Origin of the sequence: Glaciecola sp. HTCC2999 (genome assembly GCF_000155775.1) — a bacterium.
Lineage (GTDB): Bacteria > Pseudomonadota > Gammaproteobacteria > Enterobacterales > Alteromonadaceae > Opacimonas.
Window position 1 is genome coordinate 36,289 of record NZ_DS989816.1, and the last position, 50,445, is coordinate 86,733.

General features: G+C 41.9%; 51 protein-coding genes and 3 tRNA genes. 31 read left to right on the forward strand and 23 right to left on the reverse strand.

Translation table 11 applies throughout. The annotated features are described in order from the left end of the window. The 5 genes from lepB to G2999_RS11085 form a co-directional block, all read left to right on the forward strand. Positions 1 to 763, forward strand: a 763-nt coding sequence (lepB, locus tag G2999_RS12485) for a signal peptidase I (protein WP_010181637.1), incomplete at its 5' end; no start/stop codon positions are given. Next, positions 760 to 1,485, forward strand: coding sequence for a ribonuclease III (rnc, locus tag G2999_RS11070; RefSeq protein ID WP_010181638.1), 726 nt, complete (start codon positions 760 to 762; stop codon positions 1,483 to 1,485). The genes lepB and rnc, both read left to right, overlap by 4 nt. Further along, complete coding sequence (gene era, locus G2999_RS11075) at positions 1,478 to 2,389, forward strand: GTPase Era (RefSeq protein ID WP_010181639.1); 912 nt, start codon at positions 1,478 to 1,480, stop codon at positions 2,387 to 2,389. The genes rnc and era overlap by 8 nt, the downstream gene beginning before the upstream one ends. Before the next feature lie 26 nt (positions 2,390 to 2,415). Beyond that, positions 2,416 to 3,057 carry a pyridoxamine 5'-phosphate oxidase gene (gene pdxH, locus G2999_RS11080; RefSeq protein WP_010181640.1) on the forward strand — a complete coding sequence of 214 codons (642 nt, stop codon included), beginning with the start codon at positions 2,416 to 2,418 and terminating at the stop codon, positions 3,055 to 3,057. A 21-nt stretch (positions 3,058 to 3,078) separates the two neighbouring features. After that, positions 3,079 to 3,870: a TatD family hydrolase gene (locus tag G2999_RS11085; protein ID WP_010181641.1), complete on the forward strand. Its 792-nt coding sequence runs from the start codon at positions 3,079 to 3,081 to the stop codon at positions 3,868 to 3,870. Positions 3,871 to 3,901: 31 nt separating this feature from the next. On the opposite strand, the gene G2999_RS11090 is transcribed toward G2999_RS11085, so the two are convergent. Continuing rightward, complete coding sequence (locus G2999_RS11090) at positions 3,902 to 4,465, reverse strand: hypothetical protein (RefSeq protein WP_010181642.1); 564 nt, start codon at positions 4,463 to 4,465, stop codon at positions 3,902 to 3,904. A gap of 100 nt (positions 4,466 to 4,565) precedes the next feature. Here G2999_RS11090 and serB point away from each other — a divergent pair, with 100 nt between their 5' ends. Continuing rightward, a complete protein-coding gene (gene serB / locus G2999_RS12490; protein WP_010181643.1) occupies positions 4,566 to 5,573 on the forward strand; it encodes a phosphoserine phosphatase SerB in 1,008 nt (335 codons plus the stop codon). Positions 5,574 to 5,630: 57 nt separating this feature from the next. Then, the gene (radA, locus tag G2999_RS11100; protein ID WP_010181644.1) at positions 5,631 to 7,013 is read left to right on the forward strand and encodes a DNA repair protein RadA; all 1,383 of its coding nucleotides are present in this window, start codon (positions 5,631 to 5,633) and stop codon (positions 7,011 to 7,013) included. A 77-nt stretch (positions 7,014 to 7,090) separates the two neighbouring features. On the opposite strand, the gene ettA is transcribed toward radA, so the two are convergent. Further along, the gene (ettA, locus tag G2999_RS11105; protein WP_010181645.1) at positions 7,091 to 8,758 is read right to left on the reverse strand and encodes an energy-dependent translational throttle protein EttA; all 1,668 of its coding nucleotides are present in this window, start codon (positions 8,756 to 8,758) and stop codon (positions 7,091 to 7,093) included. Positions 8,759 to 8,875: 117 nt separating this feature from the next. Between ettA and lpxD the strand changes: the two genes are divergently transcribed. From lpxD to G2999_RS11155, 10 genes are all read left to right on the forward strand, one after another. Beyond that, entirely contained in the window at positions 8,876 to 9,943 is a 1,068-nt protein-coding gene (gene lpxD, locus G2999_RS11110; RefSeq protein WP_010181646.1) for a UDP-3-O-(3-hydroxymyristoyl)glucosamine N-acyltransferase, read from the forward strand. Between the two features lie 98 nt (positions 9,944 to 10,041). After that, the gene (glyA, locus tag G2999_RS11115) at positions 10,042 to 11,298 is read left to right on the forward strand and encodes a serine hydroxymethyltransferase (protein ID WP_010181648.1); all 1,257 of its coding nucleotides are present in this window, start codon (positions 10,042 to 10,044) and stop codon (positions 11,296 to 11,298) included. 68 nt (positions 11,299 to 11,366) lie between these two features. Then, a complete protein-coding gene (nrdR, locus tag G2999_RS11120; protein ID WP_010181651.1) occupies positions 11,367 to 11,837 on the forward strand; it encodes a transcriptional regulator NrdR in 471 nt (156 codons plus the stop codon). Between the two features lie 32 nt (positions 11,838 to 11,869). Further along, positions 11,870 to 12,982 (forward strand): bifunctional diaminohydroxyphosphoribosylaminopyrimidine deaminase/5-amino-6-(5-phosphoribosylamino)uracil reductase RibD, encoded by a 1,113-nt coding sequence (gene ribD, locus G2999_RS11125; RefSeq protein ID WP_034955981.1) that lies wholly within the window; start codon positions 11,870 to 11,872, stop codon positions 12,980 to 12,982. A 2-nt stretch (positions 12,983 to 12,984) separates the two neighbouring features. After that, positions 12,985 to 13,656, forward strand: coding sequence for a riboflavin synthase (locus G2999_RS11130; RefSeq protein WP_010181655.1), 672 nt, complete (start codon positions 12,985 to 12,987; stop codon positions 13,654 to 13,656). Between the two features lie 3 nt (positions 13,657 to 13,659). Beyond that, positions 13,660 to 14,757, forward strand: a complete 1,098-nt coding sequence (gene ribBA, locus G2999_RS11135) for a bifunctional 3,4-dihydroxy-2-butanone-4-phosphate synthase/GTP cyclohydrolase II (protein WP_010181657.1) — start codon at positions 13,660 to 13,662, stop codon at positions 14,755 to 14,757. Positions 14,758 to 14,842: 85 nt separating this feature from the next. Next, positions 14,843 to 15,322, forward strand: a complete 480-nt coding sequence (gene ribE / locus G2999_RS11140; protein ID WP_010181659.1) for a 6,7-dimethyl-8-ribityllumazine synthase — start codon at positions 14,843 to 14,845, stop codon at positions 15,320 to 15,322. 11 nt (positions 15,323 to 15,333) lie between these two features. Continuing rightward, positions 15,334 to 15,756, forward strand: a complete 423-nt coding sequence (gene nusB, locus G2999_RS11145) for a transcription antitermination factor NusB (RefSeq protein ID WP_029257544.1) — start codon at positions 15,334 to 15,336, stop codon at positions 15,754 to 15,756. Between the two features lie 29 nt (positions 15,757 to 15,785). Next, entirely contained in the window at positions 15,786 to 16,802 is a 1,017-nt protein-coding gene (gene thiL / locus G2999_RS11150) for a thiamine-phosphate kinase (RefSeq protein WP_010181663.1), read from the forward strand. 25 nt (positions 16,803 to 16,827) lie between these two features. Continuing rightward, a complete protein-coding gene (locus G2999_RS11155; protein WP_010181666.1) occupies positions 16,828 to 17,307 on the forward strand; it encodes a phosphatidylglycerophosphatase A in 480 nt (159 codons plus the stop codon). Between the two features lie 3 nt (positions 17,308 to 17,310). Here G2999_RS11155 and dxs read toward each other — a convergent pair whose 3' ends face one another. From dxs to G2999_RS11195, 8 genes are all read right to left on the reverse strand, one after another. Further along, a complete protein-coding gene (dxs, locus tag G2999_RS11160; protein ID WP_010181668.1) occupies positions 17,311 to 19,191 on the reverse strand; it encodes a 1-deoxy-D-xylulose-5-phosphate synthase in 1,881 nt (626 codons plus the stop codon). A gap of 21 nt (positions 19,192 to 19,212) precedes the next feature. Beyond that, on the reverse strand, positions 19,213 to 20,097 hold the full coding sequence (locus tag G2999_RS11165; protein WP_010181670.1) for a polyprenyl synthetase family protein: 885 nt from the start codon (positions 20,095 to 20,097) through the stop codon (positions 19,213 to 19,215). Then, on the reverse strand, positions 20,087 to 20,350 hold the full coding sequence (locus G2999_RS11170) for an exodeoxyribonuclease VII small subunit (protein ID WP_010181672.1): 264 nt from the start codon (positions 20,348 to 20,350) through the stop codon (positions 20,087 to 20,089). Before G2999_RS11170 ends, G2999_RS11165 begins: the two co-directional genes overlap by 11 nt. 203 nt (positions 20,351 to 20,553) lie before the next feature. Further along, positions 20,554 to 21,810, reverse strand: a complete 1,257-nt coding sequence (locus G2999_RS11175) for a cyclopropane-fatty-acyl-phospholipid synthase family protein (protein WP_010181674.1) — start codon at positions 21,808 to 21,810, stop codon at positions 20,554 to 20,556. Positions 21,811 to 21,812: 2 nt separating this feature from the next. Continuing rightward, the gene (locus G2999_RS11180) at positions 21,813 to 22,610 is read right to left on the reverse strand and encodes a DUF1365 domain-containing protein (protein WP_010181677.1); all 798 of its coding nucleotides are present in this window, start codon (positions 22,608 to 22,610) and stop codon (positions 21,813 to 21,815) included. Next, a complete protein-coding gene (locus G2999_RS11185; RefSeq protein ID WP_010181679.1) occupies positions 22,607 to 23,887 on the reverse strand; it encodes an NAD(P)/FAD-dependent oxidoreductase in 1,281 nt (426 codons plus the stop codon). The genes G2999_RS11180 and G2999_RS11185 overlap by 4 nt, the downstream gene beginning before the upstream one ends. Next, complete coding sequence (locus G2999_RS11190) at positions 23,884 to 24,636, reverse strand: SDR family NAD(P)-dependent oxidoreductase (protein ID WP_010181681.1); 753 nt, start codon at positions 24,634 to 24,636, stop codon at positions 23,884 to 23,886. The genes G2999_RS11185 and G2999_RS11190 overlap by 4 nt, the downstream gene beginning before the upstream one ends. Then, positions 24,633 to 25,076, reverse strand: a complete 444-nt coding sequence (locus G2999_RS11195) for a nuclear transport factor 2 family protein (RefSeq protein ID WP_010181683.1) — start codon at positions 25,074 to 25,076, stop codon at positions 24,633 to 24,635. Before G2999_RS11195 ends, G2999_RS11190 begins: the two co-directional genes overlap by 4 nt. A 113-nt stretch (positions 25,077 to 25,189) precedes the next feature. Here G2999_RS11195 and G2999_RS11200 point away from each other — a divergent pair, with 113 nt between their 5' ends. From G2999_RS11200 to G2999_RS11210, 3 genes are read left to right on the forward strand one after another with little or no spacing between them, the layout of a single operon-like run. After that, positions 25,190 to 25,789 (forward strand): LON peptidase substrate-binding domain-containing protein, encoded by a 600-nt coding sequence (locus tag G2999_RS11200; protein ID WP_083781722.1) that lies wholly within the window; start codon positions 25,190 to 25,192, stop codon positions 25,787 to 25,789. A gap of 59 nt (positions 25,790 to 25,848) precedes the next feature. Then, positions 25,849 to 26,463, forward strand: a complete 615-nt coding sequence (locus G2999_RS11205; protein WP_010181687.1) for a sigma-70 family RNA polymerase sigma factor — start codon at positions 25,849 to 25,851, stop codon at positions 26,461 to 26,463. After that, positions 26,456 to 27,118: a ChrR family anti-sigma-E factor gene (locus G2999_RS11210; RefSeq protein ID WP_010181689.1), complete on the forward strand. Its 663-nt coding sequence runs from the start codon at positions 26,456 to 26,458 to the stop codon at positions 27,116 to 27,118. The genes G2999_RS11205 and G2999_RS11210 overlap by 8 nt, the downstream gene beginning before the upstream one ends. A 94-nt stretch (positions 27,119 to 27,212) precedes the next feature. On the opposite strand, the gene G2999_RS11215 is transcribed toward G2999_RS11210, so the two are convergent. After that, positions 27,213 to 27,971 (reverse strand): outer membrane protein assembly factor BamD, encoded by a 759-nt coding sequence (locus G2999_RS11215; protein WP_010181690.1) that lies wholly within the window; start codon positions 27,969 to 27,971, stop codon positions 27,213 to 27,215. Between the two features lie 121 nt (positions 27,972 to 28,092). Between G2999_RS11215 and rluD the strand changes: the two genes are divergently transcribed. Further along, positions 28,093 to 29,085, forward strand: a complete 993-nt coding sequence (gene rluD, locus G2999_RS11220) for a 23S rRNA pseudouridine(1911/1915/1917) synthase RluD (RefSeq protein WP_010181693.1) — start codon at positions 28,093 to 28,095, stop codon at positions 29,083 to 29,085. A 131-nt stretch (positions 29,086 to 29,216) separates the two neighbouring features. Beyond that, positions 29,217 to 31,796 (forward strand): ATP-dependent chaperone ClpB, encoded by a 2,580-nt coding sequence (clpB, locus tag G2999_RS11225; RefSeq protein WP_010181695.1) that lies wholly within the window; start codon positions 29,217 to 29,219, stop codon positions 31,794 to 31,796. Here clpB and G2999_RS11230 read toward each other — a convergent pair. Genes G2999_RS11230 through G2999_RS11255 form a run of 6 tightly spaced genes read right to left on the reverse strand, consistent with a single transcriptional unit; the run spans position 31,773 to position 37,610 of the window. Continuing rightward, positions 31,773 to 32,162 carry a Na+/H+ antiporter subunit G gene (locus G2999_RS11230; protein ID WP_010181697.1) on the reverse strand — a complete coding sequence of 130 codons (390 nt, stop codon included), beginning with the start codon at positions 32,160 to 32,162 and terminating at the stop codon, positions 31,773 to 31,775. The two genes, clpB and G2999_RS11230, sit on opposite strands and share 24 nt — an antisense overlap. A gap of 4 nt (positions 32,163 to 32,166) precedes the next feature. Then, entirely contained in the window at positions 32,167 to 32,436 is a 270-nt protein-coding gene (locus G2999_RS11235) for a K+/H+ antiporter subunit F (RefSeq protein WP_010181699.1), read from the reverse strand. Further along, positions 32,430 to 32,921, reverse strand: a complete 492-nt coding sequence (locus tag G2999_RS11240) for a Na+/H+ antiporter subunit E (protein ID WP_010181701.1) — start codon at positions 32,919 to 32,921, stop codon at positions 32,430 to 32,432. Before G2999_RS11240 ends, G2999_RS11235 begins: the two co-directional genes overlap by 7 nt. Next, entirely contained in the window at positions 32,921 to 34,456 is a 1,536-nt protein-coding gene (locus tag G2999_RS11245; RefSeq protein ID WP_010181703.1) for a monovalent cation/H+ antiporter subunit D, read from the reverse strand. The genes G2999_RS11240 and G2999_RS11245 overlap by 1 nt, the downstream gene beginning before the upstream one ends. Then, positions 34,453 to 34,818 (reverse strand): Na+/H+ antiporter subunit C, encoded by a 366-nt coding sequence (locus tag G2999_RS11250; RefSeq protein ID WP_010181705.1) that lies wholly within the window; start codon positions 34,816 to 34,818, stop codon positions 34,453 to 34,455. Before G2999_RS11250 ends, G2999_RS11245 begins: the two co-directional genes overlap by 4 nt. Further along, complete coding sequence (locus tag G2999_RS11255; RefSeq protein WP_010181707.1) at positions 34,818 to 37,610, reverse strand: monovalent cation/H+ antiporter subunit A; 2,793 nt, start codon at positions 37,608 to 37,610, stop codon at positions 34,818 to 34,820. The genes G2999_RS11250 and G2999_RS11255 overlap by 1 nt, the downstream gene beginning before the upstream one ends. Positions 37,611 to 37,891: 281 nt before the next feature. Between G2999_RS11255 and pssA the strand changes: the two genes are divergently transcribed. The 7 genes from pssA (at position 37,892) to G2999_RS11290 (ending at position 42,822) form a co-directional block, all read left to right on the forward strand. After that, on the forward strand, positions 37,892 to 38,680 hold the full coding sequence (pssA, locus tag G2999_RS11260; RefSeq protein WP_010181709.1) for a CDP-diacylglycerol--serine O-phosphatidyltransferase: 789 nt from the start codon (positions 37,892 to 37,894) through the stop codon (positions 38,678 to 38,680). Between the two features lie 142 nt (positions 38,681 to 38,822). Next, positions 38,823 to 38,912 (forward strand) — tRNA-Ser (locus tag G2999_RS11265). 37 nt (positions 38,913 to 38,949) lie between these two features. After that, a tRNA-Arg gene (locus G2999_RS11270) sits at positions 38,950 to 39,026 on the forward strand. Positions 39,027 to 39,117: 91 nt separating this feature from the next. After that, a tRNA-Arg gene (locus G2999_RS11275) sits at positions 39,118 to 39,194 on the forward strand. A 396-nt stretch (positions 39,195 to 39,590) separates the two neighbouring features. Further along, positions 39,591 to 39,890: an OadG family protein gene (locus G2999_RS12495; RefSeq protein ID WP_010181711.1), complete on the forward strand. Its 300-nt coding sequence runs from the start codon at positions 39,591 to 39,593 to the stop codon at positions 39,888 to 39,890. 12 nt (positions 39,891 to 39,902) lie between these two features. Beyond that, complete coding sequence (gene oadA, locus G2999_RS11285; RefSeq protein WP_010181712.1) at positions 39,903 to 41,687, forward strand: sodium-extruding oxaloacetate decarboxylase subunit alpha; 1,785 nt, start codon at positions 39,903 to 39,905, stop codon at positions 41,685 to 41,687. 4 nt (positions 41,688 to 41,691) lie between these two features. After that, the gene (locus tag G2999_RS11290; RefSeq protein ID WP_010181714.1) at positions 41,692 to 42,822 is read left to right on the forward strand and encodes a sodium ion-translocating decarboxylase subunit beta; all 1,131 of its coding nucleotides are present in this window, start codon (positions 41,692 to 41,694) and stop codon (positions 42,820 to 42,822) included. On the opposite strand, the gene G2999_RS11295 is transcribed toward G2999_RS11290, so the two are convergent. The 6 genes from G2999_RS11295 to pspF are packed head-to-tail and all read right to left on the reverse strand — an operon-like array spanning position 42,819 to position 49,308. Next, positions 42,819 to 43,604, reverse strand: a complete 786-nt coding sequence (locus G2999_RS11295) for an ABC transporter ATP-binding protein (protein ID WP_010181716.1) — start codon at positions 43,602 to 43,604, stop codon at positions 42,819 to 42,821. The two genes, G2999_RS11290 and G2999_RS11295, sit on opposite strands and share 4 nt — an antisense overlap. After that, entirely contained in the window at positions 43,605 to 44,600 is a 996-nt protein-coding gene (locus G2999_RS11300; RefSeq protein WP_010181718.1) for an oligopeptide/dipeptide ABC transporter ATP-binding protein, read from the reverse strand. Then, positions 44,600 to 45,493 carry an ABC transporter permease subunit gene (locus G2999_RS11305; RefSeq protein ID WP_010181720.1) on the reverse strand — a complete coding sequence of 298 codons (894 nt, stop codon included), beginning with the start codon at positions 45,491 to 45,493 and terminating at the stop codon, positions 44,600 to 44,602. The genes G2999_RS11300 and G2999_RS11305 overlap by 1 nt, the downstream gene beginning before the upstream one ends. Then, a complete protein-coding gene (locus tag G2999_RS11310; RefSeq protein ID WP_010181722.1) occupies positions 45,480 to 46,502 on the reverse strand; it encodes an ABC transporter permease subunit in 1,023 nt (340 codons plus the stop codon). Before G2999_RS11310 ends, G2999_RS11305 begins: the two co-directional genes overlap by 14 nt. Beyond that, a complete protein-coding gene (locus G2999_RS11315) occupies positions 46,499 to 48,178 on the reverse strand; it encodes an ABC transporter substrate-binding protein (RefSeq protein ID WP_010181724.1) in 1,680 nt (559 codons plus the stop codon). The genes G2999_RS11310 and G2999_RS11315 overlap by 4 nt, the downstream gene beginning before the upstream one ends. Beyond that, positions 48,175 to 49,308: a phage shock protein operon transcriptional activator gene (gene pspF / locus G2999_RS11320; protein ID WP_010181726.1), complete on the reverse strand. Its 1,134-nt coding sequence runs from the start codon at positions 49,306 to 49,308 to the stop codon at positions 48,175 to 48,177. The genes G2999_RS11315 and pspF overlap by 4 nt, the downstream gene beginning before the upstream one ends. 193 nt (positions 49,309 to 49,501) lie before the next feature. Here pspF and pspA point away from each other — a divergent pair, with 193 nt between their 5' ends. Both pspA and pspB read left to right on the forward strand, forming a co-directional pair. Next, positions 49,502 to 50,173 (forward strand): phage shock protein PspA, encoded by a 672-nt coding sequence (gene pspA, locus G2999_RS11325; protein WP_010181729.1) that lies wholly within the window; start codon positions 49,502 to 49,504, stop codon positions 50,171 to 50,173. A gap of 62 nt (positions 50,174 to 50,235) precedes the next feature. After that, positions 50,236 to 50,439 (forward strand): envelope stress response membrane protein PspB, encoded by a 204-nt coding sequence (pspB, locus tag G2999_RS11330; protein WP_010181731.1) that lies wholly within the window; start codon positions 50,236 to 50,238, stop codon positions 50,437 to 50,439. Positions 50,440 to 50,445 lie beyond the last annotated feature (6 nt).

Below are 50,445 nucleotides of genomic sequence, written 5' to 3' on the forward strand. Positions count from 1 at the left end.
CTTTGAACCACCATTACCTTATATAGTCGATACTGCTAAACAAATCTTCCCAGTAATTGCGTTTATTATGGTACTGCGTTCATTCTTATATGAGCCGTTTCAGATCCCATCAGGCTCGATGATGCCGACCTTATTAGTGGGTGATTTTATCTTAGTTGAAAAATATACTTACGGTTTACGAGACCCTATCACAAGAACCAAGTTTTGGGATGTGGGTGAGCCCAATCGCGGAGATATTGTGGTATTTAAATATCCGCCCCAGCCAGAACTCGATTACATTAAACGGGTCGTTGGTTTACCGGGGGACCGCATTTTTTATCGTGCGAAACAAATTACCGTGGTGCCTGCTTGCGACAAGAGTGGCGATTGCGCCAAGCCTTATTTAGTCCCTCTGACTGAAAAACAGACCAGTGAATTTGCCCAAAATATGGTGCCATTAAACCAATACACCGAAGTGTTAGGTGAAGCACAACACGAAATATTACAACATCCGGTATTATCCGCTAGTCCATCACAGTTTTATCGTCAACCCGGTACGGCGATTGATGAATGGCAAGTCCCTGAAGGACAATATTTTGTGTTAGGGGATAACCGAGATAATAGTCGTGATAGTCGTTTTTGGGGGTTTGTGAGCAACGAACACTTAGTGGGTAAAGCGGTTGCGATTTGGATTTCATTTGAATTTGAACGCCCTGCAGACAGTTTCTTGCCACAATGGATCCCGTCAGGTGTGCGTTTTAATCGTGTAGGAGGGTTGCAATGAGCAAGGCTTCTGCCGGTTCATCTTCCCAACAACCCAATACGGCTAGCATAGACCCGTTTGTCAAACTTCAGCGCCTGATTGATTATCAATTCAATGATGTATCACTGCTCAAGCAAGCGCTGACGCATAAATCCGCACATCGTCAACATAATGAGCGCTTAGAATTTCTAGGTGATGCAGTACTTGGCATGATTGTCGGTGAGCATTTATTTAAAGCATTCCCCAATTCACCCGAAGGTAAGTTGACGCGCATGCGTTCGGCCATAGTTAAAGGGGATACATTGGCTGAAATAGCCCTCGAAAAAGGCCTGGGAGAATTTATCCAATTAGGTGCGGGGGAATTGAAAAGTGGTGGTAAACAACGCTACTCAATTTTAGCTGATGTGGTTGAGTCCATCATTGGTGCGATTTATCTAGATGCAGGTATGAACCAATGTTATGACTTTATTCATGCATGGTTTGGTGCTCGGATCGCTAAACTTGACCCAGATGTCCATCCTAAAGATGCGAAAACACGTTTACAGGAATATCTTCAATCACGTGGTATTGAACTACCGGTATATGAAGTCGTTGATATTAAAGGTAAAGATCACAATCAAACATTTACAGTAAGTTGCAACACTGTCACTTTATCTGACCCCATTCAGGCTCAAGGAGCGAGTCGTAAACGCGCCGAGCAAATAGCCGCCCAACTGACCTTAGAGAAATTACAAGATGACTGACGCTGAGTCTCCAAATACATTCTGTGGAATGATTGCAATTGTGGGGCGTCCGAATGTCGGTAAATCCACTATTTTGAATCGCCTAATCGGCCAAAAAGTCAGTATTACCTCGCGTAAACCGCAAACGACTCGACATCGTATTATGGGCATTGATTCTGAGGGAGATAAGCAAGCGATTTATGTTGATACACCGGGTTTACATAGTGAAGAAAAACGCGCTATTAATCGGTATATGAATCGCGCTGCGTCGAGTTCATTAGGTGAAGTATCTTTGGTGCTTTTCGTCGTGGAAGGAACTCGTTTTACCGCCGATGATGCGATGGTACTTGAGAAAATAAAAGCCTCAGGAATTGAGTGTTGGGCCATAGTGAATAAATCCGACAATGTCGAGGATAAACAACAGCTACTTGCACATTTAACCTGGTTAGATGAACAACATGATTTTGCCCATGTGATGCCGGTATCAGCAAAGTTAGGTCGGTATTTACCTGAATTACGTGACATGGTTATGGCGCAGTTACCACAAAGCGAATTCTATTACCCTGAAGAGTATGTGACGGATCGTTCTAGTCGCTTTATGGCGGCAGAAATTATCCGCGAAAAGTTGATGCGTTACACGGGAGATGAATTACCGTATTCGGTGACAGTTGAAATTGAACAATTTAAAATGACCGACAAAGGTATTTACCGGATTAATGGATTAATACTGGTCGAACGCGAAACCCAAAAACGTATGATCATCGGTAAACAAGGCAGTCATCTAAAAACCATTGGTTCTGATGCTCGCAAAGATCTTGAAAATTTATTTGATAATAAAGTGTTTCTAGAGTTATGGGTGAAGGTGAAATCTGGTTGGGCTGATGATGAACGGGCCTTGCGCAGTTTAGGCTATGGCGAACATTAACCCAGTATTTACGAAGGACATATTTTATGAGCGAATTTAATCAGTATCGTCGTGAATATACATTAGGCTCTCTTGAAGAGGGGGATTTGGATCCTAATCCAATGTCGCTATTTAAAACTTGGCTCAATGTTGCAGTAGAATCAAATATCCCGGATCCTAATGCCATGACAGTGGCGACAGTCAATGCAAAAGGTCAACCTTCACAACGTATTGTGTTACTCAAAGATTTAACCGATGAAGGCTTTGTCTTTTATACTAATTTAGGCTCGCGAAAAGCTAAAGAATTGAGCGAAAACCCCAATGTGTCGCTGCATTTTCCTTGGCATATGTTGGAGCGTCAAGTCAGAATTAATGGAGTCGCAACACCGTTAAGTCGTACCGCCGTTGCTAAATACTTTTTTTCACGTCCGAAAGATTCTCAGTTAGGTGCGATTGTTTCCAAACAAAGCCAGCCCATATCATCTCGTCAGATGTTGTTAACCCAGTTTCAACAGCTTAAAGATAAATACGCCCAAGGTGAGATCCCATTGCCTGATTTTTGGGGCGGATTTTTGGTGAAGCCAGAGCAAATAGAGTTTTGGCAAGGCGGTGAACATCGCTTACATGACCGCTTTGAATATACCAAACAAGCTGATGCTACTTGGCATATTCAGCGTTTGAATCCATAATTCTAACTACAAATACCGTGAATGATTGACAGCCATTGTCATTTGGACCTCGCGTGCTTTGATAATGATATCGAACAAGTCATTCAGCGCGCGCTTGATAATGATGTGCATCAGTTTATCATTCCTGGAATTGAGCCTGAACATTGGGTTAAATCGGTGCGCCTTGCAGCACAGTTTCCCCAATGTTATTACACCTTAGGTTATCACCCTTTTTTCTATCCCCGCACACTTAATGCGGCATCTATTGAACCTATGATCACCACGTTAGCAGCAGCGATTGACCAAGCGATTACCCAACGAGGCTTCGTTGGGGTAGGGGAGATTGGCATAGACCGAACATTATCAACTGACTTACCATTACAAATTGACTTATTTGATGCCCAACTCCACGTAGCCAAAACGTATCGTACTCCAGTCATTATTCATCATCGAAAATCACATGATCAAATTATTGGTCGACTCAAAGCAACACAATTTGACCAAGGTGGCATTATTCATGCTTTTTCAGGTAACGCAGAAATAGCGCGGCAATACATTGATTTAGGTTTTTGTCTCGGAGTCGGTGGAACGATAACTTACCCTAGAGGACATAAGACACTCAATGCCATCCAGCATGTGGGGATTGAGCATTGTGTATTAGAAACTGACTCGCCAGATATGCCAATGCTAGGTCGGCAAGGACAACGCAATGAGCCTGCTTATATACGTGATGTATTGGATATTTTAGACGGTGCATTGCCTGATAGTACGGTAAATGAAATCGAGTTAATCACATCGAATAATGTGAGACGGATATTTACTCAGTTGCAATAGGTTGCTTTGAGTGGAAATAGTATGGTCATTATTATTTTGCGAACGCGTAGCGGGCCTTACGGTAATATAATCGGATCGCAAACCCACCAATAAACATACCAATTAACAATATCACGATGAACATCCCTTGTTGTTGCTTTTGGAGCTGAAGTTGTTGAGCTACGATGATATCGTCATCAACCACAAAACGAATATAACCTGCGGTGTCGTCATTAACTGTAATAGGTGAGATAAACACAGAAAAGGGTAAGTGATGTTGTTCAATAAACCCGACAATGGAATCAATCTCACCGACATTGCCTAATTCAACACCATAGCGATTGAATACAGTGATCCCGCGAAAATGTCCTAAGTCCAGATACGTGTTTAATGTGTATTCGAGTTGTTCTCTATAGTTACTTTGCTCAGTCTTCATGATCGTGTCATTCAGCCACGGAGATAGACTGCCTGCTGCGATTTGACTTAAACGTTGACCTAACTGCTGTGTATACACAGCATAATGAGCTTGAGTGGTATGATGTTGGATCTGCCATACCCAAGCAACAGCAAATAAACTGGTCACGATAAAAATTGTTCTGATCAGATACCTTGTCATGGGCAATGCTTTAATTAATTGATACACTATTTACAGTAAAGCAATGTCGGTTTGTTGCCAAGTTATTTTCTCTTAAATTGTCTTAATAAAGGTGCTCTAGATGGCTCATATGTTTTCTCCGCAAACACGTAATTCGCATCGTGCTCTCCTAGAATTTTTATCCATCCATCCTTTTCAACACTTATCAAAAGACACGTTGAGCTGGGGAGTGAGTCAGAATGAATTCACGGACTTAAGCGATGTGCCTGTGCTAACAATTGCTGGCCAGCACCTTAATGCTTATATTCTTGAATCGATTTTGCTTCAGCTACCAGAGCATATCCTTCATGAATCGGTTCGTTTACACCCTCTTTCGGATGCATTTAGTGCAACGGTAGTGCAAGTCATCTTAAATGCTTCTGTCGATAAAGCGTGGCTAGAAACGATCGCTCAAAAATATCATGTTGAAATGTTTTGTTTGATTAATGCACCACGTTTAGAGACGCCAGGTATCATTGTGATGGATATGGATTCTACTGTGATCCAGATTGAGTGTATTGACGAAATTGCTAAGTTATGTGGCAAAGGTGATGAAGTCAGCGAAGTTACTGAATTGGCTATGCAAGGTAAGTTAGATTTTGCACAAAGCCTTCGTCAACGGGTGGGCGTACTTGCGGGTATTGATGTCGCATTATTGCAGGGCATTCGTGACAGTATTCCATTAATGCCTGGTATTCATGCATTATTACAAACCCTTCAAGGCAATGGCTGGAGAACGGTTATTGCCTCTGGTGGCTTTACGTATTTTGCCCATTATTTAAGAGATCGCCTTGCCCTTGATGGGGCACATGCGAATGAATTAGAAGCGATTGATGGTAAGCTCACAGGTCAAGTCCTGGGCGATATCATGGATGCTCAAAAGAAAGCCGATACGGTACTACACTATACGCAGTCACATTTGATTGATCTGTCACAAACCATTGCCTTAGGTGATGGCGCGAACGACTTAGTGATGATGGGCCAAGCTAATTTAGGGATGGCATTTCACGCTAAACCTGTCGTAGAGGCGCAAGCCGATGCCGCGATCCGTTTTGGTGGTGTTGAAAATACCTTGTATGCGTTAATTTAAACAAGTACCAAGTTTACCGTTAATTCACCTTGTTAGTTTTCATTAGGAACTCAATGGATGGCAAAAGCAGACAAAACCGCATTTGTATGTACTGATTGTGGTGATTCATCTCCGCGCTGGCAAGGTCAGTGTAAATGCGGTGCGTGGAATACCATGCAAGAAATCAAAGTCTCTTCGATTAAATCGGCATCACGAAGCCCTGCTAGAGTTGCAGGTTATGCTGGGGTAGGTCAAAGAGGAGCTAAAAAAATCAATGATGTCGCAGCGGCGGAAACAGAAAAGTCGCCGACAGAAATTGGTGAATTAGATCGCGTATTATCTGGCGGGATCACGATAGGTTCAGTGAATATTATTTCCGGTGATCCTGGTGCAGGTAAAACGACCTTGTTATCTGATTTGGTAGCGCGCATGTCAATGCGTATGCAAGCACTGTACTGTACTGCTGAAGAATCCCTATCTCAGTTCAAAAATCGTGTTAATCGTCTTAAACTAACCTACAACGAAGACCAGTTATTTTTATTATCTGAAACTTCGGTTGAAGCAATTATTGAGGAACTCGATACTCATCAAATTAAGTTTGCCGTCATTGATTCTATCCAAGCGGTTGTGACCGATAGTGCTAATGGTAGTCCGGGTTCACCGTCTCAAGTGAAAAGTGCTGCCCAAGCTCTCACCCAATACTGTAAGCAAAATGATGTGACCATGTTCATTATTGCTCATGTGAATAAAAATAATGAGATTGCTGGACCGCAAACCTTAGTGCATATTGTGGATGCACTGCTTCATATCGACACGAATGATGGTCAGGTGCGCACTTTACGTGCCAATAAAAACCGCTTCGGTGATATTGATACCGTGGGAATTTTCAGAATGACTGAACGCGGGATGCTCAGTGTGGATAATCCCAGTGAGATATTCTTATCAGGCTCGAGCACCCAGTCTCCTGGTGCTACCATCACGTGCATTCGAAAAGGGAATCGAAATTTATTGCTCGAGATCCAATGTTTAACCACCGATACTGAAGCTGAGTACCCTCAAAGAGTCTGTGTGGGGCTGAACATGAATCGGATCAAAATGCTGACCGGTGTGCTGCGTAAACATACCAAGACCAAAATCTTCCATGATACGTTTTTTAATATTGTGGGCGGATTGAAAATTGATGAATCAGAGACGTGTATTGACTTAGCCCTTGTGACGGCATTACTCAGTTCATTACATGAATTTGTTGTACCGAGAACCAGTTGCATCATGGGAGAGCTGAGCTTAAATGGTGATGTACGTCCGATAGATAGTGGTGTGCCTCGCGTTAAAGAAGCCGCCCAACACGGTTTCACCGAAATTTACATCCCTTATCGCAACTATCATAAATCCATGGAAAATTTAGGTGCACGTATTATTCCTGTGAAAACGATCCATGAGCTACTTGAGTTAATCAAATAAAAAAGCGAGTCAGTTCCAATGAAATGACTCGCCACTTGTTAATGAACGGCTGATTAACAGCCTAGATATTCATTTAATTACTTACTAATTTTCTTATATTTCAAACGATGAGGCTCAACAATATCAGAGCCAAATGTCGCTTTGAGCCAGGCTTCGTAGTCAGTAAAGTTACCTTCGTAGAAGTTAATTTTGCCGTCATCACGGTAATCTAAAATGTGTGTCGCAACTCTATCTAAGAACCAGCGATCGTGCGAGATCACCATGGCACAGCCAGGGAACTCTAGTAACGCATTTTCTAAAGCACGTAACGTTTCAACGTCTAAATCATTGGTCGGTTCATCGAGTAATAGTAGGTTACCACCGGCTTTAAGTAATTTCGCTAAGTGCACACGATTTCGCTCACCGCCGGATAAATCCTTGATGAATTTTTGCTGGTCGTTGCCTTTGAAGTTAAAACGAGAACAATACGCTCGCGAGTTGATTTCAAAGTTCCCAATGCGAATAAGATCCTGCTCATCAGAGATTTCTTTCCACACGGTGTTGTCTTCATTCATGTGATCACGGAACTGTTCTACCGAAGCAATTTGTACGGTGTCACCCAGCACGATGTCACCCGCGTCAGGTTGTTCTTGACCGGTTAACATTCTAAACAAGGTCGACTTACCGGCACCGTTTGGACCAATGATCCCAACAATCGCCCCTTTAGGAATAGAAAAGCTTAAATCGTCGATCAGTAAACGGTCGCCATAAGATTTTGTCAATCCAGTCACGTCAATGACTTTGTCACCTAGACGTTCACCCGGTGGAATGAATAATTCATTGGTTTCGTTACGACGTTGATAATCGCTGGTATTAAGCTCTTCAAAACGGGCCATACGAGCTTTGGATTTGGTACCGCGCCCTTTGGGGTTAGTCCGAACCCACTCTAGCTCTTGTTGAATCGATTTCTGACGCGCATTTTCCGTGCGCTCTTCTTGTTGCAGTCGTGCATCTTTTTGTTCTAGCCAAGACGAATAGTTACCTTCCCATGGGATCCCCATTCCGCGGTCAAGCTCTAAGATCCAACCGGCGACATTATCCAAGAAATACCGATCGTGGGTAATGGCGACGACGGTACCTTCATAATCATGCAAAAAGCGCTCTAACCATGCGACTGATTCTGCATCCAAGTGGTTAGTCGGTTCGTCGAGTAATAACATGTCTGGTTTTTCTAGCAGTAATTTACACAGCGCGACACGACGACGTTCACCCCCTGATAACTTACTGACATCCGCATCCCACGGTGGGAGGCGCAGTGCATCAGCAGCCCGCTCTAATGCATTATCCAAATTATGGCCATCTTTGGCTTGAATAATCGCTTCTAATTCACCTTGTTCTTTGGCCAGGGCATCAAAATCTGCATCGGCGTCAGCATAAGCAGCGTAAACCTCATCGAGTCGACTAATCGCACCGGCTACATCAGCAACAGCCAGTTCGATATTGCCGCGCACATTCAAAGATTCATCGAGATGCGGTTCTTGAGGCAGATAACCAATCTTGATCCCAGGAAGTGGACGGGCTTCACCTTCAATCTCAGTATCGACACCGGCCATGATCCGTAACAGAGTGGATTTACCTGCACCATTGAGGCCCAGGACACCAATTTTAGCGCCGGGGAAAAAGCTTAATGAAATATCTTTTAAAATAAAACGATTCGGTGGGACGATTTTACCCACACGATGCATTGAATAAACAAACTGTGCCATGAAATTGCCTTGTTTCGTATAATTTAAGCTATTGTAATAGATAATAGCGGGTAACTACTAGATATGTGTGACGGTTTTTAATAGCATATCATTTTTCAGGTATTACAAAGGCCATTTATGACTGCTGTTTCTTTAGAACAACTTGCTCAACATATTGGGGCAACCATTGCTTCCTCTGATGAACGGGCATTAGCAAGTGCATCGGATATCATGATTACGCGAGTGGCACCGCTTGACCGAGCGCTTGCCGGTGAAGTCGGTTTTTTGAATGATAAAAAATACAAATCGAGTTTAGCCGAGACTCAAGCGAGTGCAGTGATCCTGACTGAAAAATTAGCAACGGATTATCAAGGTATTGCCTTAGTGGTCAAAGATGCTTATGTCGGCTTTGCGTTGGCTGCTCAATTATTAAATCCGACACCTAAACCCCATTATGCGATTCATCCAAGTGCTTTTGTCGATGAAACAGCACAACTAGGCCAGAATGTGAGTATTGGTCCAAATGCGGTGATTGAAGCGGGTGTAGTCTTAGGTGATAACGTATCGATTGGGGCTGGCGCGGTGATCCGGGTGAATGCGCAGATTGGTCATGATAGTTATATTCATCCAAATGTAACGGTTTATCACAGTTGTCAATTAGGTCATCACGTTGTGGTCCATAGTAATACATCGGTCGGGTGTGATGGGTATGGCTATGCTCCTCATGGTGGCAAATGGATTACGATTCCACAAACGGGGATTGTGCGCATTGGTAATTACACTGAAATTGGTGCGAGTACGACGATTGACCGTGGGGCATTAGATGATACTGTGATTGGAGAGCATGTCATTATCGATAATCAAGTGCACATTGCACATAATGTCGTTGTGGGTGATGGAGCCTGTTTATGTGGTGGTACGATGATGGCCGGTAGTGTCAACATTGGTAAAAATGTCATCATTGCGGGCACCGTGGCGATTAATGGTCACATTACGATTTGTGATAATGTACAAATAACCGGCAATACAATGGTCACGAGTGATATCACTGAACCGGGTGTTTATTCCTCTGGGATGCCGCATAGTCCATATAGTGAATGGCGTCGCAATTCAGTGCGCATCAAGCAGTTGGACAGTATTTTTAAACGTGTTAAATCATTAGAAGGCCAAGTGCAACGAATTCAATCCACCTCTGACGATGAGTAATCTATCCAAAACACAATATGTAGTAGTTTTTTAGCTGATTTTTGACTAAAATACGCACATTGTAATTTTTGTTTACCCTTTTGCTACAGGTGCCTTAAATGTTAGAACGCAACATGAATATCGCTGATTTTGATCCAGAGTTAGCCAACGCTATTGATCTTGAAAACCAACGTCAAGAACATCACATCGAATTAATCGCGTCAGAGAACTACTGTTCACCTCGCGTATTAGAAGCTCAAGGTTCACAGTTAACGAACAAGTATGCTGAAGGGTATCCTGGTAAGCGTTATTATGGTGGTTGTGAGTATGTTGATGTTGTTGAAAACTTAGCGATTGATCGTGCCAAAGAATTATTCGGGGCTGAGTATGCTAACGTACAACCTCATGCCGGTTCTCAAGCGAACACGGCAGTTTTTGGTGCGTTATTGAATGCTGGTGATACCGTATTAGGCATGAGCCTTGCTCACGGTGGTCACTTAACGCACGGTTCTCACGTGAACTTCTCAGGTAAGATCTACAACGCTGTACAATACGGTATTGATGAATCGACTGGGATCATTGACTACGCACAAATCGAAGCATTAGCGTTAGAGCACAAACCGAAAATGATCATCGGTGGATTTTCAGCCTATTCTGGTATTGTCGATTGGGCTAAATTCCGTGAAATTGCTGACAAAGTCGGTGCGTATCTATTAGTCGATATGGCGCACATTGCCGGTCTAGTTGCTGCAGGCGTTTACCCAAGTCCAATTCCTCATGCTCACGTGGTGACAACAACGACACATAAAACGTTAGCGGGACCTCGCAGTGGTTTGATTTTATCTGCTTGTGGTGATGAAGATATTTATAAAAAGCTGAATAGCTCTGTTTTCCCAGGTAATCAAGGTGGCCCATTATGTCACGTGATTGCTGCTAAAGCGGTTGCTTTCAAAGAAGCGTTACAACCTGAATTTAAAACATACCAAGCGCAAGTCGTGAAAAATGCGAAAGCGATGGTAGCAGTGATGCAAGATCGTGGTTATAAAATCGTATCTAATGGTACTGAAAACCATTTATTCTTACTCGATTTAATCGATAAAGATATTACGGGTAAAGACGCCGATGCAGCACTTGGTTTAGCGAATATTACTGTGAATAAAAACTCAGTACCTAATGACCCTCGCTCACCGTTTGTGACCAGTGGTTTACGTATTGGTACCCCAGCCATTACCCGTCGTGGTTTTGGTGAGAGTGAAGCTCAGCAAGTCGCTACATGGATTTGTGATGTGTTAGATAATATGGGTGATGACAGTGTCATTGAGCGCGTTAAGGCTGAAGTTGTCGCCTTATGTGAACAACACCCTGTATACGGCTAATCACTAGCCATATCGTGATTAATTAGCCGGCTTTTGCCGGTTAATTTGTTTTTAAAAGAGCAAAAACTATGTTTTGTCCATTTTGTAGTGAGCAAGAAACCAAAGTTATCGATTCACGCTTAGTGGCCGAAGGACATCAGATCCGTCGTCGCCGAGAATGTTCAACATGCAAAGAACGTTTTACCACGTTTGAAATCGCCGAGTTGGTTTTACCACGAGTCATTAAACGCGACGGTTCACGTGAACCATTTAATGAAGAAAAATTGCGTTTAGGTTTGCAACGCGCATTAGAAAAGCGTCCGGTGAGTACCGAAAGTGTAGAAAAAGCAATTAATCAAATCAAATCATCACTACGTGCTACTGGTGAACGAGAAGTCGAGAGTGAATTGGTTGGTAACTTGATTATGAATGAATTGAAAGAATTGGATAAGGTGGCCTATGTGCGTTTCGCCTCGGTATATCGTTCCTTTGAAGACATTCGTGAGTTTGGCTTAGAGATCGCAAAACTCGGTCAGGTTCAGGATGGAGAGTCCAAATAGTGCACAACACCTTTAGTGCCTTTGATTATGCCATGATGGCGCGTGCCTTACGTTTAGCAAAACAAGGAATATACACCGCTGCGCCTAATCCTATGGTCGGCTGCGTGATCACCCTAGATGGCGAGATCATTGGTGAAGGGCATCATCAACAAGCCGGCACCGCTCATGCTGAAGTCAACGCGCTGTGGCAAGTCAATGAATTAATAGCTCAAGGTAAATTAGTTGCTACCCAGCTTAAAGAAGCGACTGCGTATGTGACACTGGAGCCGTGCAGTCACACCGGGCGCACAGGCCCCTGCGCAGATGCGTTAATTGACGCATACATTGGTCGAGTCGTTATTGCAATGCAAGATCCTTATAGTCAGGTATCCGGTCGTGGTATAGCGAAACTCCAACGTGCGAATATACAGGTAGAAGTGGGGTTATTAGCGGCTGAAAGTAACGCACTCAATCGTCATTTTTTATCGCTTGTTGAACGACAACGTCCATTTGTAACCGCAAAGCTAGCGACCTCTCTGGATGGCAAAATTGCTTTAGATAATGGCGTGAGTCAATGGATTACAGGCCCTGAAGCTCGTCAAGATGTACAAGCGCATCGTGCCCAGCACATGTGTATTTTGACGGGTTCTCAAACAGTCATTGCTGATGATCCACAGCTGAATGTTCGCTTGGCTGAACTGCCAGAAAATGTTCAGCAAACATTAGCTGCGAACCCATTGGCACAATACACTCAACCGCTGCGTGCGATTATTGATTCGCAAAGGTTGATATCTGAACAATATCAAATTGTCCGAGATGCCAATACCCAAGCACCAACGCATGTTTTTACCCCTGATAATATACCGCTAAACGGCAATGGAAAATGTGATTTATCTGCCGTGCTAGATGCACTTGGTCAGCAAGGCATTAATAGTGTTTGGGTCGAAGCTGGAGCAGGACTTGTAGGTGCTATGCTTAATGCACGTTTGCTTGATGAATTGATTATCTATCAAGCACCATTATTATTAGGCGCTGATGCGAAAGATGCGATTAATATTGCAAAATTGACGCAAATGGACCAGCGTATTGAACTTGATATCATCGATACACGTAAAGTTGGTCAAGATATTAAACACACGTGTCACGTGATTTACCCTAAAGGATAACCATGTTTACTGGAATAATTGAAGCGGTTGGTGAGATCTCACAACTACATAATAACGGCTCTGATATCCGTTTAACGGTACAGTGTCATGATCTAGATATGACAGATGTGGCGTTAGGCGATAGTATTGCGACTAATGGCGTGTGTCTTACTGTTGTAGAATTCGGCGATAATTACTATTGTGCTGATGTATCACAAGAAACGATAAAATACACCGGCTTTAGTGATTACTGCACTGGAGCCAAGGTGAATTTAGAAAAAGCCATGTTACCAACGAGTCGATTTGGTGGCCATATCGTATCAGGTCATGTGGATGGCGTAGGTCATGTCACTAAGATCATCGACCAACAAAAATACATTGAAGTTTGGGTGCATATGCCACCTGAAATTCGCCACTATATTGCCCACAAAGGTTCAATTACAGTAGATGGTGTGAGTTTAACAGTGAATGAAATTACTGAAGATGAGTTTATGTTATGGCTCATTCCTCATACGTTAGAAAAAACAGTGATTAGTACTTATAAAGTAGGTACACGTGTGAATTTAGAAGTAGATGTGATTGCACGCTACTTAGAGCGTTTGATGCAAGGCGGACATGGTGCAAACAACCAAGCACCTCAATCAGATATTAGCATGGCGTTTTTGGCAGAAAACGGCTATTTAAATAGGAAATAAGTTATGACATTTCACTCTCCAGCAGAAATAATCGACGATATTCGCCAAGGAAAAATGGTGGTGTTGATGGACGATGAAGATCGTGAAAACGAAGGCGATTTGATTATGGCTGCAGAGCATGTGACACCAGAAGCCATTAATTTTATGGTGACTCATGCACGCGGTTTAGTGTGTTTGCCAATGACAGCAGAGCGTTGTCGTCTTCTTAAATTGCCGCTTATGGTAGATAAAAATTCAGCTCAATTTTCAACCAATTTCACGGTATCTATTGAGGCGGCAGAAGGTGTCACGACAGGTATTTCTGCTGCAGATCGAGCCCAAACTATATTAGCAGCAGTGAACCCTGATGCTGTGGCCACAGATATCGTCCAACCAGGTCATATTTTTCCGTTAATTGCCAAAGAAGGTGGCGTATTAAATCGTGCTGGACATACTGAAGCAGGTGTCGATTTAGCACGTCTAGCGGATTGTGAACCTGCCGCGGTGATTGTAGAGATATTGAATCCAGATGGCAGTATGGCACGTCGTCCAGAGTTAGAAGTATTTGCACGAGAGCATGGTTTGAAGATTGGTACGATTGCCGATTTAATTGAATATCGTAATCTGAACGAAACTACCATTATTAAGGTAGCCGAGTGTGAACTGCCTACGGAATTTGGTGATTTTCAATTACATACATTCAAAGATGTGATTGATGAACAGATCCACTATGCATTAGTGAAAGGCGACATTGATCCAACTGATCCGGCGTTAGTCCGTGTGCATCTACACAATACATTTTCTGATTTACTCGGTTCTACTCGCGGTGTGAATCGTTCGATGAACCTACCTAAAGCAATGCAACGTATTGGTGAAGAAGGCGGCGTATTAGTATTGTTGGGTGCTAAAGAAAACATTGAGCAACAAGTCCAACAGTTTGCCGCCGAAGATCGCGGTGATGTCGCTGCGGGTAAAACGTGGGAAGGCTCATCACGTACTGTGGGTGTGGGCAGTCAAATACTGGTGTCTTTAGGCGTGAAGAAGATGAAGTTATTATCTAAACCAGTGAAATATTCAGGTCTCTCTGGCTATGGTTTAGAGGTTGTCGAATACATTAGTTAATACTAAGGTATCGCTTGGTTTTTATGATATACTTTGCACCGAAAATTTTATAGTGTTGTAATTTTAGCATTTAAGGAACCCTGATATGCAAATCATCGAAGGTAATATGCGTGCTACTGGCAAAAAATTTGCCATTGTCGTATCTCGTTTTAATAGCTTTGTAGTAGAGAGCTTATTAGAAGGCGCAGTGGATACACTCGATCGCCAAGGTGAAGTAAACGGTGATGATATCACTGTAGTGCGCGTACCAGGTGCTTATGAGTTGCCAATTGCGGCACAAAAGATCGCTCAATCAGGTAAATTTGATGCGATTATTGCATTAGGTGCTGTAATTCGTGGCGGAACACCGCATTTTGACTTCGTTGCTGGTGAATGCAACAAAGGTCTAGCGCAAGTATCACTAGAGCATAACATTCCAGTATCATTTGGCGTCATTACCACAGATTCGATTGAACAGGCTATTGAGCGTTCAGGAACTAAAGCGGGTAATAAAGGCGCAGAAGCTGCAATGGGAGCCCTTGAAATGGTTAACGTTATGGCAGCCATTGATGAGGCTATTGCGTGAGTGAAGCAAAAATGAAACCTGCTGCGCGCCGCAAAGCGCGCGAGTTAGCCTTACAAGGTATTTACTCGTGGCAGATGAATGGCAACACCATTGAAAGTGTTGAGTTACACCTTGCAACAACCAATGATATGTCAAAAATTGACCTTGCATTCTTCCAAGAGTTACTTCGTGATACTGCCAAAAAAGTGGTTGAATTAGATGTGGCTATTAAGCCATATTTAGGTCGCTTACCGGAAGAACTTGATCCTATTGAGAAAGCCATTCTTCGATTGGCAACGTTAGAACTAACACAGCGTATCGATGTGCCTTATAAGGTCGTCATTAATGAAGCGATCGAACTAGCGAAATCATTTGGTGCTGAAGAAAGTCATAAATTTGTCAATGGTGTACTAGATAAAGCGGTTAAAACACTCCGTAGACACGAGCTTTCTTAATCAATTAAACAGGCAGACGTGATCTACCGATGAAAGAGTTCAATATTATTGAGCGGTTTTTTACCGCTCAAACCCAACCGCGACAAGACGTCATGATTGGAGTAGGGGATGATTGTGCTATCACGACTGTTCCCACCAACCAATCTTTAGCGACAACAACTGATACGCTCGTAGCAGGTACCCATTTCTTACATGGGACACACCCAAGTGATATTGCCCATAAAGCACTCGCTGTCAACCTAAGTGACTTAGCAGCCGTTGGCGCTGTTCCTGCCTGGATTAATTTAGCCTTATCATTAGAAGAAATTGATGAAGATTGGCTCGATGATTTTTCTGATACCTTAGCGCGCTTATGCGAATATTATGGGATTAACCTTATTGGTGGCGATACGACAAAAGGTCCGTTGAGTATCACTATTACTGCTCAAGGCTTTGTGCCACCGGAAAGTGTCGCGACACGCTCTGGTGCTAATCGAGGTGATTTAATTTATGTCACAGGGACACTCGGTGATGCCGGCGCTGGATTAGATACGTTATTAGGTAAGTTAGACTGTTATGCGGTTGCTGATTTATCTCATCAAGAGCAAGCGTCTGCTGAAGCGTTTTTGCAATCACGTCATCATCGTCCTACGCCACGATTATTAGCTGGTACAGCTTTAAGAAGAACGATTAGCAGTTGCATAGATATTTCGGATGGATTATTGGGAGATATTCAGCATATTATGAAAGCGTCACAATGTGGTGCAATAATTCATGTTGATAAGTTACCTATATCTGAACATTTAGCGAAAGTTGTCTCGCCCGAACAGGCGATGACGTATGCGTTAAGTAGTGGTGATGACTATGAACTCTGCTTTACGTTGCCAGAACATAATGTCTCCGAGTTGGAAACCTTGTTAAATTCGTCTAATATAAATTTTACCTGTGTTGGGCAAATGGTCGGGGGTAATGAACTCTCGTTAATGCATCATAATATGCCTTACACTGCAGTATCTGAAGCATTTGAACACCAGTTTATTGTTCAAGCTTCATCAACTCAATCTTAACTCTACACCTAAAGGTGCACGCCCTATGGATCCTGAATTACGAGCTCGCCTGCGATTAACTAATCCCATTCATTTTTTGGCGTTGGGTTTCGGTTCAGGTTTAATCCCAAAAGCACCAGGCACCTTTGGTTCAATGGCCGCATTACCGCTGATTTTTGTTTGTAGCCTGTTGAGTTTACCTATTTATTTCACAATGACTGTTATCGCCTGTGTGCTGGGCATTTATATCTGCGGCAAAACCGCTGAAGATATGCAAGTTCATGATCATGGGGCGATTGTGTGGGATGAAATTGCAGGGATGTTGTGTGTGTTTATAGCCATTCCTTTAAGCTGGGATACGGCATTAATCGGGTTTATATTATTTCGCTGGCTGGATATTCAAAAACCATTGTTGATTGGTTGGATAGATAAGCGTTTTACCGATGGGCTAGGGATCATGTTAGATGATATCGTAGCAGGCCTGATTGCCTGTGGCCTGCTTCATTTATACCTCTATTTCATTTAAACGTTAAATCTTAGCTAAACGCGCTTTAACTTGATTAACAATACCGGCAGCGTCAATCTGCAGTTGCGCATACATTTGAGCTTGAGTCGCTTGCATTATAAACTCATCGGGTAAACCACATTGCAGTAATTTGACATCAATGTCATTAGCCAATATAAACTCGGCGACTTCGCTTCCCGCGCCACCTTTGATTGCGCCATCTTCGATAGTCACAAATAAGTCATGCTCTGTCGCAGCTGAAATCAATGCTTGTTGGTCAAGCGGTTTTACAAAACGCATATCAATGAGTGTTGCATTGAGTATTTCAGCAGCTTGTTTAGCTTCAGGTAACAAGGTACCAAAGTTTAAAATGGCAACACGCTGGGTAGTCGCACTTGAAGTATTGAGTGTACGTGAGACGCCAATTGCTAAAGCGGTCATTTGTGGCTCAATAGGGACTCCCTCTCCACCACCTCGAGGATAACGAACCGCGGCAGGCTGGTTTAATTGATGGCCCGTGTAAAGCATTTGTCGACATTCATTTTCATCACCCGGTGTCATAATGACCATATTAGGAATACAGCGTAGATAACTAATATCAAAAGCACCCTGATGTGTAGGACCATCAGCCCCGACGATCCCTGCACGATCAATCGCGAATAATACGGGTAAATTTTGGATAGCAACATCATGAATCAATTGATCATATGCTCGCTGTAGGAAGGTTGAATAAATTGCGACGACAGGTTTTAAGCCACGGATAGCCATCCCTGCAGCTAATGTTACTGCATGTTGTTCGGCAATGGCTACATCAAAATATTGTTCAGGATAGTCTTTGGAAAACTTAACCATTCCCGAGCCTTCACGCATAGCCGGGGTAATGGCATTGAGTAAAGGATCTTGCGCGGCCATATCACATAGCCAATCACCAAAAATATCTGAATAAGAGGGCGAACTTGGTGCTGATTTAGGCAAGGTTGCTTCTTCAGGATTAAATTTAGGTACGGCATGAAATTTAATCGGATCGTTCTCAGCAACGGTGTAGCCTTTCCCTTTTTTAGTCACGACATGCAAAATCTGAGGACCCGATATATTACGCATATTCTTGAGCGTATCCACCATGCCTTTCACATCATGACCATCAATAGGACCGATATAATTAAACCCTAATTCTTCAAAGATGGTACCAGGGACAACCATACCTTTGATATGTTCTTCCGCTTTTGAGGCGAATTCTTTAAGAGGCGGTACCGTGGATAGGACTTTTTTACTGCCATCACGAATAGTGTTGTAAAAATTGCCGGTTAATAAACGTGCTAAATGAGAATTTAACGCACCGACATTTTCCGAAATTGACATTTCATTATCATTTAAGACCACCACGAGATCTTTAGCAATATCACCACCATGATTAAGTGCTTCGAAGGCAAGACCTGCGGTTAAGGCACCATCACCAATCACAGCTACCGTTTTACGCCCTAGTCCTTCTTTATCGGCAGCAATAGCCATACCTACGGCTGCACTAATAGAAGTAGAGGAATGCCCTACTGCAAATGTATCGTACTGACTTTCTGGAGGCCATGGAAAAGGATGTAATCCGCCTTGCTGACGAATGGTCGTCATCCGCTCACGTCGGTCGGTTAGAATTTTATGTGGATAAGCTTGGTGGCCTACATCCCAGATAAGTTGGTCAACAGGGGTATTATAGACATAATGTAATGCTACAGTGAGCTCAACTGTACCTAAACCTGAGGCAAAGTGACCACTGGATTGGCTAACACTAGATAGTAAAAATTGACGAAGTTCATCTGCAACTTGAGGAAGCTTATCTTTGGGTAACGTCCGTAATTCCTCTGGAGTATTTGCCAAAGCCAGAGTCGGGTAATGTGCTAAATCCAATGACATATATTAAAAAGGCTCTGTAGGTTAGTGGTTGCGCTTAACCAAAAAGGCGGCGAACTCGTTTAATTGTGCGGTATTGTAAGGTAATTGGTCCGATGATTGAAGTGCTTGCGTATACAATCTATCTAAATATTCCTGAGACGCTTGTAAACCAAGTAGTGCTGGGAATGTCGATTTGTTTAAATCTTGGTCTGATCCACTCGGTTTTCCTAAGGTATCACTGTCACTGGTGATATCTAGAATATCGTCTTGTACTTGGAATGCTAAACCCAAACTTCGACTAAAGGTGTGCAATAATGCTTGATGCTCTACATCCAGAGACGGCACTAATGCAATGACCATATCCACACAGGCACCTAGTAATGCGCCGGTTTTGAGTCGATGAAGTTGAGTTAACGTCTCCAAATCGATATCTTGGTTGGTAAAGTGTAAATCGATCGCTTGACCGCCACACATGCCCTCATAGCCTGACGCTTTGGCTAAGATCTGAATGACCGCCACCTTTTCGCTCGCGCTCAAAACAGGATGTTGAGCTAAATGCTCAAATGCAAGGCTCTGCAAAGCATCACCCACTAATATAGCGGTACCGGGTGTATATTGAATGTGACATGTCGGCATACCTCTTCGTAGATCATCATCATCCATGTCGGGTAAATCGTCATGTACTAATGAATACGCATGAATACATTCGATTGCCACCATCAGGGGCGCTAATTTTTCTTTGGATACGCCTAATACATCGCCCACTAGACTTATCAATAGTGGGCGCATGCGTTTCCCTTGGCCTAATAGGGCGTATTCCATTGCCGCTAATAAGTCACATGGTAAAGTAGGGTAGTGCCTGATACATTGACTCAATAATATCTGAGTGTCACTTACGACCTGAGCGTGGTATTGCTTAAAATCCATAATCAGCGTCGTCTTCGTCCTTAGTCATGGGTTTTAGCGTCGCATTATCTTTGGTTAATATACTGACTTTTTGTTCAGCATCTTTGAGATAGGTTTGACATGCACGCGCGAGTACAATGCCATCTTGAAATTTCGCTAACGCAACATCGAGGGACAGTTCTCCACGTTCCATTTCTTGGACAAGCTGTTCAAGCTGCTGCATTGATTGTTCAAAATTAGGAAGGTCTTTATCACGTGCTTGGTCTTGTGCCATTGACGACTCACTTTGTTAACGTTTGCTCATCTTAATGCCTAAGATAATATCGTAAATGGTGAAAAAAAGCATAGTAATCTTACTAATCATTGTGACTATTAGTGAGTTTTGCACTCTTTAATTAAAAAGTGCACTTTATCGGATGATAAAATGCACTTCACAATGAACGTTATTATCTAGGATCAAGATGATCGCGACACACATTACCTGAAAGTTAAATCCTCGGTATGTGCCGTTCGGCCTAAAACTAATTGTACCGTTGAGATGGAGCGCTCTCTAAAGCCTCCTTCACAATAATTTAAGTAGTATTGCCACATCCGAGAAAAACGTTCGTCGTAGCCGTTTTCTTGAAGTGCTTCGACATTATCAAAGAAACGATCATGCCAATGAGATAACGTTTGCGCATAATCTAAACCGATATCATGTAAATCACGAATGCTAAGATCAGTGTATTTTTTGATACAACGATTAATGACATATTGCGAGGGTAAAAAACCGCCAGGGAAGATATATTTTTGAATAAAATCCACCCCGTTACTGTAACTGGCATAGCGACGATCATCAATCGTGATCGCTTGCAGTACCATGAGCCCTTCTGGTTTTAATAAAGACGTGCATTTTTCGAAGAAATTACGTAAATACGATTTACCTACTGCCTCTATCATTTCAATAGACACGAGCTTATCGTAAGTCCCTTCTAAGGTACGGTAGTCTTGTTTTAATAAGGTGATTTTATCTTCCAAGCCTTCTTTGGCGACCCATTCTTGCGCCCAAGCATATTGCTCGTCAGATATGGTAGTTGTCGTGACGTGACAACCATAATGCTTAGCTGCATACACGGCTAAGCCACCCCAACCAGTGCCAATCTCCATTAAATGGTCAGTGGGTTTGAGTTGCAGTTTTTCACAAATTTCTTTGAGTTTATTTTGCTGAGCTTCTGCTAAATCGGCTTCTGGGTGCGGATATACTGCTGCAGAATACATCATACTCTCATCTAAGAAATGGGTATAAAGCTGGTTACCTAGATCGTAATGCGCTTGAATATTTTTACGCGCCTGTGCAACAGAATTACGATTAAAGAAATGCTGGATCTTATTAATAGGGAAAGTGAGCCATGCAAAACGTTTTTCCCATTTATCTAAGGTCGGTAAATTACGAGCAAATATGCGAATTACGTTGGTTAAATTTGGTGTGTTCCACATACCGTCCATATAAGTTTCACCGCTGGCGACACTGCCACCGAATAATAAATGACGATACGCTTTTTTATCCAATATATTGACTTCAGCTTGTAATTCGCTATTCATATCACCGAATTGAGCGACCATGCCCCCATTTTCTTTGAGGGTCATACACCCTTGTGGTAATTTTTTGAGGACATTGATAAATGCACGTTTGCACCATTTATCGATGAATGCGCCCTCTTCATGTTTAATTATTGCTTGTTCTGCTTGAGACATACTTATGCTTCCTCAGATTGCGTAATGGGTTTGGAATGGCCATAAAAAGGAGTACGTTTTATAAATAGCTTTAACGCCTCCCAATAAATGCCACCAACCGTTTTTAACGTCATACTTGGTATACGTCGTTTAGCGATAGATAGATTAGCTTGGTTTAATGGCTGACGATATAAATCAATACTCGCGACCATATGTTTAATTTCTTTGTGGCACGTTAATGATAACTTAATGGCATCATTGGGTTGTGGGATATGCCATTGATATTGCATATCCATTGGATTAAAAGGCGAAACATGAAATGCTTTTGGCGTATCTTCCTGAGCACTTAAATCAATCAAATAATAATGTCGTTCATGCCAGGGTGTATTACTGACCTCCGCAAGCATGAAGGTATATTGTTGTGATTGGGGATCTTGGATGTAGTAAAAATTAACAGGGCTAAAGTACAGGTTCAGCATCCTTGTTTGCCCGAGAAAATACACATCACCTATGATTTCTTTGGTAATCGGGGTGGGCAAGGTTAAACGTAACTCGTTAGCTTTATGTAGCACTTCTTCTTCGAGCGATAGGTTCTGTTCGTTAAGGTAATCGGTGCGACGAAATTCTAATAGCCCTTTGGTATTAAGATTAAAACCAGGGATCTCAGATAATGCCCGAAGCTCTTTGAGCTTGAGCCAAAACAAATAAATATCATATTTAAATTCATGACGCGTCGGGGTAAAGCGCTTATGCATCACAGAGCCTTGGTAAATTGCACTTTCTAGCGATGTATTGTGCGGCTGAATGTTGACTTGGTTCAAAGCGTTGCTCCAAAACGTTCACAGACATCTAATGCACTACGAACTCCGTCCTCATGGAATCCGTTATACCAATAAGCCCCACAAAAATGTAGATTATCTTGGCCACAAATACGTTTACGCTCACCTTGCGCTTTGACCATATCTGGGCTGAATTGCGGGTGGGCATAATGAAAGGTATTAATGATTTTAGCAGGATCAATTTCAGCGGTATTATTCAAGGTCACACAAAACGTGTGCTCAGTTTGTAAGCGCTGTAGGATATTCATATTATAGGTGACTGAAGCAGGTTGTAATGCTTCATTAGCATCCCCTTTGATCAAATAATTCCAGCTGGCCCAGGCGAGTTCACGTTCAGGTAATACATTCACATCCGTATGCAGCACGACTTCATTCATTGCATATTCGATATTACCTAATACTTGATGATGTGCTTGAGTGGGTTCATGTAGCATCGCTAAAGCTTGATCAGAATGACAAGCAAAAATAACCTCATCAAAATCAGCCGATTGGGTGTTATCTGCCGCGCCAAATGTAACCGAGTAACCTGTGCTATCAGTCAATTTTAAGACACGTTGCACGGGAGCGTTGAGTTTAATTTGATCAGCAAAGGATTGGGTCAAGGGGGCAATATACTCACGCGAACCACCAATAATGGTATACCACTGGGGGCGGTCAGTGATGTTTAATAATCCATGGTTATTGAAAAACTGTAAGAAAAACGTCAATGGGAATGACTTGGAGTCTTCAACGGACATTGACCATATTGCTGCGCACATTGGCAAAATATAGTTTTGACTAAAATCATCACTCAAGTTGTGATGTTCAATGTAATCAAACAAGGTCATGCCTGCTTTAGCGTGTGTTTGTGCGTCTTCGGATTTACATAATTTATTGAACTTTAAAATGTCTAAGACAATGCGCCAAAATCTTGGACGCAATAAATTTCTGCGTTGCGCGAATAAGGAATTGAGTGTGTTGCCATTATATTCTAATTTGGCGGCACGATTTTTCACACTAAAACTCATTTCGGTAGGCTGAGCATTCACCCCGATCATACTCATGAGCTTATTAAAATTGGGGTAGGTCCAATCATTAAATACAATAAAACCGGTGTCAATCGCATAATGCACGTCGTCGATATACACATCTTTTGTAGCAGTATGGCCGCCGATGTAGTCGTTTGCTTCAAACACGGTAATGTCGTGGTCTTTGTTGAGTAAATATCCGCATGTCAGGCCGGAAATACCGCTTCCAATAATCGCAATACGCTTTTTCATGAATCTCTCTTTTGTTGTTCAACTGGTGCGGCGGGAGGTTGCCGCATCGAAAGGCATAACTTGTGTTGTATAAATTCAGGTAGTGCATCTAAGCAACGCAATAGTAAACTGAAACGAGTTGGGAAATAGACACTAGCTTGGCGGCTGGCTAATCCATTTAAGATATCCTGAGCCGCTTCTTCAACCTCGATACTCATAGGCATAGGGAAATCATTTTTATCCGTCAGTGGCGTCTTAACAAACCCAGGTGATATGGTTTGGACTTGGATACCTTTTGCGGCGAAATCAACAGCAAAACTTTTGGCCATATAATGCAATGCGGCTTTACTCGCACCATAAGCTTGGCTTCTGGCAAAGGGTAATAGGCGCGCAAGGCTATCGACAAATACCAGTTTATTACCTGCGACTAATTTAGGGCTGAGAGCTTCGATAACATTGACGACCCCAAAGACATTCGCATCAAACACACGTTGAAACATCGCCGCGTCGATTGCATCCACATCGACATATTCACAAGTACCAGCATTGAGCAACACGATATCGCACTCAACTTCGGCTAAAGCTGTTTTAGTTGCCTGCAAATCGGTGACATCAAATTGGCAGGTCGATATATTGGGTTGTTGTTCAAGTATTGCTAATTTGTCTTTATTACGGCCACAAGCAATCACAGCATAGCCATTTTTTGCTGCTAATAATGCGACAGCTTCACCAATACCCGAGGTCGCACCGGTCACTAATAAACGCTTCATGCGCGCATACCTGATTTGATTTTGTTCACCACCCATTTTAAGAGTGGGACATGTTCATAAACCATTTGCCCCATGTCGTAATAATCTTGGTGAAAATAGATTTTGTCATCACGAATTTTAAGTAAGGTAATGCCATCGACATGTATGAGATTACCACTATTAAGTTTAGGGGTGGCAAAAGACATCGTCCAGGTGACCGTAAAAGATGTGTCTTGGAGAGGTTCTGGTGTTTTATGAGGTAATATTTGATGAATTACGAAATGAGATGAAGTGGCACCAGTTAATAAGTTATCAAAGTAATTATGCAGTGTATTCAAACCATGATGGGTACCCACAGGATCAATCAAAGTGATATCTTCACTATAAATATCAGGGAGTTGAGAGATATTGTCTGGTGATAGTTCTTGGTAGAATGTTGTAAAACGTTCAATCGCAGTCATACATACTTATATTGAGATAATAATTAATATATTTACATCTATCTATAATAGACGGATCAACAAAAAATTACTCAATTATTTTTAAACTTTAGTCTAGTTCGCATCGTATATTTATGGGTGTGATATTAATTAGGCATTTTATTGTGGTTACCTTACCTCTTTTTCCATTATCTGCGCATGTTCTTCCCGGCGGAAGAATGTCGTTACGCATATTTGAACCTCGCTATACTCGTATGGTGAAAGAAGCATGTGCTTCTGAATCAGGATTCGTCATTTGCATGTTAAATGCAAAAGGCGATAAGACGACAAACGAGCATATCCATTCGATTGGTACCTATGTCAGTGTGGTTGATTTTAATATGCTGGATGATGGTTTGTTAGGGATTACGGTGGAAGGCGTAAAATGTGTCTCAATTAGCAATATTCGAATCGAAAAAGATGAGTTACGCATTGCTGATTGTGAGATTATTTCGCCATGGCAATTTAATCTTGAGAAAGATGCCTTGTTCCCAATGGATATAAAACTCAAAGAGATTTTTGACAAATATCCTGAGGTCAATAGTTTATATCAAGAAACTAGATTCGATGACCCAATTTGGGTAATTAACCGCTGGCTGGAACTCCTTCCCGTTGATGCGGCACAAAAGCAAGCATTTCTAGCTGAAAGTGATTGCTCCAAAATTGTACAATACCTAACAAAACTGGTAGAGTAATTTATGATCTTAATAATATTCACGCCGTATATATAATAAACGTTAATAAGGTAGTGAATATGCTCGTTGGAATTTCTTTGGAAAACAAATTTACGAACACCAGCAAGCCAAAAGACTGCGCAGAAGAGATGTCAGCACTCCTAATGGAAGTTGCTGCAGAGCGTTGTAAACGTTCTTATGCCAAAGTATTTGGATATTTTGCACCTCGTCTACGTTCATATGCCTTGAAACAAATGGGCAATGAAGCGTTAGCGATGGAGTTAGTCCAAGATACCATGACGAATGTGTGGCAAAAAGCACATTTGTTCAATTCAGAAAAGGGTTCCCCGTCAACATGGATATTTACCATCGCCCGTAATATCCGTTTTGATATGTTACGAAAATTGCAGAATCGAAAAGAAGATATTTGTTCTGATGATTTGTGGCCTGTTTTATGTGAACAGACACCTGATCAAAATGAAGTTTCTTTAGATCAGCAAGTAACACTACAACAAGTAGGCCAGCTGTTTAACAAATTACCTGATAAACAAAAGGCCGTGATTGAAGCCATCTATATTGATGGAAAGTCGCAGCAAGAAGTTGCAGATCAACTTACTATTCCGTTAGGAACAGTAAAAAGTAGGACTCGATTAGCACTGCAGCGATTAAAGGATATGTTAGAAGACCATGATTAATTACCACCCAACTGACAAGCAACTACGTCAGTTTGCTGAAGGCAATATTTCTTCAGCGTTAGCGTTAGTTGCAGCTGCTCACTGTGATGTTTGTTCCAAATGCCAAGCTAAAGTCGATGATGTCAATCTAGAATTGGCAAGTGATATCGAGAATATTAAAGCGCATACATTTAGCGACCCAGCATTTGATAAAATGCTAGCGAGCATCACACAATTACCTGTATTAGATGCACCGGTACAAAAATCACCGCGCATTGAGTTGGATGGTCGTTTTTTTGATGTCCCTAGACCATTGCAACGTTTTGTGAAAAAGACTGGAAATTGGTCAAAGCTGTTAGGTAAAGTGTGGCAAGCGCCTGTTGATTTAGGTGAAGCTGGGATGGCCCATTTTATTTATATGGAAAAAGGGGGGCGTGTTCCTGAGCATACGCACCGAGGTACTGAATTTACCCTAGTGGTGAATGGTGAGTTTTCTGATGGTCTAGCTGATTATGATTCAGGGGATTTGATTGTGATGGATGATGAGCATATTCATTCGCCGCATTCAAATGCAGATGATGGTTGTTTAGTGTTTTCGATTGTCGATAAACCATTGCATTTCACATCAGGAATTGCACGATTACTAAATCCATTTAGTCACTTATTTTTTAAATAAGTCCAAATGTAGTCAAAAAAAACGCGTTAAACTAAATTAGTTAACGCGTTTTTTTTGGTCGTTAAGATAGTATATCTGAACTTATATTAACAACTTATAAAATAAACTCACTCTCTGGGTAGTTAAGTTTCAAAATTTTAATCGCATTCGCTTTTAGTTGGTCCAGACCTAACTGGTCATAGCATGACACCATGATTTCTAAAGCTTCTTGAACCATGCCTGTATCGGGATAGTATTCTAATACATACTGACCACGGTTAGCGGCTGCTACGTAAGCTTCTCGACGCATGTAGAAACGCGCAATAGCGATTTCATATTTAGCTAACCGAGTTTTAATATAAACCATGCGTTTTTGTGCATCGGTGGCATATTTACTTTCAGGAAACGTATCTAATAACTGTCTAAAGTCATTAAATGCTTCACGTGATGCAGAAGGATCACGATCTGAGCGATCAATATTAAATAATGATTGGAATAAATTATCATCCATTTCCATATTCGTTAAACCGCGCATGAAATACGCATAATCAATGTCTTTATGATTTGGGTTTAAACGGATGAAACGATCAATAGTCGCTAATGCTTGTGCACTGTCACCGCTTTTATAATAACTATAAATTAAATCCAGTTGAACTTGGTGTGATAGTTCACCAAATGGATAGCGAGAATCTAAATCGCTCAATATTTCAGCAGCCCCACCAAAATTACCATTCTCCATGGCTGTTTTAGCTTTGGCATAGATAGCCTGAGGGCCTTGTAATTCGACCTCTTCGATTGCTTTTTCTGGCGCTGAGCTACAACCGCCTAACGCGATTAAACCAATTAAGCTCAGGGCGTATAATCTTATTTTCATCAACGAAGTAACCTTTATTATTGATTGTCTGGTGTATACAACTCGTATTATTGCACACCTTTGTGTGGAAACTGATATAATTGTATTTTATTTATCACAGTTTTTCTAAATTAATCACTTTATGTCTCAATCTCAATCTCAGCAACAAACTATTTCGCTCACCGGTATTGTCGATCAAACTCAATTTGATAAACGATTAGATCAGGTATTAGCCGATTTGTTCCCCGAATATTCGCGCAGTAAGTTAAAAGAATGGATCTTAGCGGGTTTTGTTAAGGTCGATGATGAAGTGGTCACTGTCGCCCGTCAAAAAATGCAAGGTGATGAACAAATTGATATTCATGCAGTGATAGCCGTACAAGTATTAAATACGCCACAAAATATCGAATTGGATATTGTATTTGAAGATGAACATGTATTGGTGATCAATAAACCGGCAGGCTTAGTCGTTCACCCTGGCGCCGGAAATGCGGATGGTACAGTGTTAAATGCGTTGTTGGCGCATCACCCTGAGATTGAAAATATTCCGCGTGCTGGGATTGTGCATCGCCTTGATAAAGATACAACCGGTTTAATGGTCGTTGCCAAAACCCTCATTGCACAAACATACCTGGTGGAACAATTACAAACCCGAGTCATGAGTCGTGAATATGAAGCATTAGTCATGGGCACTATGGTGGCCGGTGGCTTTGTAGATGAGCCAATTGGTCGTCATCCGACGAAACGCACATCAATGGCTGTTAGAGCAACGGGCAAAGAAGCGACAACGCATTATCGTATTAAAGAAAAATTCCGAGCTCATACTCACCTGCGTCTAAAATTAGAAAGTGGCCGTACCCACCAAATTCGTGTGCATATGGCACATATCCGTCACCCTTTGGTGGGTGATCAGTTATATGGGGGACGCCCACGCATGCCTAAAGCCGCTAGTGAAGCATTTATGCAAGCTTTGCGTAACTTTAAACGTCAAGCGCTACATGCGGCACAGCTTTCTTTTGCACATCCAATTACTGAGGATTGGTTAACGTTTAATGCACCATTACCTGATGATTTTGTGCAATTACTAGAAGATGTGCGTGCCGATACGGATATTCATGGTATCGCTGAAGATTAACCTTGTCATTAGTTTGCGCTAGATCAACTCTCTGTCACATTGTTGGTTTTTTATTCAATTTAGATATTGAATAACATGGTCTCGTACCCACTTAATATTTATCACAAGATGAATAATTGAAGAGACCTGAGATGAGACTTGATAAATGTACAACTAAATTTCAATCTGCAATTTCTGACGCCCAATCACTAGCACTTGGGCGTGACCATCAATATATTGAGCCTGAGCATATTGCTACTGCGTTGTTAAATCAACAAGGTGGCAGTGTCCGCACCATCTTGCAACAGACCGGCATAAATTTAAATACGTTACGCTCCGGATTGGCTCAAGCGTTAGAAAAACTACCACGGGTTAAAGGCGCATCTGGCGATGTTCAGTTTAGTCGTGACACTATCGCATGTTTCAACTTAACCGATAAAATTGCACAACAACACAACGATCAGTTTATTTCTTCAGAGTTGTTTTTATTGGCGGCTTTAGAGACGAAATCGCGTTTTGCTGATTTACTCGTCAGTGTCGGGGTGACTAAAAAAGCCCTGCAAACTGCGATTGATAATGTGCGGGCAGGCCAAAATGTCAATGATCCTAATGCCGAAGACGTTCGTGAAGCCCTTGAAAAATATACCAGTGATTTAACTGAACGTGCTGAACAAGGCAAACTCGATCCTGTCATTGGTCGTGATGATGAAATCCGACGCACTATCCAAGTATTACAGCGTCGCACGAAAAACAATCCCGTATTAATCGGTGAGCCAGGGGTCGGTAAAACAGCCATCGCTGAAGGACTCGCACAGCGTATTATTAATGGAGAGGTGCCAGAAGGGCTTAAACATAAACGTGTACTGTCATTAGATATGGGAGCGTTAATTGCGGGGGCTAAATACCGCGGTGAATTTGAAGAACGTCTTAAAGCTGTGTTAAACGAGTTATCCAAAGAAGAAGGTAATGTCATTTTATTTATCGATGAATTACACACAATGGTGGGCGCTGGCAAAGGTGATGGAGCCATGGATGCCGGCAATATGCTAAAACCTGCGCTAGCACGTGGTGAACTTCATTGTGTTGGTGCTACAACGTTAGATGAATATCGTCAATACATTGAAAAAGATGCGGCGCTTGAAAGACGTTTTCAAAAAGTATTAATCGATCAGCCAACAGTAGAAGATACCATTGCCATACTACGGGGTTTGAAAGAACGTTATGAGCTTCATCATTCCGTGGACATTACTGATCCTGCTATCGTGGCGGCAGCGAGTTTATCTCACCGTTATATAGCGGATCGTCAACTACCTGACAAAGCCATTGATTTGATTGATGAAGCCGCTTCGAGTATCCGTATGCAGATAGATTCAAAGCCAGAAGAAATGGATAAGTTGGATCGTCGCATCATACAATTAAAACTCGAAGAGCAAGCCTTAGCTAAAGAAAGTGATGAAGCAAGTCTGAAACGTTTAGATATTATTCAGGTTGAACGTGAGACAGCAGAATCACGTTATAAAGCCTTAGAAACCATCTGGCTAACAGAAAAAGATGCCATGCAAGGGGCGCAAGGGATCAAAGCTCAACTAGAACAAGCTAAACAAGATATGGATATTGCGCGTCGGGCAGGGGATTTAAACCGTATGTCAGAATTACAATACGGGCGTATTCCAGCACTCGAGCAACAGTTAGAAAATGCTAATACAGCGGATGAAGTGACGCCACAATTAGTGAAAAATAAAGTGACAGATGTTGAAATTGCAGATGTATTATCACGCTGGACAGGGATCCCCGTGGCCAAAATGCTCGAGGGAGAACGTGATAAATTGGTTCGGATGGAAACCGTCTTACATGACCGTGTCATCGGCCAAGATGAAGCGGTGAAATGTGTGTCCAATGCCATTCGTCGCTCACGTGCCGGCTTAGCGGATCCAGCTAAACCAATAGGATCATTTTTATTTCTGGGACCCACAGGTGTGGGTAAAACAGAATTATGTAAATCGTTGGCGGATTTCTTATTCGATTCCCAAGATTCGATGGTGCGCATTGATATGTCGGAGTTTATGGAAAAACATTCAGTGGCTCGACTTGTCGGAGCCCCTCCTGGTTATGTTGGTTATGAAGAGGGCGGATATTTAACCGAAGCAGTTCGTCGTAAGCCATATTCAGTGATTTTGTTAGATGAAGTCGAAAAAGCACACCCAGATGTGTTTAATATCTTACTTCAAGTGCTTGATGATGGCCGTCTGACTGATGGTCAAGGGCGAACAGTGGATTTTAAAAACACAGTGATTATCATGACGTCAAACTTAGGTTCTGATGTGATCCAAGAACAGGCTCATCAACAGGATTATGATGCAATGAAAGCCAGTGTCATGAACACAGTAGCGATGCATTTTAGACCTGAATTCATTAACCGAGTTGATGATATTGTGGTGTTTCATCCTTTAGCTTTGGACAATATTAAATCGATCGCGAAAATACAATTGCAGGGTTTACGTCAGCGCTTGCAAGATAAAGGATTTGAACTGAGTATTTCTGGTGCTGCCTTAAACAAAATTGCCGATGTGGGGTTTGATCCTGTTTTTGGTGCTCGACCGTTGAAGCGAGCGATTCAACAGGAATTAGAAAACCCTCTGGCCACGCAACTATTATCGTTGCGCGACAAGCAGTTTGATAAGGTTCAAGTGGATGTAAGTGATGGTCACTTAACTATCGAGTTTACTCGATGAATCTGAAGCGGGTGGTTGCTGCATACGTGCAGTATCCACTAGCTCCGTATGCTTAGTTTTAGCAAACATTCTCACTTTATGGTGCATAGCCACTTTGGCTAACATATGTGCTACTACCGGTGCGGTGATCACTAGAAACAATGTAATGAGTAACTCACTGATACTAAAACGGCCTTCTGTGGCGTAAGCCGTTAGCATTGAGCACAATAAAATACTACCTAAACCAACAGTGGTTGCCTTGGTCGGAGCGTGTAATCGGGTATAAAAGTCTGGTAGACGTAATAAGCCAAATGATCCAACAAAAATAAAGATACCACCAATGACCAGTAAAATACTAATCGCTAATTCAAATCCAAACGACATCATGACCTCACTCGATGATATCGCCGCGAAGGCGATATTTAGCAAATGCAACACTCGACACAAAACCCAGCATGGCAATGAGTAAGGCTGCTTCAAAGTATAATGGTGAGCCAGAATGCATCCCATACACTAAAATAAGTGCGATACTGTTAATACACATGGTATCAAGCGCAAGGATACGATCAGGCGCATTAGGGCCTAATAGTAATCGGCATAAATTCATCACTAATGCGATACTCAACACACCTGACACAAATAAAATGGCATAATCTAACATCCAAAAATCTCCTTCACGCGGCCTTCATAATGGACTTTAATGTAGTCTATTAAGCTTTGTTCATCTGCTGGCATATCGAGCACATGAATATATAAAAACTGTTTATCTTCAGTTAACTCGCAACTACAGGTTCCTGGCGTCATAGTGATTGTGCTGGCAAGCAGCGTAATGGGTAGGTCATCTTTGAGCGTTAGTGGGTAAGCGATGAAACCTGGTTGGATCCGCTTGACCGGGCCTAACACGAGTATGGCCACTTCAATATTTGCGATAATAACATCTTTGAGAACGACCAATACATAAGGGATCAGTTTAAAAGGTTTTGCTATCTTGGGCTGTGGGATCCTTAATGGTTGACACACAATCGGGATCACAATACCTAATATAAGTCCTAATAAAATATGCCCTAGGCTCATACTATTATTTAACAATAACCACACTGCTGTGAGTAATAATGTATGGAAAGGCTGAGGGAAAATTCGGGTCATTATTCCACTCCTCTTAAACGCATCACATCAATCAATAGCTCAACATCATGCAGCTGTTGTGCGGCTAGCTGAGTCATTTCAATGACCTGAGCACCAAATATCGTGATAAGTGGTGATGCAATTAATAGCACTAATACCCCAGTGATTTGCCACTTGGATAAATCGGGTGAGTCATTGAGATCTTTGACTGGGTCGCGCACCGGAGCATGACGGAAAAAAATAGTTGTTCCTGCTCGTGAGAGCGCGACAATCGTCACCAGACTACTCAAAAGAATGGCACTAAAAATCATGAATTTGTCTGCATTTAAAGTGGGTGCTTGCAGGATCAATAATTTGCCTAGAAAACCAGAGAAAGGGGGCAATCCTGCCACGACCATAGCGACGACAAAAAAACAGCTGCCTAATAAACTTTGATTTTTAAGTTTTCGCGAAATAACAAATCTATCTCCCGCTTTACCACGTTGCAGTCCTATTAAATCTGCAATTAAAAATAATGCTGCGGTAGCTAAGGTGCTGTGGATCAAATACATTAATGCTGCGGCAGTTGCTTCAGGGGTTCGTAATGCAAATGCAATTAATAACGTACCGACTGATACGATCACCAGATTACCCGCTATCCCTTTAAGGGTAGGGCTGACGAGTGAACCCACAGTGCCGATGGCTATGGTGACAAACGCTAGAGGCCAAATAATAGGTTGGATCATATCGGCGAGTTCGCCAGCCTCTACGCCATAAATGACCGTATATACACGGAAAATACAATAGATGCCTACCTTAGTCATAATTGCAAATAGTGCAGCGACCGGTGCGGGGGCTGCAGCATAGGTTTTCGGTAACCAAAAATGCAGCGGCAACATGGCAGATTTCAGGCCAAATACGACCAGCAATAATGCCCCACCAATCTGAGCAAGGAGTAAATTTGATTCTGATAGGCTACTAATTTTTAACGCCATGTCCGCTATATTCAACGTACCTATTGCCCCATAAATCGTGCCCAGCGCAAATAAGAAAATACTCGAACCGATTAAATTTAAAATGACATAGTGAAGTGCAGCTTCGGTTTTTTGCTTACCGCCGGCATGAATTAATAAACTATATGAAGCGATGAGCAGAACTTCAAAAAATACGAATAAATTAAATAAATCATTGGTGAGAAACGCGCCATTGATCCCTAAAATTTGAAATTGAATAAGAGGATGGTAATAGCGGCCTGCACGATCTTCACCTGCTAATGAGTATAAAATGACGCCAAGGCCTAAAAATGTTGTTAATAGTACTAATATGGCAGAGAGAGTATCTGCGTATAAGATGATCCCAAAGGGCGGTAGCCAATTGCCCACGGCATAGAAAATAGGCGCATTACCACTGGCAGAGAGCAGAATGGCGATAGCAGTGGCGATTTGCGCTAGTATTAATAGGACGGCAAAGACACGACGAGCCGCATAACGTTCAATACCTTTGAAAGGAGGTAATAGCATTAATAGCCCACCTATCATCGGGATTAAAATAGGCCAAATGATCATGTGCTCAATCATGCATCACCTCGCTTAGATTTGACCAGTTTTCGCGTATCGGGTGGCTCACTGCCATCGACCAAGTCACTGCCTAAATCAGCCCGAGCGCGCATCGATAAGATCACGACGAATGCGATCATCGCAAAGCCAATCACAATCGCTGTTAATACTAAGGCTTGAGGTAATGGGTCAGCATATTTATCCGCCATGCCTAAAATAGCGGCTCCTTCAAGATTTAATCGACCACTGGAAAATAAAAACATATTCACCGCATAACCGAGCATGGTGAGTCCAACTACCACAGGGAAAGTACGTGCACGTAAGCACAGAAAAATACCACTAAACGTCAGTACACCCACACAGATCACATATAATAGTTCCATTAGCGTTCCACCTTAGGTCGGTCTGGTGTAGATAATTTACCCAAGTGAGCTAAAATTAACAGCGTTGCTCCTACCACAGTCAAATATACCCCTAAATCAAATATTAATGCGCTAGCCAGCTCAATTTCACCAATGAACGGAATGTCAAAATAATCAAACCAAGTTGTCATGAAAGGATAACCAAAGCTCCAACTGCCTACACCTGTCAGTGCCGCAATTAATACACCAAGGGCGATAAGGTTTTGATAATCGACTTTAATTCTAGGCTTGACCCATTCGACACCATGAGCGATATATTGTTGAATGATGGCAATTGACGTCACCAGACCAGCGATAAAACCGCCTCCGGGCATATTATGTCCCCGCAAGAAAATATAAAATGACACCAGTAAAGCAAGTGGTAATAGACTTTGCGAGATCATAGATAAAATGGTCGGATGAATATCGTTAGTCCATGGACGGCCTTTTTCATCGGCGTTTGGCATGGCCAAACGAATGCGCGCCATTAATTTAAATATGCCCAGTGCGGCAATCCCTAATACTAAGATCTCACCTAACGTATCTAATCCCCGAAAATCCACTAAAATCACGTTAACAGCATTCGTACCACCGCCGCCAATTTTACTATTAGCTAAGTAAAAGTCTGAAATACTGGTCAGCGGCTGAGTAATAAAGATATAGTTGATGGTTGCAATTAATCCAGCAAATACCGCAGCGATCGCTAAATCTCTGACGACCCGACCAGGGGCTGATTCTGTAGCCGTTTTCTTAGGTAAGAAAAACAATGCGAGCATCAATAAGATGACCGTTGCGACTTCCACTGATAACTGAGTTAACGCTAGGTCAGGTGCTGAAAAGCGGGCAAAGCCGACCGATAAAATTAATCCCACCACCGATATCGCAAGCAGTGCAATGACACGTCGACGATGCAAGACCATGGTTGCTATAGCAGCTAAACACATCACAATTGCGGCTGTGATTTCAACACCCGTGACCGGCTGCATATTCGTAACAGAGAAACTTGATTGGTATTTAAATAATGGCAGTGCAATTAATATAATTGTAAAAATGAGTAAAGCAGCAACATAACGTTGCAATGATCCTGAATCAAATTTGTCATAATAGCTTGATGCTGTTTTGACGATATGTTGAACGACACCTTCAAAAATCAATTTGGCATCTGTCTCCATGAACTCGGCCTGAGAACGATACAGGCGTGCCCGGTAAGTATAGATTAAAATCCCACCACCAATCGCAATAGCACTCATCAGTAATGGTAAATTAAACCCGTGCCAGATAGCGAGACTGTAATAAGGTAATTGTGTGGTATTTAGAACAGCTTGTGATGCTGCCGTCAGAAAATCTCCTACCATCAGTACGGGAAAAATACCCACTGCAATACATAGGATAACTAACACTTCTATTGGCACCTTCATAAAGCGTGGCGGCTCGTGAGGTGTTTTGGGCAGGTCAATGGGTTCACCATTAAAGAATACATCGTGTATAAAGCGGGTCGAATACGCGACGGAAAAGATACTGGCGATGGTCGCTAATACCGGGATCATCCACGATAAAAAGCCAAAAGCATGTTGATTCAGCGTTTCAGCTAAAAACATTTCTTTGGATAAGAAGCCATTAAATAAAGGCACTCCAGCCATAGACGCGGCTGCTACCATGGCGAGTGTGGCAGTGTAAGGCATATATTTCCATAGGCCATTGAGTTTTCGCATGTCTCGTGTGCCAGTTTCGTGGTCAATGATCCCCGCTGCCATAAATAGAGATGCTTTGAACACTGCGTGGTTCATGATGTGAAACAGTGCGGCGACGGCAGATAATTGGGTATCGAGTCCCAATAATAAGGTGATAAGGCCTAAGTGACTGATCGTTGAATATGCAAGTAATCCTTTTAAATCGTGCTTAAACAGCGCTACATACGCCCCTAATAATAATGTGATTAACCCTGCAGTTGAAACAATTAAAAACCACATTTCAGTGCCGGAAAGAACCGGATAGAAACGTGCCATGAGGAAAATCCCCGCTTTGACCATCGTCGCTGAATGTAAATAAGCGCTTACCGGCGTAGGAGCCGCCATGGCATGTGGTAACCAAAAATGAAACGGGAATTGGGCTGATTTGGTAAACGCACCAAGTAATACTAAGACAAGAATAATAGGATATAACGCGTGTTCTGTGAGTAAGTCACCACTAGCGAGGATCACACTTAGCTCATAACTCCCTACAATATCACCAATAAGTAATAGGCCTGCTAATAATGCTAATCCGCCTGCACCCGTTACCGTTAAAGCCATTCGGGCACCTTTACGTGAACCCGATAGATGCCCCCAGAAGCTAATCAGTAAGAATGAACTGATACTTGTGACTTCCCATGCCATCCACATTTGTAGAATATTATTTGATAACACAATCGATAACATTGCCGTCATAAATAGAATCAAATAGGAAAAGAATCGACCGGCGTCTTCCTTATCAGATAAGTAATAACTTGCATAAAGTATAATCAGTAAACCGATACCCAAAATCAGTAGCGCAAACATTAAAGATAAACCATCTAGATGTAAGGATAAGGTTAATCCCACTGCAGGGATCCATTCTAGATACTCAATCAAGTGCTCACCGGCGAGGACTTGTGGGGTTAAACTAATAATATAGGCGAACCCGATAGCCGGAGCGATGGCTGTCGCTATGGTGGTAATTCCACGACCAAAACGAGCCGCAAAAATAGGGATAAGAGTGCCTATCAATAGTAAAGCGATGACTAAAAACAAGCTCATTATGTCTCCGTACATGTAATTATAAGATTGGTTAGTATCATGACGTCTCAATCTTTAAGAGGTTACAGACAAACGAAAATAAAATAAACAAATTTCGACAGATCCTAAAAGCGATAAGTGATAATAGTGTAACTCGCTAATGACACAGCGAGTGCTATAATAATATGATGTATTTATCATGATTATTTTATTGAATAAGACTGATTAAAGATAAAACACTATTTTATGCAGCTACACTAATTGTGTTACATTAATAGCATATTACTGATGAGATTAAATTTATGTCCCCTGTCCCTAAAAAAGGCATTTACCTACTTCCTAATTTGTTAACAACCGCTGGATTATTTTCAGGCTTTTATGCCGTTATTTCTAGTATGAATGGCTATTACGAAGCTGCTGCGGTCGCTATTTTTGTTGCTATGATATTTGATGGTTTAGATGGTCGAGTTGCTCGCATTACCAATACACAAAGTGAATTTGGTGCTGAGTATGATTCTATGGCTGATATGGTCTCTTTTGGTGTCGCCCCAGCATTAGTTGCTTATAATTGGGGATTCACGGACTTAGGCAAACTAGGCTGGCTTGCTGCTTTTATATATGTTGCCGGAGCAGCGCTTAGGTTGGCTCGTTTTAATACGCAAGTGGGAATTGCTGATTCTCGTTTTTTTCAAGGTTTAGCGAGTCCAGCTGCCGCGGGTGTCGTGGCGAGTTTGGTATGGGTGGCTCAAGAGTACTCCATCGATACGTCACATTTGAGCTGGGGTTTAGCGGGTGTGACAGCGCTATGCGGCCTATTAATGGTCAGCAATTTCAAATATAACTCATTTAAAGAAGTGAATTGGGCTGGTAAGGTGCCCTTTGTTGCTTTATTACTGGTGATGTTAGTGTTTGTGGTCGTTGCCACTGAGCCAGCATTAGTATTATTTATTGTATTTGCTTTATATGCATTAGCAGGCCCTATCAATACCTTTAGAAGTGTGGATAAAGTGCGTTTAGAAGATGTTGTCGGTGATCCTGAAAATGATGTGGATGCTGAGTTTACCAAGGATGAACATAAGCCTGACGCTTGATATGTGGGCATAAATTAAGCAAACTAAATGCAATTGTTGGATTAATCAGCAAAATGCACCTAAACATGAATTTTTTATCATTTTTATATTAGTAAAGCATTGACTTATATAATGGGTACAGTAGAATGCGCTTCCACGTTGTGGAGAGGTGGGTGAGTGGCTGAAACCAGTTCCCTGCTAAGGAACCGTACGTTAATTCGTACCGAGGGTTCGAATCCCTCCCTCTCCGCCATTTGTTTGGTGGAAACGTGTTGTAAAAGTTTTAGTGCGCGTGCGTAGCTCAGCTGGATAGAGTACCTGGCTACGAACCAGGCGGTCGGAGGTTCGAATCCTTCCGCACGCGCCATTTTTTCTGATATGTTTTTATAAAAATGTATCAAACATAACTAAATGACCTTAACTCTGTATTAGTTTATGTTTTAAATCAGTTTTAGTGCGCGTGCGTAGCTCAGCTGGATAGAGTACCTGGCTACGAACCAGGCGGTCGGAGGTTCGAATCCTTCCGCACGCGCCAATCATTAAAAACCACCTTGTTAGGTGGTTTTTTTTTGCCTATCATTTGTTTAGACCGTCTCTATTATGCGCTTTTTCATCATATGGTTGAGTTAATATCGCGTTGATCAATGAAAACTATAAAATAATTATTTATAAAAGCGTAGTATTTATGCAAAATTATGAATAAATAGTAAATTGGTCTTACCAATTCAGGTTTGGACACTCTTATTGATATTGTATTTAACTAAATTATTGATAATAAACATTTTATTATTATTTTTTTGTTTAAATTAGTGTAATTAATAATTATTAAATAATATAATTATGACCAAAAAGTCGTAAATTGGTAAAAAAATATTGTGTTTTTATTCATAGATCGCTATAAAGATACTACCGAAATATTGTGGAGTGTATTATGAATACACCAACTATGTCTGAACAACTCTTTGAAGCTGCTTCATTATTAATGATTGGTATGCTGACTGTGTTCATCTTTTTAAGTGTGCTGATTATCAGTGTAAAGCTCATCACTAAGTTTGTTGAAGTGTTTCCAGAGCCTGAAGCCAACGCTTATTCGTCTGCTCGTCCAACACCTGCAGCTTCATCTCAAGCAGCTAATGCATCTGCCTCTGTATCAAATCAAAAAGACGTGATCACTGCGATCACTCATGCTGTGACTGCCTACAGGCAGGGTAATCAGCCATCATCTAAGTAGGATACCCATATCATGACTAAACCATTAGCGTTAACTGAGCTAGTCTTGCGTGATGCCCATCAATCGTTGTTAGCGACACGTATGCGTATTGATGACATGTTACCTATAGCTGCTGAACTTGATAAAGTCGGTTATTGGTCAGTGGAATCTTGGGGTGGGGCAACTTTTGATAGCTGTATCCGTTATTTGGGGGAAGATCCTTGGGATCGTATTCGTCAATTAAAAGCGGCGATGCCAAATACCAAACACCAAATGTTATTACGTGGTCAAAATCTATTAGGCTATCGTCATTACGCTGATGATGTTGTGTCTAAATTCGTTGAGCGTGCGCATACTAATGGTGTTGACGTGTTCCGTATCTTTGATGCGATGAATGATGTACGTAATTTAGAAACGGCCGTCAAAACTGCAATTGAAGTGGGTGCACATGCACAAGGTACGATTTCCTATACAGTATCGCCGGTACACAATTTATCACTTTGGCTAGATATGGCAAAACGTCTTGAAGATATGGGCGTACATTCTATTTGTATTAAAGATATGGCGGGTTTACTCAAGCCTTATGATTGTAAAGAACTTATCACTGAATTGAAAAAGACGGTTGCTGTGCCGATTGCGATGCAATGCCACGCTACAACCGGTTTATCGACGGCTACTTACCAAATGGCGGTTGATGCAGGGATTGATATGCTCGATACCGCTGTATCGAGTATGAGTATGACATATGGTCACACGGCTACTGAAACGATGGTTTCAATCGTTGAAGGCACAGAACGTGATACTGGCATAAATTTAGAAGGCCTTGAGGGTATTGCCTCATACTTTAGAGACGTGCGTAAAAAATACGCGTCATTTGAAGGAGCACTCAAAGGTGTTGATGCACGTATCTTAACTGCTCAAGTGCCAGGTGGTATGTTAACGAACATGGAAAACCAGTTACGTGAACAAAATGCCACCGACAAAATGGATGAAGTACTGAAAGAAATCCCTCGCGTGCGAGAAGATTTAGGCTTTATCCCATTAGTCACGCCAACGTCGCAAATCGTGGGTACTCAAGCGGTTATTAATGTCCTCACAGGCGAACGTTATAAGTCCATTACCAAAGAAACTGCCGGTGTCTTAAAAGGTGAATATGGGGCGACTGCTGCGCCAGTCAATGCTGAGCTACAAGCAAAAGTATTAGGTGATAGCGAAGCGATTACCTGTCGTCCTGCTGATGTGCTTGAGCCTGAGTTAAATAAATTAGAAGCGGAATTGGATGAGCTAGTTGCGGCAGAAAGTGCCACACTCGCCTCAGACAAAGTGGATGATGTACTGACCTATGCCTTATTCCCACAAGTGGGCTTTAAGTTTATCAAAAACCGAAATAACCCAGATGCCTTTGAGCCTGCTCCAACCGCACCAGTTGAATCGAATAGTTCAGTCTCTGCCACAGGTGAAGAGCATTATAGTGTGCGTGTAAACGGTACTGAGTATGCTGTTACCGTTGCGCCTGACGGTCAAATCACCGATGCACAACCGGTCAATGTCACCGCTATTGATGCCGGTGGTAATACCGCAGCCGCACCTACTTCAACCGGTGCAGGTGAAAGTATTAATGCGCCACTTGCGGGTAACATCTTTAAGATGTTGGTTCGCCAAGGTGACCAAGTGAATGAAGGTGATGTGGTGATGATCATGGAAGCCATGAAAATGGAAACTGAAGTACGTTCGTTACATACAGGTGTCGTGACTACTATCAACGTCAATGAAGGCGATGCAGTGCAAGCCGGTCAAGCCGTCATTACCTTAGGATAAGCTCATGGAAAAACTGCAAATTTTGTGGCAGTCCACTGCCATACCTCATTTTGAAATGGGGCAAATTATCATGATGCTGGTTGGTTTTGGCTTATTATATTTAGCCATTGTCAAAAAGTTTGAACCGCTTTTGTTACTCCCGATCGGTTTTGGTGCTTTGCTCACTAACATTCCGCTAGCGGGATTTAGTGAAGTCGGTGGTTTACTGCATTATATTTATTATATTGGTGTTGATACTGGCGTCTTTCCATTGCTGATCTTTATGGGCGTTGGGGCAATGACCGATTTTGGTGCTTTGATTGCCAATCCTAAAACGTTGTTATTAGGAGCTGCTGCGCAGTTTGGGATCTTTGCGACTTTGTTTGGTGCGATTGCGTTAAATGCAGTACCTGGATTTGAATTCAGCCTCCAAGATGCGGCAGCGATTGCAATCATTGGTGGCGCAGATGGTCCAACGGCAATATTCTTAGCATCAAAGCTAGCGCCTGAGCTATTAGGTGCAATTGCGGTAGCCGCCTATTCTTATATGGCATTAGTACCGATTATTCAACCGCCTATTATGAATGCATTAACGACGCCAGAAGAGCGTAAGATCCAAATGAATCAACTACGTGTGGTGACTAAGCGTGAAAAGATCATCTTCCCACTGGCAGTGCTTTTCTTAACGATTTTATTCTTACCTAGCGCATCTCCATTGGTTGGTATGTTCTGTTTAGGTAACTTGATGAAAGAATCGGGTGTGGTTGACCGCTTAAGTAATACGGCACAAAACGAATTGATTAACATTGTGACCATCTTCTTAGGTTTAGCAGTGGGCTCAAAGCTTTCATCAGACGCTTTCTTAACGGTCGAAACGTTAGGAATTTTAGCATTAGGTGCGGTCGCATTCTCGATTGGTACCGGTGCAGGGGTGATCATGGCGAAAATCTTAGCTAAGTTCAGTAACGAGCCGATTAACCCGTTAATTGGTGCTGCGGGTGTATCAGCAGTGCCGATGGCGGCGCGGGTAGTGAATAAAGTGGGATTAGAAGCGAACCCTCATAATTTCTTGCTGATGCATGCAATGGGACCTAATGTAGCAGGTGTTCTTGGTTCAGCTGTTGCAGCGGGAATATTACTCGCACTAGTGGGTTAATAACTCACTAATGAATTGTGCGCATGGATAAGTTTCTGTGCGCTAGGATGCTCAGGCGCAGTAAATAGCGTCTGAGTTAAATTACTCTCCACTATCTGCCCCTCACTCATCACAATTGTTCGATCCGCCATATGTCTGACTATCCCTAAATTATGGGAAACAAAGATAAAAGCTAATCCAAGTTCAGCTTGTAATTTGAGCAATAAATTAACGGTTTGAGATCGTACTGATGGATCCAGCGCAGCAAAAGGTTCATCTGCCACAATCACTTGTGGATCCAGGATCAATGCACGTGCAAGCGCTACACGCTGTTGCTGTCCGTCAGATAGCTTATGCTTATAGTAATAGTAATGTTCCGGCATTAAGCCAACCAATGAAAGGGTGTGATTGACCTTCTCAAAGCGCATTGCAGCGCTAAGCTGGGTGTTTAAACGCAGTGGTTCATCGAGCATACTACCAATCGACATCCCCGGGTTTAATGATTCTGCAGAATGGCGAAAAACCATGCGAATATTATTCGCACGGGCTTTTGAATGATGGGTATTAATTAATTGATTATTTAATAGTATCTCACCTGAAGTCGGTTTTACGGCTCCTCCAATAAGTTTAGCTAATAGTGATTTACCAGAATCATTGCCACCAATAATGGCGATAGTTTCGCTTTCATGTACATGTAAATCTACTGGGCCTAAAACAAAAGAGGGTCTAGGTGAGAAAAAATTCCAACGTTTAGGGGGATTATAGGTCAATTGGTTGATTTTGAGTAACGGAGTAATAGGCATTTAAACCACCTGCAAGTGAAGTGGATAGTGGCAACGATACTTATGTTCGTTAATCGAACGCTCTGTTGGCGCTTGCACACATTCTTTGGCCGCACGCGGACAGCGAGGCCCCAAGCGACAACCAATAGGCAAATGTTGTAGGGTAGGGATGGTTCCATCCAATGCCACTAACCTTGATTTAGGTTGTAAATCTGGGCTAAAACTCGGTGCGCTGTCCAGTAATGCTTTGGTATAGGGATGCAGTGGACGTTTACGTAACGCTTTCATTTTTCCCGATTCTACTGTTTGCCCGCAATATAGCACAGTCATTGAATGCGCCATTGCAGAGATTGCCAATAAATCATGGCCTACAAATAATATACTTAAATCACGGGTTTTATTTAAATGTGTGAATAAGGCTAAAATCTGTTTCTTTATATTTGTTTCCATACCACGCGTAGGATCATCAGCAATTAACAAGGTAGGCTGAGAGATTAATGCAAGGGCAATCATAAATTTTTGACAAATATCTAATGACAATTCATGGGGATATTTATTGATACATTGAGCCACGTTCTCAATACCGACTCGCGCTAAGATTTGTTTCGCAATCTTCATTTTTGAGCGGTTTCGCTCCCACCAATAACGTCCTTCAACAAACTCCTCGGGTACACTTTCGAGCAGTTGTTCTTGAAGGCGAGATGAGGGATCTAATGCTGCCATTGGATCTTGAAAAATGACAGCAATATCGCGACGCATGATAGCCTGGCGTTGTGCTTGCTTCATGGTTAATAAGTTTTCACCACGCCATGTCAACCGGTCTGCAGTCACAATCCACTGAGGAGGAAGTGCACCTGATATCGCACGTACAATCAAACTTTTTCCAGAGCCAGTTTCGCCTACGAGTGCTCTAATCTCATTTTCTTTAACGGTCAGGCTGACTTTATCAAGTGCCTTGATTAATACACCGTTACTTTCAATCTCTAAGGTCAAATTTTTGATGTCTAAAATAATCATTAATGTGACATCCTGTTTCTGTGCGCTGAACGTAAACCATCACCTACAATATTCACCGATAGCACCATCAAAAATATAGCAAGGCCTGGCAGTAAAATATTCCAAGGGGCAATATAAGCAGTAGATAGCGCATCTGCAATCATCACACCGAGTTCTGGCATTAACGTTTGAGCACCTAAATTTAAAAATCCTAAGGCTGAAATATCTAGTATCGCGATAGAAATAGCCAATGTACCTTGGACAATTAAGCGTTCTACCATATTAGGCAAGATGTTATAAATAAATAAAGCGGAAGATGTTGCGCCATCAAGTTTGGCGGTTAGGATGTAATCTTTACTCATTTCTTGGCGAACAAAATCACGTGTGACATGAACAAATCGTGGTATTAAGGCCAAGCCAATCGCCAACATTGCATTAGTTAACCCAGTACCTAGCATTGCCATAATGATAATGGCAATTAATAAAGTGGGGGTTAGCATCAAAATGTCTAATATATGATTGATAAAACTGGAACGAAGACCTGCTGACATACCTGCTATGACACCTAATATAACACCAAAACACAATGCCACTAAGACCGTAATGATGCTAGAAAATAATGTTATTTGAGTACCGTAAAATAAGCGGGTTAACATATCACGGCCTAATGCATCCGTACCTAAAATATGTAATATACTGCCATTATCATTCCATGCTGGTGGGAGCAGCACAGCATCGGTATGCTGAGTAGTTGGCTCAAATGGAGTCAGCAGTGGTCCTAAAATAGCCATAATAATAAAGAAAATTAATATCCCCAGTCCGGCAACTGCAACATGACGTTGTCGAAATTCACTCCAGGTCGCCTGTAACGGCGTTGGATAGTGTTCTTCTTCGTATAAACTAGTGTCTGGCATAAGCAAACCTATCTCGGGTGGGATCAATCATCTGGCTCAAGCATTCAAGACTTAATGTCATCACCACGACCACCATTGCGACTAACAACATACCTGCGCGGATAGCGGGGAAATCTCGTTCATAAATAGCTTGGATAAGCCAGTCACCAATCCCTGGCCATGAAAATATGGTTTCAACAATCATGACATTTGTCATTAACGTAGATATTTGCAACGCTAACAAAGGCAATACTGGTAACAAGGCATTACGCAATACATGTCTAAAGAAAATCGTAGAGGAAGGCAGTCCACGTGTTTGTGCACATTTGATGTATTCAGTTTGCAACACGTCAGCTACAGAACGGCGCGTCGTGCGCAGGAAAACAGCAAAGGCGATAAAAGACACTGATAATGTCGGTAGGATAAGGTGCTGCAGCGCATCATATAAAGCAGCTTGTTTATAGGGGACATCCGATAACCAAATATCCAGTAAGATAAATCCAGTGCGATGAGGGATATCAAATAATAAACTCAAACGGCCTGACATGGGTAACCATTGCGCTTGTAAACTGACGATTAATATTAATAATAACGCCAGCCAAAATACCGGGAATGAATACATCACCATGCTTGATGACATAAAGATATTGTCGATTTTTTTGTGGTATTGCATACCTGCAATAAAACCTAATGGGATCCCAAGTACTAAAGCGATGGTGATAGCATAGAGACTTAATTCTAACGTAGCAGGTAACAAGCGCATAATTTCTGGATAAAGCGCATTACCTGTGGCGAAACTGACTCCCCATTCGCCTTCTAATAATGCTTGGATATAATACCAAAATGCCATTAATACATTGGTTTGTTCAGCGACTAGCATTAGGGTAGGTTGGTCTTGAATAAACTCAGCACCAAATAGATTTAACCAAGTATCTCCCGGAAAGAAGTAAGCTAATGCAAAGGACAACACCACTAAGATACATAATGTGATAAAGGTGAGGTTTAAAAAACGAAACAAGGTATTGATCATGGACGCCCATCCTGGTTATCTATTTGTTGTACCTTGGGTGCTTTCACCACATTTTCAAACCGAATACTACCATAAGGGTTTATTGATAACCCCTTAATGGAGTGTGCTTTAACTTGATAGCGATTAGCATGTGCAATAGGGACCAAAGGTATATCATGGGCGATAATATTATTAGCTTTGGCATATAAAGATGCTCTTAAATCGACATCAGGGATCCGGATTGCCGCATTAATTAATGCGTTAAATTCCGTATTACACCACATCGCTCGGTTAGTACCTGAAGGAATGGCTTCACAACTAAGTAAGGGGCGATAAAAATTATCCGGATCACCATTATCTGCCGACCAGCCTATTAATACACTATCATGTTCCCCTTGGGAAAGTTTGTCACGAAATGCATGCCAATCATAGGTTACAACAGTGACATCGACATCGACCGCAGCCAAGTAATTTTTAATCAGCTGTGCCATGCGTTTGGCATTGGGGTTATATGCGCGCACAACCGGCATTGCCCAAAGTGTCATTTTAAAGCCCGCAGGGATATTGGCTTGATTGAGTAATTCTTTGGCTTTGATGGGGTTGTAACTTACTTCTTTAATACTGCTGTTATAGGCCCAAGAAGAAGGGGGGATCAGCGAACGAGCTCGAGAGGCTGAATTGAAGTAAATAGCATCTAAAATCGAATTTTTATCAATTGCCATCGCCAAAGCTCGACGCACTATAGGCTGATCAAAAGGCGGTTTACTTGTGTTAAAAGCCCAAAAGCCAACATTTAACCCAGGCTCTTCTTCTACCACAATGTTTGGCGTAGCACGCATGACATCAATCTCCGCTTGAGAGGGGTAGGCAATAGTATCGCACTCACCGGTGACTAACTTGGCAAAGCGAATGGCACTGGAAGGCGTAATGTCATAAATGAGTTGTGCAGATTGTGGCACACCACGCCAATAACCCAGATGTGGTAAAAAGCGGATAAATTGATTTTTTTGGTAAGCATCGAATTTAAATGGCCCAGTGCCGATAGGATAAAAATCGATTTGTGATTGACGGTTATCAACAGCTAACATATCGGCATACTCAGCGGATAAAATAACGGCAAAATCGGTAGCAAGATTAGCTAAGAAAGAAGAATCTCGTTCAAATAAACTGATCTCTATGCGATAACCATTGATACGCTTAATGGATTGAATTTTCTCAGCCAAATTCAAACTATCAAAATAGGGGTAACTGCCCCCATTTACTTCATGATAGGGATGACTAGGGTTGATCCAGCGATCAAAACTAAATAATACATCATCGGCGTTAAACGATCGCGTGGGTTGAAAATACTCGGTTTGATGAAACTCAACATTCCGTCTTAGCTGAAAAGTATAGGTTAATCCATCACTAGACACTAACCAGCTACTGGCGAGAGCCGGTTGTATTCGACCTGTTTGCTCATCAAAATCAAGTAAACGGCTATATATTTGATGGGAGCTGACATCTGATGTCGTCGATGATGTATCTAATTGTGGATTAAGATATGAAGGATTACCTTCAGAGCAATAAATCACGCCATCGGGCGCGATTGAATCAGAGAGATGTTGTTGTTGGATATCATGGGACGGACCGCAGCCACTTAACCATAAGATAGGCAAGAATATAACCGGTGTGAATAGCTTGTGAAAGCGTATCATTGTAGGTCAGGACCTTCATCAAGTAAGCTATACTTTTTCAAGTAACCGCGCAGTTGATGGTAGGTTAAAGATAGTTTTTGAGCGGTTTTCTTTTGATTAAACTGACTATCTTTTAAGGCTTCTTTTATCATGGTAATTTCAAATGCCTGCGAGCGGGCTTTTAAGTCCAATGGAAATGTCATTGATGGAGTATTGTCGGGTGTTTTAGGGCTATTTGTCAACGGTTCTTGAATAGTATTTGCCGGCACAGATTTGTCATACGTAGGTTCGTGACTGGGATCTGTTGATACACTTGAAGAAGGAGGTGTGTAACTAGCCGGTGGTGTTTTGATGCGTGTTTTAGGGCGATACACTGAAGCAAAGGGGTCAAGCACAATATTATGCACTGGTACATGGGCATTATTATTACGATATACGGCCCGTTCTACGACATTTTTAAGTTCTCGAATATTACCAGGCCAATCATATTGCATGAGTACATCAGTCGCTTTGCTTGTGAATCCACTAAACAGCTCCATCTCTAATTCGCGTGCCATATTAATAGCAAAATGCTCGGCTAATATCATAATATCATCAGGTCGTTCACGTAACGGTGGAATGGTAATCACATCAAAGGCGAGCCGGTCGAGTAAATCTGCCCTAAATTCACCATTGGCGGCTAGCGCGGGAAGATCTTCGTTAGTTGCAGCGATGAGGCGCACATCAACTTTCACTGTTTTTGAGCCACCCACGCGCTCAAATTCGCCATATTCGACTACCCGAAGTAACTTTTCTTGGATAGTGGCTGAGGTATTGGCTAACTCATCTAAAAACAGCGTCCCGTGATTAGCGACTTCAAAGCGCCCTTCACGCCGTTTGCTTGCTCCTGTAAACGCGCCAGCTTCATAACCAAATAATTCACTTTCCAGTAGACTTTCATTTAATGCGGCGCAATTTAGCTTTTGATAATGCTGATCCCAGCGGGTAGATAAATAATGTAATCGCGCTGCGATAAGCTCTTTACCTGTTCCTCGCTCACCAATGACTAATACCGGTTTATTGAGCGGCGCTATTTGGGAAATCTGTTCAAGCACTTCTAAAAACACATTAGCTTGCCCGATTAAATTATCTTGTTTACGAAAGCGACTCATAGTAATTTTTCTCTGTGTAGTAAAACAAACTAGCAAAAATGGTCATATATACTAATATTTAGTGTAATTCATTAAACAATAAAAAGGCTAATTTTTTTAAAATAAATTAATCCAATAAAATCAATTATTTACATTTTTTATAAAGTGGCACGTTACTTGGATATATTATGAGTAATTAATTAAGGAGTTACTTATGAGCATATTTTCACGTTTTACCGATATTATTAATTCAAATATCAATTCCATATTAGATAAGGCAGAAGATCCACAAAAAATGGTTCGCCTGATTATTCAAGAGATGGAAGATACCCTAGTTGAAGTCCGTTCTGCATCGGCTAAGACAATTGCATCAAAAAAAGATATTCAATTGCAAATCGATAAACTGACACATCAAGCTCAAGATTGGTCTGCAAAAGCAGAACTTGCTATTAGTAAAGAGCGTGAAGATCTCGCACGAGCTGCACTACAAGAACGTAGTAAATGTAACAATAGTGCTGACGTGTTAGGTAACGAATTAGAGAATATCGACATTCAGTTATCCAAGCTGCAGATTGAAACCAGCCAACTACAAGAAAAATTAGCCGATGCAAAGGCGCGTCAGAAAACGATTCTATTACGTCAAGCTACAGCGACGTCTCGTTTGGATGTTAAAAAGACCTTAGATAGTTCAAAAGTCGAAGATGCGATGGGACGATTTGAACAATACGAGCGCAAAATTAATGATATCGAAGCCCAGGTTGAAGCTTATGATTTAGGTCAGAAGTCATTAAATGATGAATTTGCCGAGTTAGAAGCGAATGACAAAGTAGAAGATGAATTAGCGGCATTAAAAACAAAAATGGCACAAAAGAATAGTGTTCAATAGCGCTTAAGTTTATCCACACTTTTAGTAGCAACAACGCGTAAACACGAAAAGAGGACAATATAATGGAAGAATTTTTTATCGTAGCAGTGGGCGTACCCATGATCTTATTCATGTTGTTTGTCGCCCCAACATGGCTGGTGTTACATTATCGCGGTAAACGTCAAATTAATAAGGGTCTATCGGAAAACGATTATAAAGATCTACAAATATTAGCGGACAAAGCCGAGCAGATGTCAGAGCGGATTAAAACACTCGAAACTATTTAGATACAG

Coding starts and splice junctions, on each gene's coding strand:
- rnc (WP_010181638.1), top strand. CDS start 760: ATGAGCAAGGCTTCTGCCGGTTCATCTTCCCAACAACCCAATACGGCT.
- era (WP_010181639.1), top strand. CDS start 1,478: ATGACTGACGCTGAGTCTCCAAATACATTCTGTGGAATGATTGCAATT.
- pdxH (WP_010181640.1), top strand. CDS start 2,416: ATGAGCGAATTTAATCAGTATCGTCGTGAATATACATTAGGCTCTCTT.
- G2999_RS11085 (WP_010181641.1), top strand. CDS start 3,079: ATGATTGACAGCCATTGTCATTTGGACCTCGCGTGCTTTGATAATGAT.
- G2999_RS11090 (WP_010181642.1), bottom strand. CDS start 4,465: ATGACAAGGTATCTGATCAGAACAATTTTTATCGTGACCAGTTTATTT.
- serB (WP_010181643.1), top strand. CDS start 4,566: ATGGCTCATATGTTTTCTCCGCAAACACGTAATTCGCATCGTGCTCTC.
- radA (WP_010181644.1), top strand. CDS start 5,631: ATGGCAAAAGCAGACAAAACCGCATTTGTATGTACTGATTGTGGTGAT.
- ettA (WP_010181645.1), bottom strand. CDS start 8,758: ATGGCACAGTTTGTTTATTCAATGCATCGTGTGGGTAAAATCGTCCCA.
- lpxD (WP_010181646.1), top strand. CDS start 8,876: ATGACTGCTGTTTCTTTAGAACAACTTGCTCAACATATTGGGGCAACC.
- glyA (WP_010181648.1), top strand. CDS start 10,042: ATGTTAGAACGCAACATGAATATCGCTGATTTTGATCCAGAGTTAGCC.
- nrdR (WP_010181651.1), top strand. CDS start 11,367: ATGTTTTGTCCATTTTGTAGTGAGCAAGAAACCAAAGTTATCGATTCA.
- ribD (WP_034955981.1), top strand. CDS start 11,870: ATGATGGCGCGTGCCTTACGTTTAGCAAAACAAGGAATATACACCGCT.
- G2999_RS11130 (WP_010181655.1), top strand. CDS start 12,985: ATGTTTACTGGAATAATTGAAGCGGTTGGTGAGATCTCACAACTACAT.
- ribBA (WP_010181657.1), top strand. CDS start 13,660: ATGACATTTCACTCTCCAGCAGAAATAATCGACGATATTCGCCAAGGA.
- ribE (WP_010181659.1), top strand. CDS start 14,843: ATGCAAATCATCGAAGGTAATATGCGTGCTACTGGCAAAAAATTTGCC.
- nusB (WP_029257544.1), top strand. CDS start 15,334: ATGAAACCTGCTGCGCGCCGCAAAGCGCGCGAGTTAGCCTTACAAGGT.
- thiL (WP_010181663.1), top strand. CDS start 15,786: ATGAAAGAGTTCAATATTATTGAGCGGTTTTTTACCGCTCAAACCCAA.
- G2999_RS11155 (WP_010181666.1), top strand. CDS start 16,828: ATGGATCCTGAATTACGAGCTCGCCTGCGATTAACTAATCCCATTCAT.
- dxs (WP_010181668.1), bottom strand. CDS start 19,191: ATGTCATTGGATTTAGCACATTACCCGACTCTGGCTTTGGCAAATACT.
- G2999_RS11165 (WP_010181670.1), bottom strand. CDS start 20,097: ATGGATTTTAAGCAATACCACGCTCAGGTCGTAAGTGACACTCAGATA.
- G2999_RS11170 (WP_010181672.1), bottom strand. CDS start 20,350: ATGGCACAAGACCAAGCACGTGATAAAGACCTTCCTAATTTTGAACAA.
- G2999_RS11175 (WP_010181674.1), bottom strand. CDS start 21,810: ATGTCTCAAGCAGAACAAGCAATAATTAAACATGAAGAGGGCGCATTC.
- G2999_RS11185 (WP_010181679.1), bottom strand. CDS start 23,887: ATGAAAAAGCGTATTGCGATTATTGGAAGCGGTATTTCCGGCCTGACA.
- G2999_RS11190 (WP_010181681.1), bottom strand. CDS start 24,636: ATGAAGCGTTTATTAGTGACCGGTGCGACCTCGGGTATTGGTGAAGCT.
- G2999_RS11195 (WP_010181683.1), bottom strand. CDS start 25,076: ATGACTGCGATTGAACGTTTTACAACATTCTACCAAGAACTATCACCA.
- G2999_RS11200 (WP_083781722.1), top strand. CDS start 25,190: ATGGGTGTGATATTAATTAGGCATTTTATTGTGGTTACCTTACCTCTT.
- G2999_RS11205 (WP_010181687.1), top strand. CDS start 25,849: ATGCTCGTTGGAATTTCTTTGGAAAACAAATTTACGAACACCAGCAAG.
- G2999_RS11210 (WP_010181689.1), top strand. CDS start 26,456: ATGATTAATTACCACCCAACTGACAAGCAACTACGTCAGTTTGCTGAA.
- G2999_RS11215 (WP_010181690.1), bottom strand. CDS start 27,971: ATGAAAATAAGATTATACGCCCTGAGCTTAATTGGTTTAATCGCGTTA.
- rluD (WP_010181693.1), top strand. CDS start 28,093: ATGTCTCAATCTCAATCTCAGCAACAAACTATTTCGCTCACCGGTATT.
- clpB (WP_010181695.1), top strand. CDS start 29,217: ATGAGACTTGATAAATGTACAACTAAATTTCAATCTGCAATTTCTGAC.
- G2999_RS11230 (WP_010181697.1), bottom strand. CDS start 32,162: ATGATGTCGTTTGGATTTGAATTAGCGATTAGTATTTTACTGGTCATT.
- G2999_RS11235 (WP_010181699.1), bottom strand. CDS start 32,436: ATGTTAGATTATGCCATTTTATTTGTGTCAGGTGTGTTGAGTATCGCA.
- G2999_RS11240 (WP_010181701.1), bottom strand. CDS start 32,921: ATGACCCGAATTTTCCCTCAGCCTTTCCATACATTATTACTCACAGCA.
- G2999_RS11245 (WP_010181703.1), bottom strand. CDS start 34,456: ATGATTGAGCACATGATCATTTGGCCTATTTTAATCCCGATGATAGGT.
- G2999_RS11250 (WP_010181705.1), bottom strand. CDS start 34,818: ATGGAACTATTATATGTGATCTGTGTGGGTGTACTGACGTTTAGTGGT.
- G2999_RS11255 (WP_010181707.1), bottom strand. CDS start 37,610: ATGAGCTTGTTTTTAGTCATCGCTTTACTATTGATAGGCACTCTTATC.
- pssA (WP_010181709.1), top strand. CDS start 37,892: ATGTCCCCTGTCCCTAAAAAAGGCATTTACCTACTTCCTAATTTGTTA.
- G2999_RS12495 (WP_010181711.1), top strand. CDS start 39,591: ATGAATACACCAACTATGTCTGAACAACTCTTTGAAGCTGCTTCATTA.
- oadA (WP_010181712.1), top strand. CDS start 39,903: ATGACTAAACCATTAGCGTTAACTGAGCTAGTCTTGCGTGATGCCCAT.
- G2999_RS11290 (WP_010181714.1), top strand. CDS start 41,692: ATGGAAAAACTGCAAATTTTGTGGCAGTCCACTGCCATACCTCATTTT.
- G2999_RS11295 (WP_010181716.1), bottom strand. CDS start 43,604: ATGCCTATTACTCCGTTACTCAAAATCAACCAATTGACCTATAATCCC.
- G2999_RS11300 (WP_010181718.1), bottom strand. CDS start 44,600: ATGATTATTTTAGACATCAAAAATTTGACCTTAGAGATTGAAAGTAAC.
- G2999_RS11305 (WP_010181720.1), bottom strand. CDS start 45,493: ATGCCAGACACTAGTTTATACGAAGAAGAACACTATCCAACGCCGTTA.
- G2999_RS11310 (WP_010181722.1), bottom strand. CDS start 46,502: ATGATCAATACCTTGTTTCGTTTTTTAAACCTCACCTTTATCACATTA.
- G2999_RS11315 (WP_010181724.1), bottom strand. CDS start 48,178: ATGATACGCTTTCACAAGCTATTCACACCGGTTATATTCTTGCCTATC.
- pspF (WP_010181726.1), bottom strand. CDS start 49,308: ATGAGTCGCTTTCGTAAACAAGATAATTTAATCGGGCAAGCTAATGTG.
- pspA (WP_010181729.1), top strand. CDS start 49,502: ATGAGCATATTTTCACGTTTTACCGATATTATTAATTCAAATATCAAT.
- pspB (WP_010181731.1), top strand. CDS start 50,236: ATGGAAGAATTTTTTATCGTAGCAGTGGGCGTACCCATGATCTTATTC.